The organism is Streptomyces turgidiscabies Car8, from assembly GCF_000331005.1.
Taxonomy (GTDB): domain Bacteria; phylum Actinomycetota; class Actinomycetes; order Streptomycetales; family Streptomycetaceae; genus Streptomyces; species Streptomyces turgidiscabies.
The window spans coordinates 1-40,830 of sequence record NZ_AEJB01000396.1 but is presented as its reverse complement, the minus strand read 5'-3'; the positions used below and the strand labels follow the sequence as shown (position 1 = coordinate 40,830).

Below are 40,830 nucleotides of genomic sequence, written 5' to 3'. Positions count from 1 at the left end.
CCCCCATCGCCCGCTACATCCACACCACGGCCTCGGCGAACGGCAAGCGCGTCCAGGCCCTGGGCGGCGCCAAGAACCACATGCTGGTCCTCCCGGACGCGGACCTGGACGCGGCGGCCGACGCCGCCGTCTCCGCCGCTTACGGTTCGGCGGGCGAGCGCTGCATGGCGATCTCGGCGGTCGTAGCGGTCGGCGCGATCGGCGACGAGCTGGTGGACAAGATCCGCGAGCGCGCCGAGAAGATCAAGATCGGCCCCGGCAACGACCCGACGTCGGCGACGGGCCCCCTCATCACGAAGGTCCACCGCGACAAGGTGGCCTCGTACGTCACCGCCTCCTCGTCGCGCGGTCGGTTTCTCGGGCTCACGCGCCCGGCGCGTAGCCCTCCGCGGCGGACGACGCCTCGGACTCCCGTACGACCTTCATACCGCCCGTCGCACTCTTGTCGGGCTGGAGGATCACGCTCTCCTTGGACGAGGGGGCCTTCGGGTCGGTGAAGTCCTGCGGGCTGCCGAAGCCGGCGTCGAACGCGTTGATCGTCAACAGTGCCTGGTCGACGCCCGCGCGCGTGAGGTCCTTGTCCGCGCAAGCCTTCTTCAGTGCCTCGCCGAAGACGGAGGCCGCGGTCCAGCCCGCCACCACGCCGTTGTCCAGCGAGTCGCCCGGGTACGCGGCCTGGTAGTCGGCCACGAGCTTCTGCGCCTGCGGGGTGTCCGCCCCGATGGGCAGGGACGGTGAGGCGACCCAGTAGTTCTTGGACAGGGCCGGGCCCGCCTGAGTGGCGAGGAGCTGCGGGGCGAAGGCCGAGTTGTTGCCGATGACCGGGACGCCGAAGCCGCCGGCCGCGGCCACTCCGACCAGCGAGGCGGCCTGGCGCGGGCCGGCGCTGAGCACGATCGCCTTGACGCCCGCCTGCTTCAGCGCGGCGACCTGTGCGGTCATGTCGTTGTCGGTGGGCTTGATCTTCTGCTCGACGATGGTCAGCCCCGACTTCTCCGCCATGTACTTGGCACCGGCCAGGGCGCTCTCCCCGTAGTCCCCCTCGAAGTAGACATGACCGATCCTGTCGCCCTTCTTGATCCCCTTCTCGTTGATCAGGAAGTCGACCGCGTTGATCGTCTCGATGTCGTACGTCGACCCGATCACACGTATGTAGGGGCTGCCGAGCAGCGAGGCCGCCCAGGCCTGGGGCAGCACGAGGACCTTGTCCTGGCCGTCGACGCGCTGTTTCACCGCCGCGACGAACGGCGAGCCGATGAACTGGGCGAAGCCCAGCACCTTGGGGGCCAGCTCCGTGTAGCCGGAGACGGCCTTCTGCGGGTCGTAGCCGTGGTCGCGGACGGTGAGGGTCACCTGACGTCCGCAGACGCCTCCTGCGGCGTTCAGCTGCTTCACATACAGCTGCTGGGCCTGGGTGACGCTCTTGCCGAGGGTCGCGTAGACCCCGGTCATGTCCGTGAGCGCGCCGACCGTGATCGTCTTGGCGGACACGCCCACGTCGGTCTTGACGCCGCCCGCCGAGGCCGTACCGTCGCCGCCCCCGTCGTCGTCCTTGGCCTTGGAGCTGCATCCGGCCACTGCGAGCAGCACGGCGAGCGCGCCCGCGGCGGCTCGGGCCGCGTATCTCGTGGTCATCGTTCCTCCCCTGGATTACGTCCGAAGCGGCGCCGGGCGGCCACCCTGACCAGCCCGCCCGGCAGGAAGAGCACCACCGCCACGACGGCGGCGCCGTACAGGTACCGGGACGCCTCGCCCGGTGCGATCCCGCCCGTGCCCGGGGCGGAGACCAGGGGCAGGGCGTCGCTGTAGCGGGTCAGCAGCTGCGGCAGCAGCGAGACGAAGAGCGCGCCGACCACCGCCCCGGAGACCGAGCCGAGCCCGCCGATGACGATCATGGCGAGGTACTCCAGCGAGAGCGTGATGCCGAAGTAGTCGGGCACGGTCCGCTGGAAGACGAGGGCGAGCAGGACACCGGCGAGCCCCGCGTACATCGAGGACAGGACGAAGACCCCGGCGCGGTAGCGGGCCACGGGCACGCCGATCACCCCGGCGGCGATGCGGTGGTCGCGGATGGCGTTCATGGCCCGTCCGGGCCGCCCGCGCAGGACACCACGGGCGAACAGGGCGCAGCCGAGCAGGAGGACGAGTCCGGCGTACCAGAGCTTCTCCGCGGAGCCGAACGGCACGTTCGCGACGAGGAGTTCACGGTCGTCGAAGGTGAGGCCGAAGAGGCTCAGCGGCGGTACGTCACGGCCGTTGAAGCCGCCGGTGAGGTCGCGGGCGTTGAACAGGACGTGCTGGCCGATGAAGATCAGGGCGATGGTGGCGATACCGAGGTAGGGGCCGCGCAGCCGCCCGGCGATCGGGCTGAACAGGCCCCCGGCGGCGCCCGCGACGAGGGTGGCCAGGACGACCGCGAGCCAGGTGGGCAGCCCGAGTCCGCTCAGCCCGTCACCCCCGTCCGCGGCGAACACGCAGTAGCTGTAGGCGCCGACGGCGAGGAAGAAGGCGTGGCCCATGGAGAGCTGCCCGGTGGCGCCGGTGAGGAGGTTGATGCCGATGGCGCCGATCGCGGCGGCCATGGCGAACAGGCCGGCCTGGAGCCAGAAGCGGTCCAGGTAGAACGGGAGGGCGAGCAGCAGGAGGGCGCCCGCGGTGGCCGCGTACGTCCGCGCGGGCGGTCGGCGGAGGGCGCGTCGGGGCTTGGCCGTGGCGGCGAGGGCGTCAGACACGGGCCGGCTCCTTCGTACCGAAGAGCCCGGCGGGCCGGACAAGCAGGATCGCCACCATGACCAGATAGGGCGCGAGGTCGCCGAGGCCGCGGCCCATGAAGGCAAGGTCGCTCTGGTAGCCGGTGGCGAGGGACTCGGTGACGCCGACCACCAGGCCGCCGACGAGGGCGCCGGTCGTGGAGTCGAGGCCGCCGAGGATGGCGGCCGGGAACGCCTTGAACGCGGCGAGGGAGGTGGCCCGTTCCAGGCCGGGGGTCGGGAAGACGGTGAGGAAGAGGGCGGCGACGGCCGCGAGGCCGCCCGCGACGGCCCAGGCGCCGAGCGAGACGCGGCCCAGCCTGACCCCCATGAGGGCGGCCGTCTCCGTGCTCTCGGCCGCCGCGCGCATCGCCACGCCCCAGCTGGTGTAGCGGAAGGCCAGCAGGAAGGCCGTGATGAGCAGGGCCGCGGCGACGAAGGCGGCGATCCGGGTGTGCGCGAGCGAGATCGGACCGAGGGTGAGGACGGCGTCGCCCCAGGGGTCGCCGAGCGCGAGGACGTCCGTACCGAGGCGGCGGGTGAGTTCGGTGGTCAGCAGGATGTCGACGCCGATGGTGACGATGGCCAGCACACTGTGGTCGCCGCCCCGGGCGCGGCGCATCACCAGGAACTCCACGGCCGCGCCGACGAGCGCCGCACCGACGATTCCCGCCCCCAGCGCGGGCCAGAAGCCGATGTCGTCGTGGAGGGAGGCGGTGACGTAGCCGCCGGCGAGCAGCAGCGAGGCGTGCGCGAAGTTGACGACCTCCGTGGCCCGGAAGATCACGACGAAGCCGAGGGCGATGAGGGCGTACACGCTGCCCATGGAGACGCCGTTGAGGAGCAGTTCGGCGAAGGTGCTCATGGGGTGGCCTCCTCACCGAGATAGGCCCGGACGACCTCCGGGTCGTTCTGTACGTCCGCCGGGGCCCCGTCCGCGATCCGTCGGCCGAAGTCCAGGACGGTGACCGTGTCGGCGAGTCTCATGACCACCCCCATGTCGTGCTCCACCAGGACGATCGAGATGCCGAGGCTGTCGCGGACCCCGGCGATGACGGCCGCTACCCGGCGCCGTTCGTCGGCGGTCATTCCGGCCACCGGTTCGTCGAGGAGCAGCAGCCGTGGCTCCATGCACAGGGCCCGGGCGAGTTCCGCGAGCTTCTGCTGCCCGTACGGCAGGGAGCCGGCGGGGCGGCCCAGGGCTCCCTCCAGGCCGACGAACTCGGCGATCTCCCGCACCCGCGCGCGGTGTCGGCGGTCCTCGTGCGCCGCCGACGGCAGCCGGAGTCCGGCGGCGACGAAGCCGGTCCTGGTGAGCCGGTGGCGGCCGAGCAGCAGGCTGTCCTCGACGGTGGCGTGGGGCGGCAGGGCGAGGTTCTGGAAGATCCGGGCGACGCCGAGGCCGGCGATGCGGTGCGGGGGCAGGCCGGTCAGCTCGTGCTCACCGAAGCGGACGCTGCCGGAGGTGGCCCGGTAGACACCGGACAGGACGTTGAAGCAGGTGGACTTGCCCGCGCCGTTGGGCCCGATCAGGGCGTGGACGGTGCCGGGGCGGACGGTGAAGCTGACGTCGTCGAGAGCGAGGAGGCCGGAGAAGCGGACGGTGAGGTGATCGACGTCGAGGGAGGGAACGGCATGGGCGTCAATGGTGGACGACGCCGGTCCGGCACGTCTGGTCACTGTGGATCAGGCCTCCCATCTGCTGAGCCTCGGCATGGAGTTCGTCGGCCCGGGCACGTCGGCCGCCGCGTCCTCGTCCACCACGCCCAGATAGCGGCGCCGGACCTCGTCGGAGGCGGCGAGTTCGGCGCAGGGACCGGAGAGGGTGACCTCGCCGACCTCCAGGACGTAGGCGTGGGTGGCCAGCCGGAGGGCCAGGGCGGCGTTCTGTTCGACGAGCAGGACGGAGGTGCCCTGGGCGTTGATCTCCCGCACGGTGTCGGCGATGCGCGCGGCCATCAGCGGGGCGAGGCCCAGCGACGGCTCGTCGAGGAGCAGGACGCCCGGGGCGGCCATCAGGGCACGTGCGACGGCCAGCATCTGCTGCTCGCCGCCCGACAGCAGGCCGGCGCGCTGCTGGGCGCGGTCGGCGAGGACGGGGAAGAGTTCGTGGACGCGGCGCACGGCGGCGGCCCGTTCGGCACGTCCGCCACGGGCGCCGAGGGCTCCGGCGCGCAGATTGTCGGCGACGGTCATCCGGGCGAACACCCGCCGCCCTTCCGGGACTTGGGAGACCCCGGCGGCCACCACCCGGTCGGGGGCCAGCCCGTCGATCCGGCGTCCGCCGAGGGTGACGGTGCCTCCGGTCGAGGCCCCGCCCTGGAAAGCGAGGGTGCGGCTGATGGCCCGTAACAGCGTGGACTTGCCCGCGCCGTTGGAGCCCAGCACCGTCACGACGGCCGCCTCGGGCACCTCCAGCGACACCTGACGAAGGGCGCGCACAGGCCCGTACGCGACCGACAGGTCCCGTACGACGAGAGCTCCGCCGCCCGGAGATCCCCTTGTTCCGCCGCCCATGGCCTCCGCTCCCTTCCGCACTTCCGTCCGATGTGGCGCTCAGCCCAGCACCGGGGCGGGCGTCCGTCCACGGGTCGGGGCCGAAACCCCGCCGAAACGTGGCCGGTGACCAGCGGACTCCGCCGCCCGTTGTGCGCGTGCACAACGCTGCGTGTCAGGGGCCTGCCGAAGGAACGCGGAGGGTGGCATCCTCCGGTCATGGGACCGCGCAGAAGGCGTACGGGACATGACTGGCAGGTGCTCTCCGAGTCCTGCGCGGCGCTGCTGGAACGGGTGCCGGAGCTGGTGGACGAACATGTGCGGCAACTATCGGAGCACTCCCCCGTCTACGGCCAGGTCCTCCCGGACGACCAGCAGTGGCGGGAGGCGGAGGAGGCGATGCGCATCGGCATCGGGACGATCTCCGCGCCCCGGGGCTCACCGCGCCGCGACCTGGAGTACGCCGAGGACGCGGGCCGGCGCCGCGCCCAGCAGGGCCTGCCGCTGGAGTTACTGGTGCACGCCTACCGCAGTGCGGGCTATCTGGTGTGGGACGCGCTGCTGGAGGGCGCGGGCGGCCAGGAACCCGAGCGGCTCGGTGTGCTGATGCGGTCGGCGACCCTGGTGTGGGCGGCGATCGACGCGCAGGCGGCGGTGGCGTCGGAGGCGTACCGGGCGACCGAGATGGAGTTACGGCGGCGTACGGACGAGCGGTTGCAGGCGTTGCTGGACGCGCTGCTCGACGGCCAGGAGTCGCCGGGGCTGGCTGCCAGGGCCGCGGCCGGGCTCGACCTGCCGGAGCGGGGCACGTACGCGGTGGTCGTGCTGCGGGCGGAGCGACGGGACCCGAGGGAGGCCTTCCACCGGCCGTTGCGGGGGGCCGGGTACCGGTTCGTGTGGCGGATGCGGGCCGACCGGGAGGTGGGCGTGGTGCTGCTGGGGCCCGACCAGGGGCTCGACGCGGTGGCGCAGGCGCTGAGCGGGCGGTGCTCGGGGGCGGGCGGGATCAGTCCCGTCGTGTCGGGGCTGACCGAGCTGGGGCGGGCCCGGCGGCTGGCGGAACTGGCGCTGCGTACCTGCCCGCCGGACGCGAGCGAGATCGTACGGCTGGACCAGCGGATGCCGACGGCTCTGGTGGTGAGCCAGCCGGAACTCGCGAACCGGCTGGTGTCGGCCGTCTTCGGCGCCCTGGTCGGGCTGGAGCCGGCGGACCGGGAGCTGCTGCTGGAGACGCTGGACATGTGGCTGGCCTGCGAAGGGTCAGCGGGCCGGGCGGCCGGACGGCTGTACTGCCACCGCAACACGGTGTTCAACCGGCTGCGGCGGCTCGAACAGCTGACGTCCAGGTCACTGGCGAGACCGCGCGACCTGATCGAGATGACGCTGGCGCTGGACGCGTACCGGCTGTCGGGGCCGACGGGCGCACAGGAAGAGGCGTCGCGGCTCGCGGGTAACGGGTAGCGGGTAGCGGGTAGCGGGTGACGCCGAAGGGGAGTCGCCCCCGGCGGCGCTGTCAGACCAGGAAGTCGCGTCCGATGTTCTCCGCGACCCGTTCCAGGATCGGTCCGGCGTCGGCGATGCACTTCGCGATGTCCGGCTCGATCTCCGTCAGGGGGTAGGCGCGCCGGATACCGGCCCGGCCCAGTGCCTCCGGGCGCAGGGCCAGGCGTCCGCAGACCGCGACGACCTCGCGGCCCAGAGCGCGCGCCGCCGCGGCGACGCCGGCCGGGGCCTTGCCGTGCAGGGTCTGCTCGTCGAGGGAGCCCTCGCCGGTGATCACCAGCGTCGCGCGGTCCAGCGCGGGCGCGAAGCCGAGGACGTCGAGCATGACCTCGATGCCGGGCCGGAACCGGGCGCCGAGGACCAGGGCGCCGTAACCGATGCCGCCGGCGGCACCCGCGCCGGGTGCGGCGGCGTGCTCGGCGGCCTTCGGGCCGATCGCCGTCTCCAGGACCTTCGCGTAGTGCGCGAGGGCCTCGTCGAGGGCGGCCACGTCGTCCGGGGAGGCGCCCTTCTGCGGGCCGTACACCGCGGGCGCGCCCGTCGGCCCGGTCAGCGGGTTGTCCACATCGCTGGCCAGCACGAGATCGACGTCAGCGAGGCGGATGTCCAGGCCCGAGAGGTCGGCCGTGACGAGTCCCTCCAGGCCGCCTCCCCCGGGCGGCACGGGCTCGCCGTCGGCGTCCAGGAAGCGCGCGCCGAGCGCGGACAGCATGCCCGCGCCCCCGTCGGTGGTGGCGCTGCCGCCGACCCCGAAGACGATCGTGCGCGCGCCCGCGTCCAGCGCGGCCCGCAGGAGTTCGCCGGAGCCGTACGTCGATGACGAGAGCGGCGCGAAGACGCCCGCGGGCAGCCGCTGCAGCCCGCTCGCCTCCGCCATCTCCACCACGGCGGTGTCGCCGCGCAGCGCGAACGCGGCCGTCACCTCGTGCCCGAGCGGGCCCGCGACCCGTACCTCGCGCCGTTCGAATCCGGCGGCGACCGCGGCGGCCACGGTCCCGTCACCGCCGTCCGCCACGGGGAGCGACTCGACCTCGACACCGGGTGCCGCCCTGCGCAGTCCGGCGGTCACACGCTCGGCGACCTCCACGGCCGTCAGCGATCCCTTGAACTTGTCGGCGGCGATCAGCACCCGTGCCGTCCGCACACCTGTCACACGCGCCGTACCCGCAGCGTCCGCCACCCTGTACTCCCCTTGCTTTCCGGCCCCGCACAGATCAGGGCAGTCGCGCCGCTGCGACCTTAACCGGAGGAGCCCCGCCCCGTCATGCCCTCCCGGCCGCTCACAGCCGAGGCATCACGGACACCGGATGGTGGTAGACCGGAGGGATGACCGCTGTGGGCATGACCACCGGACAGGCAGACCGTGTTCTCGGGGGCTGGCTCGGCCGGATCGCGGGCAACATGCTCGGCAAGCCGGTCGAGCGGGGCGACTACTGGACGCGCGACCGCATCGACCGCTATCTGCGGCACACCGGCGCCCTGCCGCTCACCGACTATCTGCCCGAGCCGCCGGCCGGCAGCCAGGACGGGGACGACGACACCGACGGCTTCCGGCTGCGCAAGGAGTGGCGTGAGTGCGTACGCGGCCGGATCCACGGCAGCTGCCGTGACGACGACGTCGACTACGCGATCCTCGGCCTGGACCTGCTGGAGACGCACGGTTTCGACTTCAGCACCGAGCAGGTCGGCGAACTCTGGCTGCTGCGGCTGCCGTTCCTGCAGACGTTCACGGCGGAACGCGTCGCCTATCGCAACCTCACGGCCGGTCTCAAGCCGCCGCTGACCGCCACGTACGACAACCCCTACCAGGAGTGGATCGGCGCCCAGATCCGCGCCGACATCTACGGCTGGACCTGCCCGGACGCCCCGCAGCGCGCCGCCTACCTGGCCCGCAGGGACGCCGTCCTCTCGCACACGGGCAACGGTGTGTACGGGGCGATGTTCGCGGCGGCACTGATCTCGGCGGCGTTCACGGCACCCACGGTGCGCCACGCCCTGGACACTGCGCTGACGGTGATCCCGGCGAGCAGCCGTCTGGCCCGTACGGTGCGCCGGGTCATGGCGCTGCATCAGACACGCCTGACCTGGGAGGACACCCTCGACGCGCTCGCCGAGGAGACCGCCGGGCTCGGCTGGATCCACACCGTGCCGAACATCGCCGTCCTGACCGCCGGGCTCCTGTACGGCGACGGCGACTTCACGCGAACGATCGCGCTGACCGTCCGGGGCGGCCTGGACACCGACTCGAACGGCGCGACGGCGGGCTCGGTGGCGGGCGTGCTGTGCGGTGCGGAGGCGATCCCGAGCCGGTGGAAGGACCCGCTGGAGGACACCGTACGCAGCGCGGTGTTCGGCTTCGACGGGGTACGGATCAGTGAACTGGCCGAGCGGACCCTGCGGTTGGGACACCCGCAGGTGTGACGGAAGCCCGACGGCCCCTTTCGCCGTCCTTTCGCTGGTTACGCTTCCCAGCGTGACCATTCAAGACTTCGCCACGTACATCGCCGGCCTGCCCCGCGTCCTGGCCGGCGCCGCCGCCCTCTTCCGTGACTCCGACGGACGGATCCTGCTCGTCGAGCCCAACTACCGTGAGGGCTGGGCGCTTCCGGGCGGCACGATCGAGTCGGACACCGGGGAGACCCCGCGCCAGGGCGCACGCCGGGAGACCCTTGAGGAGATCGGCCTCGACCGTGAACTCGGCCGTCTGCTGGCCGTCGACTGGGTCCACATCTCCGGCCATCCGCCACTGGTGGCGTACCTGTACGACGGTGGCGTCCTCGACGAGGACGAGCTCAAGTCGATCACCCTGCAGGAGTCGGAGCTGCTGTCGTGGCGGCTGGTACCGCGCGAGGAACTCACCGACTACCTCCGCGGCTCCCTGGGCCGCCGGGTGCTGCACGGCCTCGACGTCCTGGCGGAGGGCACGGGAACGGCCGAGCTGGAGAACGGCGAACGGGTGGCCTGACGGCCACTGCGGTCCGGGAGGGGTCAGCCCTGGACGTCCGGCGGCTTCACGTCGTCCCCCGCACGCCGTACGTCGTCGCGCTCGGCGACCCGGGCCTCGGTTCGGTGGCCCCGCGCGATGTAGTCCCGCACGACGAGCTCGACGGCGTCCTGCGGGTTGCCGACGCCCGCGAGCACCATGACTTCTACGACCAGTTGGGCGTCGAGCGAGACGGAGACCTTGGCTGCCATGCGGGGACATTAACACCGGACGGGCATTCGTACAGGGGTACGGCGACAAGGGCCGCGACGGCGATCCCCGGGCGGATATCCAGTCGCCGCCCGGGCCCCCGGAACCTACCCTCGGCTCCATGACCACCAAGCCCCTGGTCGCCGTCCTCAGCGGCGCCGGCATCTCGACCGACTCCGGCATCCCCGACTATCGCGGGCCGAACGGCCTGTGGCGGCGTGACCCCGAGGCCGAGAAGCTCGTCACGTACGACTACTACATGGGCGATCCCGAGATCCGGCGCCGTTCCTGGCAGATGCGACGCGCGAACCGGACCCTGCAGGCCCAGCCCAACTCAGCGCACCTGGCCGTGGCCGAGCTGGAGCAGGCAGGGGTGCCGGTGCGGGTCATCACGCAGAACGTGGACGGGCTGCACCAGCTCGCCGGGATGCCGGCCCGCAAGGTGCTCGAACTACACGGCACCGCAAGGAAGTTCGTGTGCACCAAGTGCCATGCGCGCGGGCCCATGGAGGACGCTCTCGCCCGGGTCGACGCCGGGGAGGACGACCCCGCCTGTCTCGTCTGCGGCGGGATCCTGAAGTCGGCGACCGTCATGTTCGGCCAGCGCCTCGATCCGGTCGTCCTCGGTGACGCCCTGGCCATCACCAAGGCCTGCCAGGTGTTCATCGCCGTCGGGACCAGCCTCCAGGTCCAGCCCGCCGCCGGGCTCGCCGGTGTCGCCGCGGATCACGGCGCCCGGCTCGTCATCGTCAACGCCGAGCCGACCCCGTACGACGACCGGGCCGACGAGGTCGTACGGGAGCCGATCGGTACGGCCCTGCCCCAACTGCTGCGCGAACTACGGGAGTCGGGGGCCGCCTAGGCTCGCGCGGTTCACGGCGGCGGACGCTCGGTCAGTCCCCCCGTCGTCGTGACGGCTGTGGACGTGACCGTCACGGCGGCACCGGCCAGGCCGCCCCGTGTCGCGCGCACAGTGACGGCACCTGCGGTGCGTGTCGTGCGTACGAAGACTCTGTTGATGCCCGCTTCCGTGCTGACGTAGGACTGGAACACGCTGTACGGGATGCCCGCGTTGTGGCCGCCGAGCAGCTTGGCCGGACCAGTGACCGTGAAGTCCACCCGGGCCTGGTCGGTCGGGACTCGGCGGCCCGCCGAGTCCACCGCCTCGACGTCGATCATCGCCACGTCGGTGCCGTCGGCCTTCAGACCGTCGGGTGAGACGTGTGCCGTGAGGCGGAGGGCGACCGCGGGGCCCGTCGTCTGTTTCTGGGCGCGGGTCACTTCGGTGCCGCCGGCGTCGTAGCCGACGGCGGTGATCGTGCCGGACTGCCAGGCGACGCCGGTGAAGGTGTGCAGGAAGTCGTACTGCGGGGAGGTGGACGTACCGACCGACCTGCCGTTGACCAGCAGGTCCACCCGGGCGACACCCGCGGCCATGACGTACACCGTCTTGACGGTGCCGGCCGGGTAGGTCCAGTGGCCGACGATGTGCAGGTCCGGCGTCGGGCTCTGCATGACGCGGTGGGTGTAGTAGGTCTCCTTGGGGATGCGGACCGAGTCGACGCGGCCGGAGAGGCGGCACGTCTCCCAGTTGTACTGGCGGCCGTGCTGGTTGGAGTCCGCCCAGGTCAGAGCCGCCGCCCCGGAGTAGCGGCTGTTTCCGGGGCCTTGGATGCGCTGGCTCCAGAACTCGTGACGGGTGCTCGCGGCGACGGTGGCGGCGAAGTCCTCCGAGGTCCAGTGGTAGGTGACGTCCGGGCCGGTGACGTAGCCGAAGTCCGGTGGGGAGGCGTTGTCCCAGACGCGGCGGGGGGCCTCGTCGCGGGTGAACTCGGACTCGATGAGCGGCATCCGGTCGCGGGCGTAGTCGCTGTAGTGGCGGTTGAGCATCGTGCCGATGTACTCGCACTGGTCCACGGCCGCCGTGCCCCCGTAGGCGGAGTTGTCGGAGGTGGCCCGGGAGCCGATCGCGCGCATGCCGCTGGGGTCCCAGGCCTGTTTCAGCGCGCGCATCTGCTGCTGGTGGTCGGCGCTCAGCCAGTTGTTGCCGGACTCCCAGAACAGGATGCTGGGACTGTTGCGGAAGTAGATCATCACGTCCCGCATGGCCGCGAGGCGCTGGTCCCACTGCACGCCGGTGGCGTCGGCCTCCTTGTCCCCGGCGGGCTGGACCGACACCAGCCCGTACCGGTCGGTCATCCTGATGTTCGCGGGCTGCGCGGCGAGGTGCATCCAGCGGATCAGGTTGGCGTTGCTCTCCCGGATGAGCCGGCCGTCGTGGTCGCGCAGCCATTCGGGTACGGCGTCGCCGAGCACCGCCCATTCGTTGGTGGCGCGCTGCGCGTACCCGGTGAGGAAGACCTGCCGGTCGTTGATGTAGACGCCGCCGGTGCTCGCCCCGCCACGGAACTCGGCCTTCCGGAAGCCGGTGCGGACCGTGTACGTGTCGACGACCGTCGCCCCCTCCGCGAGCGTCAGTCGCACGGTGTAGAGGGCGGGGTACGACGGTGACCAGAAGGTGAGCCCGCTGATCCGGCTGCCGACCTTGACCACATGACTCGTCCCGGCGGCCAGCGTGACCGTCGAGGCGGGCAGCGAGCCGATCAACGTGCCCTGTCCGTCGAGGACTTGGGCCGACACCGACAGCGTCCGGGAACGGTTCTCGTCGTTGGTGATCTGCGCTTCCGCGTTGATCGTCGCGGTGTGGCCGGAGACGTTGACGGCGGTCGGATAGACGTAGGTGCCCGTGGTGCCGAGGTTGCTGTAGAGCGGGAGCGTGAAGTGGGTCCTGGGCACGACGTGCAGGATGACGTTCCTGGTGAGGCCGCCGAAGGTGGGGTTGAAGTCCCGGGTGTCCCACTGGAAGGGCATCCCGGTCGCGGCTTCGGGCCGCCACTTGGTGTTGTCCGCGCAGATGGCGAGCACGTTGTCGGCGCCGAACAGGACATCGCCGGTGAGGTCGAAGCCGAACGGGGTGACTCCGGCCTCGTAGCTGCCGATCAGGACGCCGTTCAGGTAGACCGTCGCCGCTTGGCGGATGCCTTCCAGTTCCAGGATCACCTTGTGGCCCGCCTGCTCGGCCGGTAACTGAAAGCGCTTGCGGTACCACGTCGGCTGCATCGCCACCGAGGATTCGCCCGAGCTGCCGATCCAGTTGTCGAAGGAGTCCACGTCGTTGTAGGTGTGCGGCACGCTGACCACGGCCCACCCGGAGTCGTCGAACGTGGTCCGTTCGGCGCCGGCGACATTCGACCTGATGAACCGCCAGTCGAGATTCAGGCTGAAAGTCTGCCGCTCAGCGGCCTCGACCTGCGCCTCCGCGACTGCCCCGTCCATCGGCAGGGCCACCGCACCCACGCCCGCGGCGGCCCCCTGCAGCACACGCCGTCGACTCACCCCGTCAGGTTCGGAGGGCGCGGCAGCCGTGGAAGCTGTGGAACGGCTGGTGAACTCCATCGTCTACCGCCCTCCGAGACGCGCCCTCACGGGCACCCCTCCCAGACCATTGCCATGGACGCGACAGAAAGCGCTTCACATCATGCGCCGGGGCGTGGCGGGCGACAAGGTGCGGGACGAAGGTCGTTCGGGTGGGGGAGGGTGGGGCGGCAGAACGCGGGAGGACCGGGAGAGGAGGACGGAACCCGGGCGGAGGCGCTGACGAGGGATGCCGAAAGGGACGTCCGGGGCGGGGCTAGAAGAGCGCCGGCCCCCGTTCGAAGTCCAGCAGCCGCTGCTTGCGCTCCAGACCGCCCCCGTATCCGGTGAGGCTGCCGTCTGCGCCTACCACCCGATGGCACGGCACGATGATGCCGACCGGGTTCCTGCCGTTGGCGAGACCCACGGCGCGGGAGGCCTTCGGATTGCCGAGGGCGTCGGCGAGTTCACCGTACGAGCGGGTCTCGCCGTACGGGATGCGGCACAGCTGCTCCCAGACGCTGCGCTGGAAGTCGCTTCCGGCCAGCCGGAGTTCGATGGTGAACTCCTTCAACTCGCCCTGGAAATAGGCGTTCAGCTGCTCGACCGTCTCCCCGAAAGGGGTGTCCTCGCGTGCGCCGAAGTTCTCCTCGGCCGGGCGGTGACGCTGCTCGACCATGTAGAGGCCGCAGAGGACTCCGTGGTCGGCCACGAGGGTGAGGAGGCCGTACGGACTGTCCATGACCGTGTGCTGTTTCATTTCTGCTCCTGACGTCCTTAAGTCCCTATACCGGGAGGAAGTTGATCGGGTGACTGTCCGTCGCCCACAGGTACTGGACCGCGTACGCCCGCCAGGGCCGCCACACCGCCGCGCGTGCGGTCAGCGCGGCCGGTGTCGAGGGGAGGCCCAACTCCTGGGCCGCGCGCCGGATTCCGAGGTCCGTGGGGAGAAACGCGTCGGGGTCGCCGAGGGCACGCATCGCGATGACGTCGACCGTCCAGGGACCGAATCCGGGTAGGGCGAGGAGCCTTGCGCGGGCCTCGGGCCAGTCGCTCTCGACGCCCAAGTGGAGGTTTCCGTCGGCGAGTTGCTTGACGAGGGTGGTGAAAGTCGCCCGCCGGGTACGAGGCATGGCCAGGGACTCCGGGTCGAGGGCTGCCAGCGCCCCCGGGGTCGGGAAGAGATGCGTGAGACCGCCCTCCGGGTCGTCGACCGGGTCGCCGTGCGCCGTGACGAGACGGGCCGCGTGGGTACGGGCGGCGGCCGTGGAGACCTGCTGACCGAGCACCGCCCGTACGGCGAACTCCGCCTCGTCGACCGTCCGGGGAACGCGTCGCCCCGGGCCCTTCGCGACGAGGGGCGCCAGCACGGGATCCGTACACAACTGCTCGTCGACCGCGACCGGATCGGCGTCCAGGTCGAGCATCCGACGGCAGCGGCTGATCGCGACGGGCAGATCGCGCAGATCGCTGAGGGTGAGCCGGCACGCGATGTGGTCGGGCGTCGGCGTGAGGGCGGCGATGCCGTGTCCGTACGGGAGTCGCAGGGTCCGGCGGTAGGCGCCGTCCCGCCACTCCTCCACGCCGGGTACGGCGGTCGCGGCGAGGTGCCCGAAGAGGTTGTCGGGGTTGAGCGGGGCGCGGAAGGGGAGGCGGAGGTTCAGCGCGGCCGGGGCGCTGACAACCGTGCTCGGGTCGCTCGGATGCGCTTGGGCGCGCGACTTCGGAAGGCGGTTGCGCAGATCGCTCGGGGAGAGGGCGAAGACCTCACGGACGGTGTCGTTGAAGGTGCGGATCGAGGAGAAGCCCGCCGCGAAGGCGATGTCCGCCATGGGCAGCCCGGTCGTCTCGACGAGGAGCCGCGCGGTCTGGGCGCGCTGGGCGCGGGCGAGGGCGAGCGGTCCCGCGCCCAGTTCGGCGAGGAGTTGCCGTTCGACCTGGCGGGTGCTGTAGCCGAGGCGGGTGGCGAGGCCGGGGACGCCCTCTCGGTCCACGATCCCGTCGCCGATCAGCCGCATCGCACGGGCCACGAGGTCGGCGCGCTGGTTCCACTCCGGCGAGCCGGGGCTGGTGTCCGGGCGGCACCTCTTGCAGGCCCGGAAACCCGCCTGCTGGCAGGCCGCCGCGCTCGGGTAGAAGGTCATGTTCTCGGGCTTGGGCGGCACCACCGGGCAGCTGGGCCTGCAGTAGATCCGGGTGGTCAGGACCGCCGTGAAGAACCAGCCGTCGAAGCGCGCGTCCTTGGACTGCACGGCTCGTACGCAGTGCTCGGTGTCGGTGTGCATCGCGTTCCGCATACGTCCAGCATCGACGATCAGCGCGACCGGGGCTGGCGGAAATCCGACATCAGGGTGGCGTGTCCAGGGAGGCTCTGGATCACGTTCCGCCTGAGCCGCGGATTCGAGCCGAGGACCGACGGCCTCACCGGCCCACCGAATCACCTGCTCACCTGCTCACCTGCTCACCTGCTCACCTGCTCACCTGCTCACCGCATCCTGCCACGCGGCCTCCCTCAGCAGCCGTAGCCCGTTGAGGCCGACGAGGACCGTCGAGCCCTCGTGGCCCGCGACCCCGAGCGGGAGCGGCAGCGTGCCGATCAGGTCCCAGGTGACGAGGCCCGCGATGCACACCCCGGCGATCACCAGGTTCTGCGTCACCAGACGCCGGGCCTGCCGCGAGAGGGCGATCACGGCGGGCACGGTGGCCAGCTCGTCCCGCACGATCACCGCGTCCGCGGTCTCCAGCGCGAGGTCGGAACCCGCCCGGCCCATGGCCACTCCGGTGTGGGCGGCGGCCAGCGCCGGGGCGTCGTTGACACCGTCCCCCACGACCATGACCCTGCGTCCGGACGCCTCCAACTCCCTTACCGCGTCCAGCTTCTGCTGGGGAAGCAGACCGGCCCGTACGTCCTCGATACCGACCTCGGCCGCCAGCCGGGCGGCGGCACGCGGGTTGTCGCCGGTCAGCAACACGGGTGCCGTGCCGGTGAGTTCGGTGAGCGCGAATCAAGCCCGCCACCGCAAGGTAGGCAGGAACCTCCCTCGCTTACGAGGGAGAGCACTTCAACACGTGGAGCACCTGCGGCTCGGCGGCTCGGCCTGAGCGATACGGACGCCGACGCCGAGACGGGCGCCGCGGGCTGACCCGGGGGAGAGTCCATCCAGGCTGCCATCGGTTACTGAATTGCCAACTTTCGCAATTGCATGGATGATTTATCGGCTGAGTACCCGGGCGGCAGACAGCAGACAGCCACGCCCACCCACAGACAGTCACGCGGAAGCAAGGGGGCGGACATGTCCGTTTCGCTGTACCAGGCCACCCCGGAGTGAGCGGCTCCGCCATTCGTCGAGCGGGCCGCGCCTGGGGCGTGGTGCGAGCCCTGCTACCCGTCCGTGCCGATGTCGAGGCGATGGCCCGTGATCCGCGTCGCGATCTCCTCGCCGGGTTGACCGTGGCGATCGTGGCGCTCCCCCTCGCGCTCGGCTTCGGAGTCTCCTCCGGTCTCGGTGCGGCGGCGGGGCTGGCGACCGCGGTGGTCGCGGGCGCGCTGGCGGCCGTGTTCGGCGGATCGAACCTGCAGGTGTCGGGGCCGACCGGGGCGATGACCGTCGTCCTCGTCCCGATAGTCGCCCAGTACGGGCCGGGCGGTGTACTGACCGTCGGACTCCTGGCCGGGCTGCTGCTGATCGGGCTCGCCCTGGCCCGGGCGGGCAAGTACATGCGGTACGTACCCGCCCCCGTCGTCGAGGGCTTCACGCTCGGCATCGCCTGCGTGATCGGGCTGCAGCAGCTGCCGAACGCGCTGGGGGTGGCGCGGCCCGAGGGCGACAAGGTCCTCGCGGTCGCCTGGCGCGCCGTCGAGGCGTTCGTCCGCCATCCCAACTGGACGGCGTTCGTGCTGACCGCGGGTGTCGCGCTGGTCATGCTGGTCGGTGCGCGCCTGCGGCCGACCGTTCCGTTCTCGATCGTCGCGGTGATCGTCGCCACCGTGCTGGCCCAGGTCCTCGGCCTGGACGCGGCCACTCCGATCGGGGATCTGCCGGCCGGCCTGCCCTCGCCCTCACTGGCGTTCCTCGATCTGTCGGCGCTGTCCTCTCTGCTCGCCCCGGCTGTCGCGGTGGCCGCGCTGGCCGCGCTGGAGTCGCTGCTGTCGGCGACCGTCGCGGACGGCATGACGGTTGGTCAGCAGCACGATCCGGACCGGGAGTTGTTCGGGCAGGGCATCGCCAACCTCGCCGCCCCGCTGTTCGGCGGGGTCCCTGCCACGGCCGCGATCGCGCGGACGGCCGTGAACGTCCGCACGGGCGCCGGTTCCCGACTCGCCGCGCTCACCCATGCCCTGGTCCTCGCGGTGATCGTCTTCGCGGCGGCGCCGCTGGTCTCGAAGATCCCGCTGGCCGCGCTGGCGGGTGTTCTGCTGGCCACCGCGATCCGTATGGTCGAGGTCGGCTCGCTGCGGGCGATGGCCAGGGCGACCCGCTCCGACGCGGTGATCCTGGTCCTGACCGCCCTCGCCACCCTCGCCCTCGACCTGGTGTACGCGGTGATCATCGGCCTGGTCGTCGCGGGCACCCTCGCGCTCCGGGCCGTGGCCCAGCAGACCCGCCTCGACGAGGTTCCGCTGGACCGGGGCGACCACAGCGCCGAGGAGCACGCCCTGTTGGCGGAGCACATCGTCGCCTACCGCATCGACGGGCCGCTGTTCTTCGCCGCCGCCCACCGTTTCCTGCTGGAGCTGACCGACGTGGCGGACGTACGGGTCGTGATCCTGCGGATGTCCCGGGTGTCGACCCTGGACGCGACCGGTGCGCTGATGCTGAAGGATGCTGTCCAGAAGCTGAACCGGCGCGGGATTGTCGTCATGTTCTCCGGCATCCGTCCCGGCCAGCGCCAAGTCCTCGACTCCGTCGGCCTGTTGGACCTGCTACGGCAGACGGGCCACGAGTACGGCACCACCCCCGAGGCGATCCAGGGGGCGCGCGCTCATCTGGAGTCCACCGGAGTCCTGTCCGCCGCACCGGCCGTACCGGCGCCGAGGACCAGGCCGAGCACCACGGTCGAGGCGGCCAGGAGCACATCCGCGGCCGAGTCCACCGACAGCAACACGGAGAACAGTACGGATATCAGTACGGAGAACAGCGGAGAGGCGGCCCGATGAGGACGGCACTGCCGGGACTCGTGCGGCTCGGCGTCCGCGGCCGGATTCCGTCCTGCGGGCGTCGCGGGCGAGGATGAGCACCATGGTGTTCATGAATGCGTGGGTGCGATGTGCCGGGGACCGGCCGGTGCCGGTGCGGTCGTACCGCTGCCCCGGGGAGGTGACGGCACGATGAGCACGCCGCTCTACCAACTCAAGGCCGACTTCTTCAAGACCCTCGGGCATCCGGCCCGTATCCGCGTTCTTGAACTGCTGAGTGAACGTGAGCACGCGGTAGCGGAGATGCTGCCCGAGGTGGGCATCGAGCCCGCGCATCTCTCGCAGCAGCTGGCGGTGTTACGACGGGCCAACCTGGTCGTCACCCGCAAGGAGGGCTCGACCGTGTACTACTCGCTGACCAGCCCGTATGTGGCCGAACTGCTCCGGGTCGCGCGGATCATCCTGTCCGGCGTGCTGACCGGACAGGCGGAACTGCTCGCCGACTGCGGGCAGCCCAGAGGCAGGCACCGGGAACGGCGAAACCGCCGTCCTGACAGCCGGACGACCTGCCAGCCCGACAGCCCCTGACCGGCCCGGCGTCGGCCTGCCCGTCACGTTGAGCTACCCGCACCGGCCGGTCGGTCCGTTGGCCGGTCGGACCGAACCCCGGCCGTCAGCAACGGAGTTGTCCGGCGAACGCCTCGTACGCAGAATCGTCGAAGAGGACGAACCGCGCCTCCTCGACCGCGGTCTCCGTGGCCCGTACGGTCTCCACCGCGATACGCGCGGCGTCGTCCATCGGCCAGCCGTAGATGCCGGCGGAAACCGCCGGGAACGCCACTGTGCGGGCGCCGAGCTCGTCGGCCACCCTCAGCGACTCCCGGTAGCAGGAGGCCAGCAGCTCCGACCGGTCCTCCTCGGGGAGGAACCGGGGTCCCACCGTGTGGATCACCCAGTGTGCGTCCAGTTCGCCGGCGGTCGTGGCGACGGCTCGACCGACGGACAGGCCCTTGCCGTAGTGCCCGGCGCGCAGGGCTCGGCAGGCGGCGAGGATCTCGGGGCCGCCTCTGCGGTGGATCGCTCCGTCGACGCCTCCCCCACCCAGGAGTGACGAGTTCGCCGCGTTGACGATCGCGTCGGCACTCTGTCGGGTGATGTCGCCCTTGACAAGTGTGATGGCGGTCATGACTGTCTCAGCCTTCTCCAAACGGCCTTCGCCGCGTTGTGTCCCGACATTCCGTGGACGCCGGGGCCCGGTGGGGTGGCCGAGGAGCAGATGAAGACGGCCGGGTGCGGGGTGGCGTACGGGAACAGGGAGAGCTTGGGCCGCAGCAGGAGCTGGAGGCCGCCGGCCGCACCGGAGCCGATGTCGCCGCCGACGTAGTTGGCGTTGCGGGCCGCCAGTTGGGGCGGGCCGGCGGTGGCACGGGCGAGGACCCGATCGCGGAACCCGGGGGCGAACCGCTCCAGTTGGCGCTCGATGGCGTCGGTGAGGTCGCCCGTCCAGCCGTTCGGGACGTGTCCGTAGGCCCAGAAGACCTGCTTGCCCTCGGGGGCCCGGGAAGGGTCGGCGACGCTCGGCTGGACGGTGATCAGGAAGGGGTTGTCGGGGGCCCGGTTGTCGCGGGAGGCGGCGCGCAGGGCGGCGTCGATCTCGGCCCTGCCGGCGGCGACCTGGACGGTGGTCGCCCTGCGGGCCTCGGTCGCCGTCCAGGGCACGGGGCCGTCCAGCGCGTAGTCGATCTTGAAGACGCCCGCGCCGTACCGGAAGCGCTCGTAGTACCCGCCGAAGCCCGCGATACGGGCGAGTGCGGTGGGTGAGGTGTCGAAGACGTACGCACGCGCGGGTGGCAGGTCGTCCAGCCGCTTGACCTCGTAGTCGGTGTGGACGGTGCCGCCGAGGTCCACCAGATACGCGGTGAGCGCGTCGGAGATCGCCTGGGAACCGCCGCGGGCGACGGGCCAGCCGCGGGCGTGTGCCGCCAGGGCGAAGACCAGGCCCACGGCGCTGGTTGCGACGCCGCCCAGCGGAGCCATGACGTGTCCGACGAGGCCTGCGAACAGGGCTTTCGCCCGCTCGTCGCGGAAGCGGCGCATCAGCCAGGTCGAGGGCGGCAGGCCGGCCAGGCCGAAGCGGGCGAGGGTGACCGGGTCGCGAGGCAGGGAGGTCAGGGGCAGCGACATGAAGTCGTGGGCCAGCGTGTCCCATCTGCTGAGGAACGGCTCGACCAGCCTGCGGTACGCGCCCGCGTCACGCGGCCCGAAGGAGGCGGCCGTCTCGGCCACGGAACGGGCCAGTACCGCGGCCGTGCCGTCCGGGAACGGGTGCGCCATGGGCAGGTCGGCGTGCAGCCACTCCAGCCCGTACCTGGCCAGCGGCATCGCCCTGAACGCCGGGGAGTTGATGCCGAGGGGGTGCGCCGCGGAGCACGGGTCGTGCCGGAAGCCCGGCAGCGTCAGCTCCTCCGTCCGGGCGCCACCGCCGACGGTGTCGCGCGCCTCGAAGACCGCCACGGAGAAGCCTCGCCGGGCCAGCTCCACGGCAGCGGTCAGCCCGTTGGGCCCCGCCCCCACCACGACCGCATCGAGCATCGACGGCACCTTCGGACTCCTTTGTCAGCCGACGGCCACTTCAGATCAGGATATGCCGGGACACCGACACTGCCCGGCGCGGGTAACCTCGGCCGGATGACGCGCCGTTTCCGCATCCAATCGCCCGGCGAGGACGCCGACGACACCGCCTGGTTCTGGTTCGAGGTCGAGGACGACGGCTGGGTGTTGCGGCAGGCGGTCTTCGAGGCAGCACTGGAGGTCCCGCGTTCCTGCGAGCCTCTCCAGAACGCCGACGGCACCGCCTCCGGCGGCGCCTCGATGGCCGCCGCGCAGGCCCAACTGGCCCTCGTGCGCGAGCGGTTCGGGCGCCTGGGCGTCCAGCTCTACCAGACCGTGTACGGGCCGTTCACCGAAGGCGCCGTGGAGGTGCCGCCGGAGGCGGTGGACGTGACCGACTCGGAGTTCGAGCGGGCCTGGTCCACGGCCCTGCGGCACCGGCACCTGAGCCACTACGTCACCGGCCCGCTGCCGGAGGGCTCCCTGCTCACCGGCATGGTGTGCGCACTGCCGTGGGGTCCGGGCCGGACGGGCCTCTTCGTCGACATCAACCTGCCGGTCGACGCCTTCGTGGACGCCGCCTGGCTGCCCTTCGACCCCGCGGACTGGCCGACGGTGGGCACGGTGGCCGAGTTCGAGGTCGCCACGCTGCGCTTCAGCTCGGCCCGCCCGCAGATCAGGCTGCGCCCGACAGCAGTTCCACCACCCGGTGAGCCGTGGCCGCGTCGCGCGCAGCGGTGAACGGCAGCGCGTTGCCGCCGGTTATACGGAACGGCTCCCCCGCGCGCGTCAGGTGCACCCCGCCGGCCTCCTCGACGAGGAGGATGCCTGCGGCGTGGTCCCAGGCGGCCTCCCAGGAGAACGCCGTGGCGTCCAGTTCGCCCCGGGCGACGGCCAGGTACTCCAGGCCCGCCGAGCCGCAGGCGCGCGGCTGGACGCCGTCGGTCCACAGGCCGAGCAGGGCGCGCTTCTGCTCGTCCGTCGTGTAGTCCGGGTGGGAAGTGGCCACCCGGAGGTCACGGCCGGCCTCGGGCGAGCCCGCGTGCAGGGGGATGCCGTCGAGGAAGGCGCCCCGGCCCCGGATCGCCGTGGCGAGCTGGTCGCGGGCCGCGGCGAAGGTCCACGACGCGCGGACGACCCCGTGGTGGGCGAGCGCGACGAGCGTGCAGAAACCTGGGTCGCCGTGGACGAACTGCCGGGTGCCGTCCACCGGGTCGACGATCCAGACCGGCGCGTCGCCCTGTATCGCCTCGTACGAGGCGGGGTTGGCGTGCACCGCCTCCTCACCGACGACCACGGAGCCGGGCAGCAGCTTGGGCAGCACCTCGGTCAGATACAGCTCGGCCCTGCGGTCGGCGTCCGTCACCAGGTCGTGCGGGCCGCTCTTCTGGTCGACCTCGTGGGCGGCGAGCTGACGGAAGCGCGGCATGATCTCCGCGGCCGCCGCCTCGCGGACCGCTTCTTCGACGTCGGACGCGTGCCGGGCGAGAAACTCTTCGATGGTTTCGTTGTCTTCGATCATGTCTCCATGAGAGCACGCGCCACTGACAATCCCCGCCGGGCCGGTGGACATGGGATGGAATCCGCCTGAAGACCAGGATTCGGACATCAGCGCCCGACCGCGTACCCCTGCATCCCGCGCGGATTCGCCGCCGCCGACAGGACGCCCGTCTCCGGGTCCCGGCCGACCGCGCACAGCCGGCCCTCGGACCAGTCGTCGCCGATCGTCACGTCGTGCCCCCGGCGGCGCAGCTCCTCGATCACCCCGTCCGGCATACGGGCCTCCACGGTGACGCTGCCGGGACGCGTGCCGCGTGGGTAGAACGACCCCGGGAAGCTGTCGTTGTGCCAGTTCGGGGCGTCGATCGCGCCCTGGAGGTCCAGGCTGCCCCGCACTCTGCCGCCCAGGGCGACCGCGAGGAAGAAGTGCAGCTGCCACTGGTCCTGCTGGTCCCCGCCGGGCGTACCGAACGCCAGTACCGGTACCCCGTCGCGCAGTGCGACGGAGGGCGTGAGGGTGGTCCGGGGGCGGCGGCCCGGGGTGAGGGAGTTGGGCAGGCCCTCCTCCAGCCAGGTCATCTGGAGCCGGGTGCCCAGCGGAAAGCCCAGTTCGGGTACGACGGGGTTGGACTGGAGCCAGCCGCCGCTGGGGGTGGCCGCGACCATGTTGCCCCAACGGTCGACGACGTCGAGGTGGCAGGTGTCGCCCCGGGTGGATCCGTCGGCGGTGATCTCGGGCTCGCCGGGCACGGGTGAGGTGGAGAGCTTGGCGACGGTCGGCTCCCCGGCCCCCGGGACACCCCTCCCGGGCTCGTCCGTGACCGGCACGCACGCGCGTGCGCACAGTCGCGGAGTTCGCCCGCCGGGGCTCCCGGGCCTCAGCTCGTGCGAGGCGGCACCCCCGACGAGGTTCCGCCGGGTGGTGTTGTAGGCGTCGGACAGCAGGTCGTCCAGCGGTACGTCGGCTCCACCGGACGCGTCCCCGTACCAGGCCTCCCGGTCCGCCATGGCGAGCTTGCAGCCCTCGATCAGCAGATGGACGTAGTCGGCGGAACCGTACGCGGGCAGTTCGGCCGGCTCGGGCGGGAGCAGCGCGAGCTGCTGGAGGAGGACCGGGCCCTGGCTCCAGGGGCCAGCCTTGCAGAGGGTCCAGCCGTGCCAGTCATAGGTCGCCGGAGCCTCGTAGGTGGCGGACCAGGAGGCGAGGTCTGCGGCTGTCAGGGTGCCGCTGTGGTGCTTGCCGCTGGTGTCGAGGGTGGGCCGCGCGGACTGGCGTACGAGCGCCTCGGCGATGAAGCCGGTGCACCACACCTCCCGTGCCGCCTCGATCTGGGCGACGCGGTCCCCCGCCCCGGCGACCTCGGCGAGCAGTCGCTTCCAGGTGGCGGCCAGGGCGGGATTGCGGAACAGCTCGCCGGGCCGGGGCGACCGGCCGCCGGGCAGGTAGACGTCCGCCGACGAGGTCCACTCCGACTCGAAGAGCTCTCGTACGGTCTCGACGGTCGCGCCGACGTTCTCCACGGGCGCGTGTCCGTCCTCGGCGTACCCGATGGCGTACGCCAGGACGTCGGCAAGGGGCTTCGTGCCGTGGTCGCGGAGCAGCAGCATCCAGGCGTCGAAGGCACCGGGTACGGCGGCGGCGAGCGGGCCGGTGCCGGGTACGAGGTCGAGCCCCAGTCCCCGGTAGTGCGTGACCGTGGCCCCGGCGGGCGCGACGCCCTGCCCGCACAGCACCCGCACCTCGCCGCCGGCCGGCGCGACGATGATCGGCACCTCACCGCCGGGCCCGTTCAGGTGCGGTTCGACGACGTGCAGGACGAAGCCCGCGGCCACGGCGGCGTCGTAGGCGTTGCCGCCGCTCTCCAGGACGGCCATCGCCGACTGCGAGGCCAGCCAGTGTGTGGAGGACACCATCCCGAAGGTGCCCTGGAGGGTGGGTCGGGTGGTGAACATACGGCCTCTCATTCCTGGGGAGAATCCGGGGAGTTCGGGCGAGGACCTTCCTCCCTCCACTCCCCCGGCAGGCTATCGATCACCCTGCGCCCACTTGTTCCCAGCCTCTCGCATGAGGTGGGCGTAGTGGTCGGGGGTGACGGTCGGCGACGAGTGCTTCAGCCACTTCTCACCAGAACCAGAAGTCGGCGAGGACCGCGAGCTCCGGGGCCCGAGCCGACGACGGCTGCGGCATCGGTGACGCACTCTCCGAGAACCGTGACGCTGCTGTCGGCCATGCTGGTGTGCCTGTCCTCTTGGAAGCCGAAGGGCAGGCCAAGCAGAAGGGCAGGCCAAGCAGAGGACGGGGCGAGCCGTTGTCCGGCTTGTCCCCGCCTCGTTGCTGGACCTGCCGTTATGCGGCGCCGGGGCCGGCTGCTGGGCCGGTCAGGCGCGCCGGCCGCGAAAGTTCCCAGATGACACCCGGGCCGTCGGCCGTGTCCGCGTCGCCGTCCAGGTGCAGTCCGGCGACCTCGGTGATCCTCAGATCGGTCCAGGTCCCGGCGACACCGTCGCGGAAGACCTCGATGATGCCCGCGTCCCAGAAGAGCCGCAGGGGTCCGTCGAGTCCGGTGAACGCGCCCAGGTCGACGGTCGTTTCCGTCCCCTCGGGGGTACGCAGGGCGACGGCCCGCACGCCGTCGGCCGTCGCGGCGTCGAGTACCAGCTCCCCGGCGGTTCGGGCGGCGTCGAAGCGGGTCTCGCCGGTCGGCGGTACGGGGATCGAGGACAGCCGGAGCCGCGCGAGTTCGGCCGCCGGCGCGCTGTGCAGTCGGCCGTCGCGCACCGAGATCTCGCGCGGCAGGCTCATGAAGCCCACCGATGGGCCGGTGCGGCCGGCCGGGTCCTCGTGCGTGCGGATCCAGCCGAACTGGATGCGCCGGCCGTCCGCCGCCCAGTAGGACTGCGGTGCGTAGAAGCGGTCGCCGACGTCGACGACGCCGGCGTCGGTCACCTCGAAACCGGCGTCCGAGGCGGCGCCGGTCATCCACCAGACCTCGGGGCCCTCCTCGCCGTCCTCGTGGATGACCGAGACCAGCAGGGCGGCTGTGTCCTGAGTGGCGAAGTAGTCCGGGCACTCCCACACCCGGCCCGGGACCTTGGAGGCGGCCCGGTCCACGAAGACGCCGTCGTGGTCCCACGCGCGGAGGTCGGGCGAGGACAGCGCGAACACCGTGCCTCCCTGCTCGACGCGCCCGCCCGCTACTAGCTGCCTCCACCGTCCGTTCTCCCGCCAGACGCTGTGGTCGCGGAAGTCGGTGATGTCTGCGGCGGGCGGCGCCGCGACGAGAGGGTTCGCGGCGTCCTTGACGAAGCCCGACAGCGCGTCGTCGGCGGCGCGCGCGAGACACGGCAACTGCGCGTCGCCGAACACGCCCGTGTACAGGATCGAGACACCGCCGTCGTGTTCGACCGCACAGCCCGAGAAGCACGCCGTCGCGTCGTACGGCGCGGTCTTGGCAGGGCCGGGGAAGAGCGCCGTCTCGTGCTCGGTCCAGGTGAGCAGATCGGGAGAACTGGCATGGCCCCAGTGCTGGTTGGCGAACTCCGTACCGTCCGGGTTGTACTGGTAGAAGAGGTGGTGCCGCCCCTGCCAGTGGATCAGCCCGTTGGGGTCGTTCATCCAGCCCTTCGCGGGCGCGTAGTGGATCCATGCGGACATCTCGAATATTCCTCTCACAGCAGGTCAATCATTGTGAAAAACACTCGGGTCGACGAGTGCGGCGACCGGTTCTCGACGGCGGGGCCGTCTCGTACTCTTGCGGCGTGTCAACCCATGAAGATCACCGACCGAAGGCGGGCAGAGCGCGCCGGACCGATGTCGCGCGCCTGGCCGGCGTGTCGCCCGCGACCGTCTCCTTCGTGCTCAACCAGACGGCCGGACAGACGATCAGCGACGAGACCCGGCAGCGGGTCCTGCAGGCGGTCGCCGAACTCGACTACCGCCCCAACCGGGCCGCGCAGGGGCTGCGCCAGGGACGCAGCGCGACCATCGGCTTCGTCAGTCACGACACCGACTTCGGCGTGTTCGCCGCCTCCGCGATCAAGGGCGCGCACGAGGTGTCGATACGCCACGGCAACCTGCTGCTCCTGGTCAACACCGGCGGCTCGAACCGCCAGGCGGCGCACCTGGTCGGCGAGTTGCTCGACCGACAGGCCGACGCACTGATCTTCGCCGTGGCCGGTACCAGGTCGGTGGTGCTCCCGCCGGGCGCCGGACGGGTCCCGACGGTCCTGCTGAACTGCTTCGTCCCGGACGACTCCGTCCCGTCGATCGTGCCCGACGAGGAACGCGGCGGACGGGAGGCCACCCAGGCGCTCCTCGACCTCGGGCACCGGGACATCGCCTACCTCACCGGCACGGTCAGCGGCTGGGCCACGAAGGCCAGGCTGCGCGGTTTCCGCACGGCTCTGCGCGCGGCGGGACTCGACCCGAAGGACCACACCGTGCTGTCCGGCAACTACCACGCCGACTCCGGTTACGAGCTGGCGCGGACGCTGCTGCGGCGCGGCCCCCTGCCGACCGCGGTCATGTGCGGCAACGACCGGATGGCCGTCGGCGCGCTCCTGGCCCTGCTGGAGGCCGGGATCCGGGTGCCCGAGGACATGTCGGTCATGGGATACGACGACCAGTTCGAGCTCGCGGCGGAGATCCACCCGGCGCTGAGCACCGTACGGCTGCCGTACGACGCGATGGGCCGGCTCGCCGCCGAACAGCTGGCCGCCGCCGACGACCCGGCTCTGCGGACCGGCCGCACCCTGGTCCACTGTCCGCTCGTGATGCGTGACTCCACGACGGCTCCGGCCGGGCGCTGAGCCGGGCGCCGGGCCGGGCAGGGCCCGCAGACACGTACGGACATCCACTGATAACTCCCTTGTAACGACTTCTTGACGCGAGAAACGGGTGAGGACTAGCTTTCGCCCACTAACCCGAATTAGTAACCCGCCGCAGATGCTCGGCGCAAGACCCGCCCCCCGGCGGGCGAGGTCACCTCAGTCGCGAGATGCCGGCCCCGGTGGGGTCGGTCGCCGTCCAAGGAGGAAACACATGCCCACACGGAAGCTGGTTCTCGGCGTGAGCACGCTGAGCGCCCTTTCGCTGCTTGCCACCGGTTGCTCGTCCGGCTCCGGCAGCAGCGCCGGTGGCACGAACACCGTCACGATCTGGACGAGCATGGACCAGCCGATCATCGACGGCCTCAAGGCCAAGCTCGCTCCCGAGGCCAAGGCCGAGGGCCTCACCGTCGAGTGGCGCAAGGTCGACAACCTCAACCAGCTGATCGTGCAGAAGGTGCAGGCCGACGACGCACCGGACATCGCGCTCCTGCCGCAGCCGGGCATCATCAAGGACCTCGCGGCCAAGGGCAAGGTCACCGCACTCGACGACGTCCTGGATCTCCCGGCGCTGCAGAAGAGCATGACGGCGGGCACGCTGGACGTCGCCAAGGTCAACGGCAAGACCTACGGCCTGATGGTCAGCATGAACGTCAAGGGCCTGGTCTTCTACCCCAGGAAGGCGTTCGAGGCCGCCGGGTACACCGCGCCGGCGACTCTCGCCGAACTCGACACCCTCACGGCGAAGATCAAGGCGGACGGGAAGACGCCCTGGTGTCTGGGCATCGAGTCCGGCACGGGTACCGGCTGGCCGATGACGGACTGGTTCGAGAACCTGGTCCTGAAGTACGGCGGCATCGACAAGTACGACGAGTGGATCTCACACAAGATCAAGTTCGATTCCCCGCTGGTCCGCCAGGCCGCCGGCCAGTTCGGGAAGATCGCCTTCACGGACGGCAACGTGCTCGGCGGGCGCAAGTCGATCGCCAGCAACGCCTTCGGCACCGCCGGCAACGCGATGTTCAACAGCAAGCCGGGCTGCTACATGTACCAGCAGGGCAGCTTCATCACCGGCTTCTTTCCCAAGAGCGTCCAGAAGAATTTGGACACCGAGGTCGGCGTCTTCGGCCTGCCCCCGGTGACGGCCGGCGGTGACAACCCCGTCGAGGGCGGCGGCGACACCGCCTCCATCTACCAGGACAGTCCCGCCGCCCGCAAGGTCATGAAGCTGCTCGCGGCCACCGACTTCGGCACCACCGCGGCGGGCAACGGCTCCTCCTTCATCTCGCCGCACAAGGACTTCCCGCTCAGCGGCTACCCGCTGAAGACCACCCAGTCGATCGCCAAGATCGCCTACGACTCCACCGGCTTCGCGTTCGACGCCTCCGACTCCATGCCGACCGCCGTCGGCACCGGCACCTTCTGGAAGGACATGACCGCCTGGGTCGCCGGTGAGGAGTCCTTGGACACCGCGCTGAAGAACATCGACGCGAGCTGGCCGGCCGGCTGACCACGAGGCGGGCTGCCGAGGACGGGCCGGGCGCCAACCTGCCCGCCCCTCGGCAGCCGCCGCACAGACCCGACATCACCAGCGTTCGAGGAAGGGAACTGCCGTGGTCAGCCAAGTACTCTCGACGGCGCTCACGGTGCTGGCGGGCGTAGCCGCCGCACTGGCCGTCTACTGGGTGCTCAACAAACTCGCCGAAGCCCTGCCGGGCCGGTGGGAGAACCGGATCAAGCCCTACTTCTACATCGCGCCGGCGGTCGCGGCGATCGGGGTCTATCTCGTCTACCCCACGGTCGTCACCGTCGTCGACAGCCTCAGGAACGGCGACGGCTCACGCTTCGTCGGCCTCGACAACTTCGGCGACCTCCTCTCGACACCGGCGTTCCGGCAGACCCTGCTCAACTCGGTGCTGTGGATCGCTCTCGTCCCCGCCGCCTGCATCGTGGTGGGTCTGCTCGTCGCCGCGCTCACCGACCGCCTGTCTCCCAGGGCGGAGACCGCGGCCAAGACCATCATCTTCATGCCGATGGCCATCAGCGCCGTCGGCTCCGCCACGGTCTGGCGCTTCATGTACGCCACCCAGCCCGCCGGCACACCGCAGACCGGTCTGCTCAACGGCATCGTCACCGCCTTCGGCCACGATCCCGTCCCCTGGCTCCAGCAGAGCACCCTGCACGCCAACAGCATGCTGCTCATGGTCATGCTGCTGTGGGGACAGGCAGGTTTCTCCATGGTGCTGCTCTCCGCGGCCATCAAGGGCGTCCCGGCCGAGACCCTGGAGGCGGCCCGCCTGGACGGCGCGGGAGAGATGCGGATCTTCCGGCGGATCATCGTCCCGCAGATCAGAGGAACACTGATCACGGTCTTCGTCACCGTCCTCATCACGGTCATGAAGATCTTCGACGTGATCTACGTGATGACCAACGGGTCCTTCAACACCAACGTGGTCGGCCTGGAGTTCTTCAACCAGCTCTACACCAACTACAACTACGGCTACGCCTCGGCGATCGTCGTGATGCTGCTCGTCGCCATCGTCCCGATCATGATCTACCAGATTCGCCACTTCAGGGCGGAGGAGTCGGCATGACCACCCACACCACCCGCCTCACCGGGAAGACCGCCCCGGGGGCAGCGCACCGTGGCCGGCTGCCGGTCAGGCTGAGCGTGCTGTTCGTCTGCGCCCTGTGGATCGTGCCCACGCTCGGGGTGGTCCTCACCTCCTTCCGCAGCGTCGACGACGCCAACTCCAGCGGCTGGTGGACCCTGTTCGCCCACCCCGGCGGATTCACCCACCTGACCACCGGCAACTACGGCAAGGCCGTCGATCAGGCGGACCTCGGCCACGCCTTCCTGAACAGCGTGGCGATCACTCTCCCCGCGGTCTTCCTGCCGTTGCTCATCGCCGCGTTCGCCGCCTACGCCTTCACCTTCATGACGTTCCCCGGGCGCGACACCCTCTTCATCGTCATCGTGAGCCTGCTGGTCGTACCGAACTACGTCGCCTTCGTCCCGATCATCAAGCTCTACGCCTCCGTCCACCTCAACGGCACCTACCCCGCCGCCTGGCTCGCGCACATCGGCTTCGGCATGTCGCTGGCCGTGTACATCCTGCGCAACTACATGGCGACCCTGCCCAAGGACGTCATCGAGTCCGCCAAGATCGACGGCGCCAGTCACTTCCAGACCTTCTACCGGCTCATCCTGCCGATGTCGGCCCCCGCCCTGGCCTCCTTCGCGATCTTCCAGTTCCTCTGGGTCTGGAACGACCTCCTGGTCGCCCTGATCTTCGTAGGCCCCGGAGACAAGCAGGCGATCACCGTCGCCACCAACAGCCTGCTCGGACAGCAGGGCACCGGCTGGGAACTCGTGACGGCAGGCGGCCTGTTCTCCATGCTCGTACCGATCCTGGTCTTCCTGACCCTCCAGCGGTACTTCGTCCGCGGCCTCACCAGCGGAGCCGTCAAGGGCTGACCCCGGCCGTCGCCCCGGCCCCGAACTCACCGCGCCCGGACTCGGCGCTCGTCAGCTCCCCCGTACACACGACACACGCCCAGGCGGGAACCCAGCCGTATGAGCAACACAGACGACTCCTGGTGGCGCTCCGCCGTGATCTACCAGGTCTACATCCGCAGTTTCGCCGACGCCGACGGCGACGGGACCGGCGACATCGCCGGTCTCCGCTCCCGGCTGCACCACCTGTCCGACCTCGGTGTCGACGCGATCTGGATCAACCCCTGGTATCCGTCCCCGCTCGCGGACGGCGGCTACGACGTCTCCGACTACCGGGACATCCACCCCGCCTTCGGCACCCTCGACGAGGCCCGGCAGCTGATCGCCGAGGCGCACCGACTCGGCCTGCGCGTGCTCCTGGACATCGTCCCCAACCACACCTCCGACCAGCACGCCTGGTTCCAGCAGGCACTGTCCGCGGACCCCGGCTCCCAGGAGCGCGCACGCTACATCTTCCGCGACGGCAAGGGCGAGGACGGCTCGCTGCCTCCCAACGACTGGCACGCGGCCTTCGGCGGCCCCGCCTGGACCCGTACCCCCGACGGCCAGTGGTACCTGCACCTCTTCGCCCCCGAACAGCCCGACCTGAACTGGCGACACCCCGAGGTCCGCTCCGAGTTCGAGTCGATCCTGCGCTTCTGGTTCGACCTCGGCGTCGACGGCTTCCGCATCGACGTCGCCCACGGCATGGACAAGGACCCCGGACTCCCCGACCTCGGCCTCACCGAGTTCTCCGTCATGACCGCGGAAGGCCAGAACGACCACCCCCACTGGGACCGCGAAGGCGTCCACGACATCTTCCGCAGCTGGCGCACCGTCGCCGACAGCTATCCCCGACGCCGTGTCTTCGTGGCCGAGGCGCACGTCCGCCCGGGCCGCCTCACCGACTACCTGCGGCCGGACGAACTGCACACCGCCTTCAACTTCGACTTCCTACGATGCCCTCCGGAAGCGGAAAGGCTGCGCGAGGTCATCGACCGCACCCTCACCGACCTCGCCACCGCCGGAGCACCCGCCACGTGGGTGTTGTCCAACCACGACGAGCCCCGCCACGTCACACGCTACGGCCGCACGAACACCGCGTCGGCGATGCCACCGCGCGACCGGATCCAACCGTTCGACCTGGCCCTCGGCACGCGCCGCGCCCGCGCGGCAGTCCTGCTCATGCTCGCCCTCCCCGGCGGCGCCTACATCTACCAGGGCGAGGAACTGGGCCTCCCCGAAGTCGAGGACCTCCCCGAAGAAGCCCTCCAGGACCCCACCTGGGAACGCTCCGGCCACACCGTCCGCGGCCGTGACGGCTGCCGCGTCCCCCTGCCCTGGACCGGCGACACCCCGCCCTTCGGCTTCGGCCCACCCGGATCCACCCCCTGGCTCCCCCAGCCCGCCGACTGGCGGTCCCGCACCGCCGAAGCCAACCAGTCCGACCCCACCTCCATGCTCCACCTCTACCGCGACGCCCTGCGCCTTCGCCGCGTCGACCAGAACCTCCGGGGAGAGGAGTTCCGCTGGCTCGACAGCCCACCCGGCACACTCCTCTTCGAACGGGGCAACGGTCTGCGGTGCGCGGTCAACCTCTCCGACCGGCACTTCCCGCTCCCCGGCGGTCGCGACCCTCTCCTCACCTCAGGACCACTGGGCGCCGACGGATCGCTGCCTCCGAACACCAGTGCCTGGCTGCACCGCATGTGACCACGCACGGCGAGCGCCCCCGGCCGACACCGGCCCGTGCTCCTGCTCCGCCCGTTACCGCCAGTGTCCTGCCGGTGCCGACCCGCGTCGCACCGGCAAGGGCAGGCCGGCGCTCGCGACTACGGCCGACGCCGTCCCGCCGTCAGCACGTGGCCGCTCGCGCCGAGCAGCGACGGTTCGGACTCGATGCGGCGGGTCGCGGACATGACGGCCTCGCGGCGTTCCGGGTCGTCCAGCCACTCCTCGACGCCGCCCATCAGCCAGGCGACGCCCTCCAGCCCGTACTGGCCTTCCGGGACGAGTCCCGCCTCGCCGAACTCGGCCGGTACCTCGGTCGGTTCGGCGAGGTAGGCGGTGGTGAACGTGCCGTGGTCCGTGCCGTGCCTGCCGTGGGTGCTGACGTCGTCGGTACGGGCCCGGTGCGCCGGATCGAAGTAGAGCCCCTGCCGCAGCAGTCCGTGCAGCGCGGTATGGCGGTTGATGGTGGCCGCGACGACCAGCCCCCCGGGCCGGACGACCCGCAGCGCCTCCTCCAACGCCCTTACTCGGTCCGGCCGTTCGGGCAGGTGGTAGAGCGGGCCCAGCAGCAGTACCGCGTCGTACGAGGCGTCGTCCGCGGGCAGCGCACGGGCGTCCCCGAGCCGGGCCGTGACACCGGGTTGCCGCCCCGCCTGCTCCACGTGCAGCGGCACGGGATCGACGAGCTCGACCTCGTACCCGTCCCGCGCCAGCCACTCCGCGTGCACTCCGCTGCCCCCGCCGACGTCCAGCACACGCGCGGGAGCCTCGGGCAGCAGCCGCCGGAGTACGTCCTGGGTCCGCCAGAACTCCAGCCGGCCGGACCCCTGCCGGATACGGGCGTCTTCGTCGCCGCGCGCGTAGTAGGCGAGGATCTCCTCGCGCACGGCGGGGAGTTCGGGGGACGCGTTCTCTGTGACGGCCGATGAGGAAGACATACGGCAAGGCTCCGGACGGGGCCGGAGCGGCGCAAGCGGTTAACGGCGCCCAGGGCCAGTTGATCCGTATCGTCACTTGTGAGGCCTTTGCCGCGATTGGCATCATTGGCAGCCAACTGGGCACTATCGCCGTCGATTTGCGTATTCCGACGGACAGTACGGGCGGCCGACCAGGAAAGGCAGTCATCGCACAGCCACGGAGCGAGTTCTTACTTCCGCCCCACAGACAGGCATGTGACACTGGCGTCCCGTCCGGAGTGCGGACCCCCTCCGCACCGACCCCCACGAGAAGTGCGCCTTGAGCCTTCCCCTGCCGCTCGCACTCACCACCCGCCTGGCGCCGGTCGCCGTGCTCGCCACGGCCGGCTGGGCACTGTCCTCGGGCCCGCTCGCCCCCGCCCCGGCCGCCGACACCCACGACTCGGCCACCAAGGGCGCCTCCGCGTCGCCCACCGCGCCCTCGACCTCGGCGGCGACGAAGACGTTCACCGCCGCGCCCGCGCCCTGCTCGGCCGTGAAGCCCGGGACGATCAAGTCCCTTGTCCCGGGCGCCAAGGCGGCCGGCAAGGAGATCCCGTCGACCGACGCGGAGGCCCGCCGCACCTGCTCCTGGAACGCGCTCAAGGAGTACGACTACCGCTGGCTCGACGTGTCGTTCGAGCTGTCCGACACGGACGCGGCGGCGGAGAAGACGTACAAGGAGCGCCTGACGGAGAAGAGCGGCGGCGGAGTGGTGCCGGGTCTCGGTGACGAGGCCTATTCCGTCGTGAACCTGAGCACCGAGGACAAGCAGCAGACCCGCGAGGGTGTGGTCCTGGTCCGCGCGTCGAACGCGCTGGTGGTGATCACGTACAACGGCAGTGACTTCGAGTCGAAGAAGGCACCCAGCACGGATGTGATCAACAAGGGCGCCATCAAGGCCGCCCGGGACGCGGTGGCAGCACTGGAGGGCACCCGGTAGAACCGGCTGCCCTCCGTCGCAGGCCATGTCGTGACGTCACACCATCACGTCACGGGGTCACGTCACGGTTACGGGATCAGACCTTCGTCTCCTCCCGCGTCCCGCTCCTGCCCTGGCCGGTCGCCAGCATCAGCGCCAGGTAGAGCACCATCGATGTGCCCAGGCCCACCGCCCAGCCGTAGTCGGCCAGTGAGGACAAAGCCGGGATGGGCCGCCCGTCGATCAGCGGCGCGAAGTTGGCTCCGCCGACGGCCAGCACACCGCCGACCAGGAAGGCGACGACCGCACGCCAGTTCCAGCCGTTGTCGTACCAGTACCGTCCGCCCGCCCGGTACAGGTCGGCGAGGTCGAGCTTCCCGCGGCGCAGGATCCAGTAGTCGGCGATGAGGATGCCGGCGACCGTGCCGAGGAGACCGCCGACCAGCCCGAGCCAGGTGAAGATGTAGCCCTGGGGGTCGGAGTACAGCTTCCACGGGAAGATCAGTACGCCGAGGACGCAGGTGGCCAGCGCGCCGGCCCGGAAGCTGATCTTGCGGGGCGCGATGTTGGAGAAGTCGAAGGCCGGCGAGACCAGGTTGGCCGCGACGTTCACGGAGAGGGTCGCCACCAGCACGGTGACCAGGGCGAACAGCAGCCCGAAGACGTTGTCGGTCTTGGCGGCGAGCTGGACCGGGTCCCAGATGGCCTCGCCGTACACGGCCTGCGAGCCCGAGGTGACCATGACGGACAGGAACGCGAACAGCGTCATGGTGGTCGGCAGACCGAGTGCCTGTCCCCACGTCTGGGCCTTCTGGCTCTTGCCGTAGCGGGTGAAGTCCGGGATGTTCAGGGACAGCGTGGACCAGAAGCCGATCATGCCCATGAGGGCGGGCGCGAAGATCTTCCAGAAGTCCGCGCCGTAGCCCAGCTTGGAGGGCTGGTCGAGCAGCGGACCGAAGCCGCCGGCCTTGTCGGCCATCCACCACAGCATCACACCGGCGCCGAGGAGCACGAAGGGCGCGGCCCAGTTCTCGAACCGGCGGATGGTCTCCATGCCCCGGTAGATGATGGCGACCTGGATCGCCCAGAAGATGGCGAAGGACAGCCACATCGTCCAGGCGTATCCGCCGATGTGCGAGGCGTTCGCCCAGCTGTCCCCGATGAGCTTCCCGGCGAGGAAGTAGATCGCCTCGCCGCCGATCCACGTCTGGATGCCGAACCAGCCGCACGCCACCAACGCCCGTACGACGGCGGGGAGGTTGGCGCCGCGCACCCCGAAGGAGGCTCGGGCGAAGACGGGGAAGGGGATGCCGTACTTCGGCCCGGCGTGCCCGGTGAGCAGCATCGGGACGAGCACGATCACGTTCGCCAGGGCGATCGTGAGCACGGCCTGCTTCCAGTCCATGCCTACGGCGATCAGGCCCGAAGCGAGGGTCCAGGAGGCCGTGTTGTGGGCCATGCCCACCCAGAGAGCCGAGAAGTTGTACGTGTTCCAGGTGCGCTTCTCGACCGGAACCGGCAGCAGGTCCTCGTTGGCGTACGGCCCGCTGGGCACGGGTGCGTCGGGGGAGATCTCCACCCGGCCGTCGGGGAGGGTGAGTTGGGAGGACAGCGGTATGGCCGTGGGAGCGGTGTCGGTCATGGGCAGGCCAATCAAAGAGGTGGGTCGGGAAAGGCCGTGCGGGTGGCGCGTTGGGGGATGCGCTCAGGACAGCCGGAGATGTCCTGACCCCCTCCCCGGCTACCTGAACGCCGGGGAGAGGGAGATTTTGGGGACGTAACACGGCAGCCGGTGTACGTCAGGCGTTGACGGCCGGGATGACCGTCGAGCCGTAGGCGTCGATGACGGCTTCCTGGGCGTCGTGCATGTCGTAGACGGCGAACTGGTCGACGCCGAGCTCACGCAGCTTGTTGAGCTTCTCGATGTGCATCTCGGGGGTGCCGACGACGCAGAACCGGTCGACGATCTCGTCCGGCACGAACTGGGTGTCGGGGTTGTCGGCCCGTCCGTGGTGGGAGTAGTCGTAGCCCTCGCGGGCCTTGATGTAGTCGGTGAGTTCCTCGGGTACGGCGGCGGAGTGTTCGCCGTACTTCGACACCAGGTCGGCGACGTGGTTGCCGACCATCCCGCCGAACCAGCGGCACTGGTCGCGGGCGTGGGCGAGCGCCTCGGGCGAGTCGTCCTCGGTGATGTACGCGGGCGCGGCGACGCAGATCTTCACCGCGGACGGGTCACGTCCGGCGGCGACGGCCGCGTCCTTGACGGCCTTGACCATGTACTCGGTCAGATAGAGGTCGGAGAGCTGGAGGATGAACCCGTCCGCCTCCTCGCCGGTCATCTTGAGCGCCTTGGGGCCGTACGCGGCCATCCAGACGGGGAGTTCGGCGCCCGGCCTCACCCACGGGAACTTGACCACCGCACCGCCGAGGTCGGCCTCCTCGCCCCGGCCGAGCGAGCGGATGACCTTCATCGCGCCGCTGATCCGGGCCAGGGTGTTGGGGGTGCGGCCGGCGACACGCATCGCGGAGTCGCCGCGGCCGATGCCGCACACCGTGCGGTTGCCGAACATGTCGTTGAGGGTGGCGAAGGTGGAGGCGGTGACCTCCCAGGTGCGGGTGCCCGGGTTGGTGACCATCGGTCCGACCGTCAACTTCTCGGTGCTGGAGAGGATCTGACTGTAGATCACGAACGGTTCCTGCCACAGCACGGCGGAGTCGAAGGTCCAGCCGTACGTGAAGCCGTTGCCCTCGGCGCGCTGCATCAGCTCGATGACACGCGAGGCCGGCGGGTCGGTCTGCAGGACGAGGCCGAAGTCCATGTGCGCTGCTCCTAGTTCAGATCAGGTACTGACAGGTGGAGCGGGGGGTGTAGACGCCGTGACCCGCGCGCCCGGTGAACTCCCGCTCGGTGATGACGAGTTCGCCGCGCGAGAGGACGGTCTCGACGCGGCCGGTGAGCCGCTTGCCCTCGTACGCCGAGTAGTCGACGTTCATGTGGTGGGTGGCGGCGGAGACGGTCTGCTCGGCGTGCGGGTCGTAGATGACGACGTCGGCGTCGGCGCCCGGGGCGATGGTGCCCTTCTTCGGGTAGAGGCCGAACATCCGGGCCGGGGTGGCGCAGGCGATCTCGATCCAGCGGCGGCGGCTGATGTGCCCGTCGACGACGCCCTGGTGGAGGAGGTCCATGCGGTTCTCGACGCCCGGGAGCCCGTTGGGGATCTTCGAGAAGTCGCCGCGCCCCAGCTCCTTCTGGCCCTCGAAGCAGAACGGGCAGTGGTCCGTGGAGACGACCTGGAGGTCGTTGGTCCTGAGGCCCCGCCACAGTGCGGCCTGGTGGTCCTTGGGGCGAAGGGGCGTGCTGCACACGTACTTCGCGCCCTCGAAGTCCGGCTCGGCGAGGTTGTCGGTCGACAGGAACAGGTACTGCGGGCAGGTCTCGCCGAAGACGTTGAGCCCCTCGTCACGCGCCCGTGCCAGCTCGGCGACCGCCTCCTGCGCCGAGACGTGGACGACGTACAGCGGGGCGCCGGCGACCTGTGCGAGCTTGATGGCGCGGTGGGTGGCCTCGGCTTCGAGGAGGGCCTTGCGGACCTCGCCGTGGTAGCGGGGGTCGGTCTCGCCCCGGGCGAGCGCCTGTTCGACGAGGACGTCGATCGCGATGCCGTTCTCGGCGTGCATCATGATCAGTCCGCCGTTCTCGGCGGAGCGCTGCATGGCGCGCAGGATCTGGCCGTCGTCGCTGTAGAAGACGCCCGGGTAGGCCATGAACTGCTTGAAGGAGGTGACGCCCTCCTCGACCAGCAGGTCCATCTCCTTGAGCGTGTCGGCGTTCACATCGGAGACGATCATGTGGAAGCCGTAGTCGATGGCGCAGTTGCCGTCGGCCTTGGCGTTCCAGGTGTCGAGTCCGTCGCGGAGCGACTGGCCGACGCTCTGCACGGCGAAGTCGATGATCGTGGTCGTACCGCCCCAGGCGGCGGCCCGGGTGCCGGTCTCGAAGGTGTCGGAGGCGGCCGTACCGCCGAACGGCAGTTCCATGTGGGTGTGCGCGTCGACGCCGCCGGGGATGACGTACTTCCCGGTGGCGTCTATGGTCCGCTCGGCCGTCCAGGCCTCGGCGGTTGCGCTGCCGCTGGTGGCGAGGGCGGCGATGCGGCCGTCCTCGATGAGGACGTCGGCGTGGAGTTCGTCGGACGCGGTGATGACTAGTCCGCCTCGGATGACGGTACGGCCGGTCATTTGGTCACGCTCCGTTCGGTTGTCGCGAAGGTGCCGGTTGGATGTGGCTGGTCGCGCAGTTCCCCGCGCCCCTGAAAGCGGGGCGCGGGTGTGAGCGTCTGCTGGCTATGGAGCCGTCAGGGGGCCGTACGCGTCCGGGCGGCGGTCGCGGAAGAACTGCCAGCGGTCGCGGACCTCGCGCATCTTGGCCAGGTCCAGGTCGCGGACGACGAGTTCGGTCTCCTTGTCGCTGGCCACCTCGCCGACGAACTGCGCCTCCGGGTCCACGAAGTACGAGGTCCCGTAGAAGTCGTTGTCGCCCAGTTCCTCGACGCCGACCCGGTTGATCGCGCCGACGAAGTACTCGTTGGCGACGGCCGCCGCCGGCTGCTCCAGCTGCCACAGGTAGGAGGACAGACCGCGCGAGGTGGCCGACGGGTTGAAGACGATCTCGGCGCCTTCGAGGCCCAGCGCACGCCAGCCCTCCGGGAAGTGCCGGTCGTAGCAGATGTAGACGCCGATCTTGCCCACGGCGGTGTCGAAGACGGGCCAGCCGGCGTTGCCCGGGCGGAAGTAGAACTTCTCCCAGAAGCCCGCGACCTGCGGAATGTGGTGCTTGCGGTACTTGCCGAGGTACGAGCCGTCGGCGTCGATCACGGCGGCCGTGTTGTAGAGGACGCCGGGCTGCTCCTCCTCGTACATCGGCAGGACGAGGACGATGCCCAGTTCCTTGGCGAGTGCCTGGAAGCGCTTGACGATCGGGCCGTCCGGGATCTGCTCGGCGTACTCGTAGAACGCCTTGTCCTGCACCTGGCAGAAGTAGGGGCCGTAGAACAGCTCCTGGAAGCACATGACTTGAGCACCCTGCGCCGCGGCGTCGCGGACCGCCTGCTCGTGGACCTGGATCATCGACTCCTTGTCGCCCGTCCAGGCAGTCTGGAAAATGGCGGCGCGAATCACCCTGCTCATCGGGACCTCCGGTCACTCGGTGTACGGCGAGCCTAGGAAGCCCGGAGATCGGGTTTGAGTTGCACGGTGTCACGCCTGCGAGCGTTCGGCGTTCCACGGTGTCACCCTGATTTCGGCCCATGTTTCACCACTGTTTTCCCGGGTCCTGTGATGTTTCGGAGCGGTAAGACGGCGCACTGGTGAGTGCGGTCAACGACCTTGCTGGGCGTCGTGCGCGAGAAGCGCTATGTGCACGGAGGCGGCCTGCTCGAAGTCGTCGAGATCGAGCCCGAGCCGCGTCTCTATCGCCTCCAGCCGCCGGTAGAGCGCGGGCCGCGAGACATGGTGCAGTTGCGCCGTACGTGACTTGTTGCGCCCGGTGGCGAGATAGGTCCGCAGCACGGGCAGCAGTTCGGACTCGCCCTCGGCCCCGCACAGCAGTCCGTCCAGCTCCCGCTCCGCGAACGCCTGCACGTGCGGATCGTCCCGCAGCAGCCGGACCAGCCCGCGCAGTCGTACGTCCCTCAGGTGCACCAGCACCGGCAGGTCCTGCCCCGCCGGGGTGTCCGCGACGGCCGCGGCGACGTGCAGTGCCTCGCGCAGTCCCGTGGGTACGTCGTCCCAGTTGGCGAGCGCCTCGGCGGCGGCCACGACCGTCCGGCCCCCGCCGGTCTCGGTGCGCAGCCGGAGCGCGAAGTGCGCGGCCAGCGCTTTGGCGTCCTGGTCCCGGGCGAGGCTCAGCAGGACTGCGGTGGCGTCGTCGGCGAGCTCGGCGACCAGCCCCGGCAGCCCCAACAGCCTTAGTACGCGGTCGAGTTCGGCGGGGTCACCGTCCCGTACGACGAGCGGCACGAAGGTCCGCCGGTTGACGGGCAGCCCGGCGGCACGCGCCCGTGGCAGCAGTTGCCGGGCCGGTACGACGCCGCTCACCAGGTCCGTCAGCAGGCTCTGGGCGGACTGCTCCTCCCAGGTGTGCACGGAGCCCCCGAGCATGCGGTGCAGGACGAGAGCCTCGGCGGCCCGGTCGGCCAGGAGCCGTCCGGTGGCGGTGTCACCCCGGTAGCCGCAGAGCACGATCCGCCCCCAGCGTTCCCCGCGCCCGCCCAGCTCGGCCCGGATCCAGCCGTCG

At 70.8% G+C, this 40,830-nt stretch carries 34 protein-coding genes and 2 pseudogenes; 14 read left to right on the top strand and 22 right to left on the bottom strand.

Annotated features, from left to right (window positions below; translation table 11 throughout):
* Positions 1-350: pseudogene (locus STRTUCAR8_RS50380) on the top strand (aldehyde dehydrogenase family protein); the annotation flags it as partial.
* 13 nt (positions 351-363) lie between these two features.
* On the opposite strand, the gene STRTUCAR8_RS29020 reads toward STRTUCAR8_RS50380, so the two are convergent.
* From STRTUCAR8_RS29020 to STRTUCAR8_RS29000, 5 genes are read right to left on the bottom strand one after another with little or no spacing between them, the layout of a single operon-like run.
* A complete protein-coding gene (locus STRTUCAR8_RS29020; RefSeq protein WP_006379663.1) occupies positions 364-1,635 on the bottom strand; it encodes an ABC transporter substrate-binding protein in 1,272 nt (423 codons plus the stop codon).
* Positions 1,632-2,732, bottom strand: a complete 1,101-nt coding sequence (locus STRTUCAR8_RS29015) for a branched-chain amino acid ABC transporter permease (RefSeq protein WP_006379655.1) — start codon at positions 2,730-2,732, stop codon at positions 1,632-1,634. The genes STRTUCAR8_RS29020 and STRTUCAR8_RS29015 overlap by 4 nt, the downstream gene beginning before the upstream one ends.
* Positions 2,725-3,615, bottom strand: a complete 891-nt coding sequence (locus STRTUCAR8_RS29010; RefSeq protein ID WP_006379644.1) for a branched-chain amino acid ABC transporter permease — start codon at positions 3,613-3,615, stop codon at positions 2,725-2,727. The genes STRTUCAR8_RS29015 and STRTUCAR8_RS29010 overlap by 8 nt, the downstream gene beginning before the upstream one ends.
* Positions 3,612-4,397, bottom strand: a complete 786-nt coding sequence (locus tag STRTUCAR8_RS29005; protein ID WP_100247699.1) for an ABC transporter ATP-binding protein — start codon at positions 4,395-4,397, stop codon at positions 3,612-3,614. Before STRTUCAR8_RS29005 ends, STRTUCAR8_RS29010 begins: the two co-directional genes overlap by 4 nt.
* 39 nt (positions 4,398-4,436) lie before the next feature.
* On the bottom strand, positions 4,437-5,267 hold the full coding sequence (locus STRTUCAR8_RS29000) for an ABC transporter ATP-binding protein (protein WP_006379662.1): 831 nt from the start codon (positions 5,265-5,267) through the stop codon (positions 4,437-4,439).
* A 198-nt stretch (positions 5,268-5,465) separates the two neighbouring features.
* Here STRTUCAR8_RS29000 and STRTUCAR8_RS28995 point away from each other — a divergent pair, with 198 nt between their 5' ends.
* On the top strand, positions 5,466-6,707 hold the full coding sequence (locus STRTUCAR8_RS28995; protein WP_044473075.1) for a PucR family transcriptional regulator: 1,242 nt from the start codon (positions 5,466-5,468) through the stop codon (positions 6,705-6,707).
* A 52-nt stretch (positions 6,708-6,759) separates the two neighbouring features.
* Here STRTUCAR8_RS28995 and STRTUCAR8_RS28990 read toward each other — a convergent pair whose 3' ends face one another.
* Positions 6,760-7,878 carry a glycerate kinase gene (locus STRTUCAR8_RS28990; RefSeq protein ID WP_044473074.1) on the bottom strand — a complete coding sequence of 373 codons (1,119 nt, stop codon included), beginning with the start codon at positions 7,876-7,878 and terminating at the stop codon, positions 6,760-6,762.
* A 197-nt stretch (positions 7,879-8,075) separates the two neighbouring features.
* Here STRTUCAR8_RS28990 and STRTUCAR8_RS28985 point away from each other — a divergent pair, with 197 nt between their 5' ends.
* Positions 8,076-9,170, top strand: coding sequence for an ADP-ribosylglycohydrolase family protein (locus tag STRTUCAR8_RS28985; protein WP_044473073.1), 1,095 nt, complete (start codon positions 8,076-8,078; stop codon positions 9,168-9,170).
* A 52-nt stretch (positions 9,171-9,222) separates the two neighbouring features.
* Positions 9,223-9,714, top strand: a complete 492-nt coding sequence (locus tag STRTUCAR8_RS28980) for an NUDIX domain-containing protein (RefSeq protein WP_006379640.1) — start codon at positions 9,223-9,225, stop codon at positions 9,712-9,714.
* A gap of 23 nt (positions 9,715-9,737) precedes the next feature.
* Here STRTUCAR8_RS28980 and STRTUCAR8_RS28975 read toward each other — a convergent pair whose 3' ends face one another.
* The gene (locus tag STRTUCAR8_RS28975; protein WP_006379637.1) at positions 9,738-9,944 is read right to left on the bottom strand and encodes a hypothetical protein; all 207 of its coding nucleotides are present in this window, start codon (positions 9,942-9,944) and stop codon (positions 9,738-9,740) included.
* Positions 9,945-10,063: 119 nt separating this feature from the next.
* Here STRTUCAR8_RS28975 and STRTUCAR8_RS28970 point away from each other — a divergent pair, with 119 nt between their 5' ends.
* Positions 10,064-10,804 (top strand): SIR2 family NAD-dependent protein deacylase, encoded by a 741-nt coding sequence (locus STRTUCAR8_RS28970; RefSeq protein WP_006379645.1) that lies wholly within the window; start codon positions 10,064-10,066, stop codon positions 10,802-10,804.
* Between the two features lie 11 nt (positions 10,805-10,815).
* Here the strand turns inward: STRTUCAR8_RS28970 and STRTUCAR8_RS28965 are convergent, their stop codons facing one another.
* From STRTUCAR8_RS28965 to STRTUCAR8_RS28950, 4 genes and pseudogenes are all read right to left on the bottom strand, one after another.
* The gene (locus tag STRTUCAR8_RS28965; protein WP_199791719.1) at positions 10,816-13,338 is read right to left on the bottom strand and encodes a glycoside hydrolase family 2 protein; all 2,523 of its coding nucleotides are present in this window, start codon (positions 13,336-13,338) and stop codon (positions 10,816-10,818) included.
* A 295-nt stretch (positions 13,339-13,633) separates the two neighbouring features.
* Positions 13,634-14,116, bottom strand: coding sequence for a methylated-DNA--[protein]-cysteine S-methyltransferase (locus STRTUCAR8_RS28960; protein WP_006379647.1), 483 nt, complete (start codon positions 14,114-14,116; stop codon positions 13,634-13,636).
* A 25-nt stretch (positions 14,117-14,141) separates the two neighbouring features.
* Positions 14,142-15,641 carry an AlkA N-terminal domain-containing protein gene (locus STRTUCAR8_RS28955; protein WP_044473081.1) on the bottom strand — a complete coding sequence of 500 codons (1,500 nt, stop codon included), beginning with the start codon at positions 15,639-15,641 and terminating at the stop codon, positions 14,142-14,144.
* Between the two features lie 192 nt (positions 15,642-15,833).
* Positions 15,834-16,358 (bottom strand): annotated as a pseudogene (locus STRTUCAR8_RS28950) (HAD-IC family P-type ATPase); the annotation flags it as partial.
* Positions 16,359-16,765: 407 nt separating this feature from the next.
* On the opposite strand from STRTUCAR8_RS28950, the gene STRTUCAR8_RS28945 reads away from it, so the two are divergent.
* Both STRTUCAR8_RS28945 and STRTUCAR8_RS28940 read left to right on the top strand, forming a co-directional pair.
* Positions 16,766-18,514, top strand: coding sequence for a SulP family inorganic anion transporter (locus STRTUCAR8_RS28945; RefSeq protein ID WP_078507356.1), 1,749 nt, complete (start codon positions 16,766-16,768; stop codon positions 18,512-18,514).
* 171 nt (positions 18,515-18,685) lie between these two features.
* Positions 18,686-19,081 (top strand): ArsR/SmtB family transcription factor, encoded by a 396-nt coding sequence (locus STRTUCAR8_RS28940; protein ID WP_241784711.1) that lies wholly within the window; start codon positions 18,686-18,688, stop codon positions 19,079-19,081.
* Positions 19,082-19,166: 85 nt separating this feature from the next.
* On the opposite strand, the gene STRTUCAR8_RS28935 is transcribed toward STRTUCAR8_RS28940, so the two are convergent.
* Both STRTUCAR8_RS28935 and STRTUCAR8_RS28930 read right to left on the bottom strand, forming a co-directional pair.
* Entirely contained in the window at positions 19,167-19,679 is a 513-nt protein-coding gene (locus STRTUCAR8_RS28935) for an O-acetyl-ADP-ribose deacetylase (RefSeq protein ID WP_006379643.1), read from the bottom strand.
* The gene (locus STRTUCAR8_RS28930; protein ID WP_044473079.1) at positions 19,676-21,085 is read right to left on the bottom strand and encodes a phytoene desaturase family protein; all 1,410 of its coding nucleotides are present in this window, start codon (positions 21,083-21,085) and stop codon (positions 19,676-19,678) included. Before STRTUCAR8_RS28930 ends, STRTUCAR8_RS28935 begins: the two co-directional genes overlap by 4 nt.
* Before the next feature lie 96 nt (positions 21,086-21,181).
* Between STRTUCAR8_RS28930 and STRTUCAR8_RS28925 the strand changes: the two genes are divergently transcribed.
* Positions 21,182-21,844: a hypothetical protein gene (locus STRTUCAR8_RS28925; RefSeq protein WP_044473072.1), complete on the top strand. Its 663-nt coding sequence runs from the start codon at positions 21,182-21,184 to the stop codon at positions 21,842-21,844.
* On the opposite strand, the gene STRTUCAR8_RS28920 is transcribed toward STRTUCAR8_RS28925, so the two are convergent.
* From STRTUCAR8_RS28920 to STRTUCAR8_RS28910, 3 genes are all read right to left on the bottom strand, one after another.
* Positions 21,780-22,625, bottom strand: coding sequence for an inositol monophosphatase family protein (locus STRTUCAR8_RS28920; RefSeq protein ID WP_006379658.1), 846 nt, complete (start codon positions 22,623-22,625; stop codon positions 21,780-21,782). The genes STRTUCAR8_RS28925 and STRTUCAR8_RS28920 overlap by 65 nt on opposite strands.
* Before the next feature lie 86 nt (positions 22,626-22,711).
* Positions 22,712-24,556, bottom strand: coding sequence for a gamma-glutamyltransferase family protein (locus STRTUCAR8_RS28915; protein ID WP_006379635.1), 1,845 nt, complete (start codon positions 24,554-24,556; stop codon positions 22,712-22,714).
* A 394-nt stretch (positions 24,557-24,950) separates the two neighbouring features.
* Positions 24,951-26,258 (bottom strand): glycoside hydrolase family 32 protein, encoded by a 1,308-nt coding sequence (locus tag STRTUCAR8_RS28910; protein WP_006379651.1) that lies wholly within the window; start codon positions 26,256-26,258, stop codon positions 24,951-24,953.
* Positions 26,259-26,362: 104 nt separating this feature from the next.
* Here STRTUCAR8_RS28910 and STRTUCAR8_RS28905 point away from each other — a divergent pair, with 104 nt between their 5' ends.
* The 5 genes from STRTUCAR8_RS28905 (at position 26,363) to STRTUCAR8_RS28885 (ending at position 32,639) form a co-directional block, all read left to right on the top strand.
* Positions 26,363-27,412, top strand: a complete 1,050-nt coding sequence (locus STRTUCAR8_RS28905) for a LacI family DNA-binding transcriptional regulator (protein WP_044473071.1) — start codon at positions 26,363-26,365, stop codon at positions 27,410-27,412.
* A 232-nt stretch (positions 27,413-27,644) separates the two neighbouring features.
* The gene (locus STRTUCAR8_RS28900) at positions 27,645-28,940 is read left to right on the top strand and encodes an ABC transporter substrate-binding protein (protein WP_006379648.1); all 1,296 of its coding nucleotides are present in this window, start codon (positions 27,645-27,647) and stop codon (positions 28,938-28,940) included.
* A 103-nt stretch (positions 28,941-29,043) separates the two neighbouring features.
* A complete protein-coding gene (locus STRTUCAR8_RS28895) occupies positions 29,044-30,024 on the top strand; it encodes a carbohydrate ABC transporter permease (protein ID WP_006379656.1) in 981 nt (326 codons plus the stop codon).
* Complete coding sequence (locus STRTUCAR8_RS28890) at positions 30,021-30,908, top strand: carbohydrate ABC transporter permease (RefSeq protein ID WP_006379654.1); 888 nt, start codon at positions 30,021-30,023, stop codon at positions 30,906-30,908. The genes STRTUCAR8_RS28895 and STRTUCAR8_RS28890 overlap by 4 nt, the downstream gene beginning before the upstream one ends.
* 99 nt (positions 30,909-31,007) lie before the next feature.
* Positions 31,008-32,639, top strand: a complete 1,632-nt coding sequence (locus STRTUCAR8_RS28885) for a glycoside hydrolase family 13 protein (protein ID WP_006379642.1) — start codon at positions 31,008-31,010, stop codon at positions 32,637-32,639.
* Positions 32,640-32,758: 119 nt separating this feature from the next.
* On the opposite strand, the gene STRTUCAR8_RS28880 is transcribed toward STRTUCAR8_RS28885, so the two are convergent.
* Positions 32,759-33,595 (bottom strand): class I SAM-dependent methyltransferase, encoded by an 837-nt coding sequence (locus tag STRTUCAR8_RS28880; protein WP_006379641.1) that lies wholly within the window; start codon positions 33,593-33,595, stop codon positions 32,759-32,761.
* 298 nt (positions 33,596-33,893) lie between these two features.
* On the opposite strand from STRTUCAR8_RS28880, the gene STRTUCAR8_RS28875 reads away from it, so the two are divergent.
* The gene (locus STRTUCAR8_RS28875) at positions 33,894-34,556 is read left to right on the top strand and encodes a hypothetical protein (protein ID WP_006379631.1); all 663 of its coding nucleotides are present in this window, start codon (positions 33,894-33,896) and stop codon (positions 34,554-34,556) included.
* A gap of 76 nt (positions 34,557-34,632) precedes the next feature.
* Here STRTUCAR8_RS28875 and STRTUCAR8_RS28870 read toward each other — a convergent pair whose 3' ends face one another.
* From STRTUCAR8_RS28870 to STRTUCAR8_RS28850, 5 genes are all read right to left on the bottom strand, one after another.
* Positions 34,633-36,177: an NCS1 family nucleobase:cation symporter-1 gene (locus STRTUCAR8_RS28870; protein WP_006379653.1), complete on the bottom strand. Its 1,545-nt coding sequence runs from the start codon at positions 36,175-36,177 to the stop codon at positions 34,633-34,635.
* Between the two features lie 157 nt (positions 36,178-36,334).
* Entirely contained in the window at positions 36,335-37,354 is a 1,020-nt protein-coding gene (locus tag STRTUCAR8_RS28865; protein ID WP_006379639.1) for a TIGR03842 family LLM class F420-dependent oxidoreductase, read from the bottom strand.
* Positions 37,355-37,370: 16 nt separating this feature from the next.
* Positions 37,371-38,774, bottom strand: a complete 1,404-nt coding sequence (hydA, locus tag STRTUCAR8_RS28860) for a dihydropyrimidinase (RefSeq protein ID WP_006379661.1) — start codon at positions 38,772-38,774, stop codon at positions 37,371-37,373.
* A gap of 105 nt (positions 38,775-38,879) precedes the next feature.
* Positions 38,880-39,722: a nitrilase-related carbon-nitrogen hydrolase gene (locus STRTUCAR8_RS28855; protein ID WP_044473070.1), complete on the bottom strand. Its 843-nt coding sequence runs from the start codon at positions 39,720-39,722 to the stop codon at positions 38,880-38,882.
* Positions 39,723-39,911: 189 nt separating this feature from the next.
* Positions 39,912-40,830: PucR family transcriptional regulator (locus tag STRTUCAR8_RS28850; protein ID WP_006379634.1), on the bottom strand; the 919-nt coding region annotated here is incomplete at its 5' end.

Bases quoted from the DNA above. Each gene is read 5' to 3' on its own strand.
- STRTUCAR8_RS29020 (WP_006379663.1), bottom strand. From the start codon at position 1,635: ATGACCACGAGATACGCGGCCCGAGCCGCCGCGGGCGCGCTCGCCGTG.
- STRTUCAR8_RS29010 (WP_006379644.1), bottom strand. From the start codon at position 3,615: ATGAGCACCTTCGCCGAACTGCTCCTCAACGGCGTCTCCATGGGCAGC.
- STRTUCAR8_RS29000 (WP_006379662.1), bottom strand. From the start codon at position 5,267: ATGGGCGGCGGAACAAGGGGATCTCCGGGCGGCGGAGCTCTCGTCGTA.
- STRTUCAR8_RS28995 (WP_044473075.1), top strand. From the start codon at position 5,466: ATGGGACCGCGCAGAAGGCGTACGGGACATGACTGGCAGGTGCTCTCC.
- STRTUCAR8_RS28985 (WP_044473073.1), top strand. From the start codon at position 8,076: ATGACCGCTGTGGGCATGACCACCGGACAGGCAGACCGTGTTCTCGGG.
- STRTUCAR8_RS28975 (WP_006379637.1), bottom strand. From the start codon at position 9,944: ATGGCAGCCAAGGTCTCCGTCTCGCTCGACGCCCAACTGGTCGTAGAA.
- STRTUCAR8_RS28970 (WP_006379645.1), top strand. From the start codon at position 10,064: ATGACCACCAAGCCCCTGGTCGCCGTCCTCAGCGGCGCCGGCATCTCG.
- STRTUCAR8_RS28960 (WP_006379647.1), bottom strand. From the start codon at position 14,116: ATGAAACAGCACACGGTCATGGACAGTCCGTACGGCCTCCTCACCCTC.
- STRTUCAR8_RS28955 (WP_044473081.1), bottom strand. From the start codon at position 15,641: ATGCACACCGACACCGAGCACTGCGTACGAGCCGTGCAGTCCAAGGAC.
- STRTUCAR8_RS28945 (WP_078507356.1), top strand. From the start codon at position 16,766: ATGGCCCGTGATCCGCGTCGCGATCTCCTCGCCGGGTTGACCGTGGCG.
- STRTUCAR8_RS28940 (WP_241784711.1), top strand. From the start codon at position 18,686: ATGAGCACGCCGCTCTACCAACTCAAGGCCGACTTCTTCAAGACCCTC.
- STRTUCAR8_RS28935 (WP_006379643.1), bottom strand. From the start codon at position 19,679: ATGACCGCCATCACACTTGTCAAGGGCGACATCACCCGACAGAGTGCC.
- STRTUCAR8_RS28930 (WP_044473079.1), bottom strand. From the start codon at position 21,085: ATGCTCGATGCGGTCGTGGTGGGGGCGGGGCCCAACGGGCTGACCGCT.
- STRTUCAR8_RS28925 (WP_044473072.1), top strand. From the start codon at position 21,182: ATGACGCGCCGTTTCCGCATCCAATCGCCCGGCGAGGACGCCGACGAC.
- STRTUCAR8_RS28920 (WP_006379658.1), bottom strand. From the start codon at position 22,625: ATGATCGAAGACAACGAAACCATCGAAGAGTTTCTCGCCCGGCACGCG.
- STRTUCAR8_RS28915 (WP_006379635.1), bottom strand. From the start codon at position 24,556: ATGTTCACCACCCGACCCACCCTCCAGGGCACCTTCGGGATGGTGTCC.
- STRTUCAR8_RS28910 (WP_006379651.1), bottom strand. From the start codon at position 26,258: ATGTCCGCATGGATCCACTACGCGCCCGCGAAGGGCTGGATGAACGAC.
- STRTUCAR8_RS28900 (WP_006379648.1), top strand. From the start codon at position 27,645: ATGCCCACACGGAAGCTGGTTCTCGGCGTGAGCACGCTGAGCGCCCTT.
- STRTUCAR8_RS28890 (WP_006379654.1), top strand. From the start codon at position 30,021: ATGACCACCCACACCACCCGCCTCACCGGGAAGACCGCCCCGGGGGCA.
- STRTUCAR8_RS28885 (WP_006379642.1), top strand. From the start codon at position 31,008: ATGAGCAACACAGACGACTCCTGGTGGCGCTCCGCCGTGATCTACCAG.
- STRTUCAR8_RS28880 (WP_006379641.1), bottom strand. From the start codon at position 33,595: ATGTCTTCCTCATCGGCCGTCACAGAGAACGCGTCCCCCGAACTCCCC.
- STRTUCAR8_RS28870 (WP_006379653.1), bottom strand. From the start codon at position 36,177: ATGACCGACACCGCTCCCACGGCCATACCGCTGTCCTCCCAACTCACC.
- STRTUCAR8_RS28865 (WP_006379639.1), bottom strand. From the start codon at position 37,354: ATGGACTTCGGCCTCGTCCTGCAGACCGACCCGCCGGCCTCGCGTGTC.
- hydA (WP_006379661.1), bottom strand. From the start codon at position 38,774: ATGACCGGCCGTACCGTCATCCGAGGCGGACTAGTCATCACCGCGTCC.
- STRTUCAR8_RS28855 (WP_044473070.1), bottom strand. From the start codon at position 39,722: ATGAGCAGGGTGATTCGCGCCGCCATTTTCCAGACTGCCTGGACGGGC.